The 57671-nt window shown below is 67.0% G+C and carries 54 protein-coding genes and 1 pseudogene (1 of these 55 running past the window's edge); 30 read left to right on the top strand and 25 right to left on the bottom strand.

Features of this window, described 5'->3' with window-relative positions; genetic code table 11:
- The 6 genes from MSZK_RS30730 to MSZK_RS30705 form a co-directional block, all read left to right on the top strand.
- Window positions 1-387, top strand: the 3' portion of a protein-coding gene (locus tag MSZK_RS30730) for a single-stranded DNA-binding protein (RefSeq protein ID WP_099252290.1). 126 nt of this gene lie to the left of the window's left edge; only the last 387 of its 513 coding nucleotides appear in the window; its start codon lies off the left edge, out of view; it ends in the stop codon at window positions 385-387.
- A gap of 59 nt (window positions 388-446) precedes the next feature.
- On the top strand, window positions 447-701 hold the full coding sequence (rpsR, locus tag MSZK_RS30725) for a 30S ribosomal protein S18 (RefSeq protein WP_005142196.1): 255 nt from the start codon (window positions 447-449) through the stop codon (window positions 699-701).
- A gap of 17 nt (window positions 702-718) precedes the next feature.
- Complete coding sequence (gene rplI / locus MSZK_RS30720) at window positions 719-1174, top strand: 50S ribosomal protein L9 (protein WP_099252289.1); 456 nt, start codon at window positions 719-721, stop codon at window positions 1172-1174.
- Between the two features lie 484 nt (window positions 1175-1658).
- Complete coding sequence (gene dnaB / locus MSZK_RS30715; RefSeq protein WP_099252288.1) at window positions 1659-3461, top strand: replicative DNA helicase; 1803 nt, start codon at window positions 1659-1661, stop codon at window positions 3459-3461.
- Window positions 3462-3702: 241 nt separating this feature from the next.
- Window positions 3703-4608, top strand: coding sequence for an aminoglycoside phosphotransferase family protein (locus MSZK_RS30710; RefSeq protein WP_099252300.1), 906 nt, complete (start codon window positions 3703-3705; stop codon window positions 4606-4608).
- 28 nt (window positions 4609-4636) lie between these two features.
- Window positions 4637-5842, top strand: coding sequence for an alpha/beta fold hydrolase (locus MSZK_RS30705; protein ID WP_142390038.1), 1206 nt, complete (start codon window positions 4637-4639; stop codon window positions 5840-5842).
- Window positions 5843-5984: 142 nt separating this feature from the next.
- Here the strand turns inward: MSZK_RS30705 and MSZK_RS30700 are convergent, their stop codons facing one another.
- Together MSZK_RS30700 and MSZK_RS30695 are read right to left on the bottom strand one after the other, a co-directional pair.
- The gene (locus MSZK_RS30700) at window positions 5985-6296 is read right to left on the bottom strand and encodes a hypothetical protein (RefSeq protein ID WP_304528968.1); all 312 of its coding nucleotides are present in this window, start codon (window positions 6294-6296) and stop codon (window positions 5985-5987) included.
- Window positions 6297-6319: 23 nt separating this feature from the next.
- On the bottom strand, window positions 6320-6973 hold the full coding sequence (locus tag MSZK_RS30695; RefSeq protein ID WP_099252286.1) for a DJ-1/PfpI family protein: 654 nt from the start codon (window positions 6971-6973) through the stop codon (window positions 6320-6322).
- A 117-nt stretch (window positions 6974-7090) separates the two neighbouring features.
- Between MSZK_RS30695 and MSZK_RS30690 the strand changes: the two genes are divergently transcribed.
- Window positions 7091-8068, top strand: coding sequence for a GlxA family transcriptional regulator (locus tag MSZK_RS30690; RefSeq protein WP_099252298.1), 978 nt, complete (start codon window positions 7091-7093; stop codon window positions 8066-8068).
- A gap of 48 nt (window positions 8069-8116) precedes the next feature.
- On the opposite strand, the gene MSZK_RS30685 is transcribed toward MSZK_RS30690, so the two are convergent.
- Both MSZK_RS30685 and MSZK_RS30680 read right to left on the bottom strand, forming a co-directional pair.
- Window positions 8117-8467: a hypothetical protein gene (locus MSZK_RS30685; RefSeq protein ID WP_099252285.1), complete on the bottom strand. Its 351-nt coding sequence runs from the start codon at window positions 8465-8467 to the stop codon at window positions 8117-8119.
- Between the two features lie 92 nt (window positions 8468-8559).
- Complete coding sequence (locus MSZK_RS30680) at window positions 8560-9048, bottom strand: nuclear transport factor 2 family protein (protein ID WP_199203553.1); 489 nt, start codon at window positions 9046-9048, stop codon at window positions 8560-8562.
- 165 nt (window positions 9049-9213) lie between these two features.
- Here MSZK_RS30680 and MSZK_RS30675 point away from each other — a divergent pair, with 165 nt between their 5' ends.
- Window positions 9214-9807: a TetR/AcrR family transcriptional regulator gene (locus MSZK_RS30675; protein ID WP_099252284.1), complete on the top strand. Its 594-nt coding sequence runs from the start codon at window positions 9214-9216 to the stop codon at window positions 9805-9807.
- A 105-nt stretch (window positions 9808-9912) separates the two neighbouring features.
- Here MSZK_RS30675 and MSZK_RS30670 read toward each other — a convergent pair whose 3' ends face one another.
- The 3 genes from MSZK_RS30670 to MSZK_RS30660 form a co-directional block, all read right to left on the bottom strand.
- Window positions 9913-10464, bottom strand: coding sequence for a YaeQ family protein (locus tag MSZK_RS30670; RefSeq protein WP_099252283.1), 552 nt, complete (start codon window positions 10462-10464; stop codon window positions 9913-9915).
- 82 nt (window positions 10465-10546) lie between these two features.
- Entirely contained in the window at window positions 10547-11386 is an 840-nt protein-coding gene (locus tag MSZK_RS30665; RefSeq protein ID WP_099252282.1) for an SDR family NAD(P)-dependent oxidoreductase, read from the bottom strand.
- The gene (locus MSZK_RS30660; RefSeq protein WP_099252281.1) at window positions 11383-11721 is read right to left on the bottom strand and encodes a hypothetical protein; all 339 of its coding nucleotides are present in this window, start codon (window positions 11719-11721) and stop codon (window positions 11383-11385) included. Before MSZK_RS30660 ends, MSZK_RS30665 begins: the two co-directional genes overlap by 4 nt.
- A gap of 127 nt (window positions 11722-11848) precedes the next feature.
- Between MSZK_RS30660 and MSZK_RS30655 the strand changes: the two genes are divergently transcribed.
- The 4 genes from MSZK_RS30655 to MSZK_RS30640 all read left to right on the top strand — a co-directional run bounded on the left by MSZK_RS30655 (window position 11849) and on the right by MSZK_RS30640 (window position 15615).
- Complete coding sequence (locus MSZK_RS30655; protein ID WP_099252280.1) at window positions 11849-12676, top strand: MerR family transcriptional regulator; 828 nt, start codon at window positions 11849-11851, stop codon at window positions 12674-12676.
- Window positions 12677-12757: 81 nt separating this feature from the next.
- Window positions 12758-13273, top strand: coding sequence for a DUF4262 domain-containing protein (locus MSZK_RS30650; RefSeq protein WP_099252296.1), 516 nt, complete (start codon window positions 12758-12760; stop codon window positions 13271-13273).
- Between the two features lie 79 nt (window positions 13274-13352).
- Window positions 13353-14966: an arylsulfatase gene (locus tag MSZK_RS30645; protein ID WP_233211608.1), complete on the top strand. Its 1614-nt coding sequence runs from the start codon at window positions 13353-13355 to the stop codon at window positions 14964-14966.
- A gap of 121 nt (window positions 14967-15087) precedes the next feature.
- The gene (locus MSZK_RS30640) at window positions 15088-15615 is read left to right on the top strand and encodes a CIA30 family protein (protein ID WP_099252295.1); all 528 of its coding nucleotides are present in this window, start codon (window positions 15088-15090) and stop codon (window positions 15613-15615) included.
- A 40-nt stretch (window positions 15616-15655) separates the two neighbouring features.
- Here MSZK_RS30640 and MSZK_RS30635 read toward each other — a convergent pair whose 3' ends face one another.
- From MSZK_RS30635 to MSZK_RS30615, 5 genes are all read right to left on the bottom strand, one after another.
- Window positions 15656-16981 carry a cytochrome P450 gene (locus MSZK_RS30635; RefSeq protein ID WP_233211607.1) on the bottom strand — a complete coding sequence of 442 codons (1326 nt, stop codon included), beginning with the start codon at window positions 16979-16981 and terminating at the stop codon, window positions 15656-15658.
- Between the two features lie 62 nt (window positions 16982-17043).
- The gene (locus MSZK_RS30630) at window positions 17044-17880 is read right to left on the bottom strand and encodes an alpha/beta hydrolase (protein WP_199203554.1); all 837 of its coding nucleotides are present in this window, start codon (window positions 17878-17880) and stop codon (window positions 17044-17046) included.
- A gap of 132 nt (window positions 17881-18012) precedes the next feature.
- A complete protein-coding gene (locus MSZK_RS30625; protein ID WP_099252277.1) occupies window positions 18013-18771 on the bottom strand; it encodes an SDR family NAD(P)-dependent oxidoreductase in 759 nt (252 codons plus the stop codon).
- Between the two features lie 17 nt (window positions 18772-18788).
- Window positions 18789-19787: an alpha/beta fold hydrolase gene (locus MSZK_RS30620; protein ID WP_099252276.1), complete on the bottom strand. Its 999-nt coding sequence runs from the start codon at window positions 19785-19787 to the stop codon at window positions 18789-18791.
- The gene (locus MSZK_RS30615) at window positions 19784-21343 is read right to left on the bottom strand and encodes a GMC family oxidoreductase (RefSeq protein WP_099252275.1); all 1560 of its coding nucleotides are present in this window, start codon (window positions 21341-21343) and stop codon (window positions 19784-19786) included. Before MSZK_RS30615 ends, MSZK_RS30620 begins: the two co-directional genes overlap by 4 nt.
- Before the next feature lie 83 nt (window positions 21344-21426).
- Here MSZK_RS30615 and MSZK_RS30610 point away from each other — a divergent pair, with 83 nt between their 5' ends.
- From MSZK_RS30610 to MSZK_RS30595, 4 genes are read left to right on the top strand one after another with little or no spacing between them, the layout of a single operon-like run.
- Entirely contained in the window at window positions 21427-22326 is a 900-nt protein-coding gene (locus MSZK_RS30610; protein WP_099252274.1) for a LysR substrate-binding domain-containing protein, read from the top strand.
- Between the two features lie 27 nt (window positions 22327-22353).
- Complete coding sequence (locus tag MSZK_RS30605; protein ID WP_233211606.1) at window positions 22354-23544, top strand: lycopene cyclase family protein; 1191 nt, start codon at window positions 22354-22356, stop codon at window positions 23542-23544.
- Between the two features lie 45 nt (window positions 23545-23589).
- Entirely contained in the window at window positions 23590-24978 is a 1389-nt protein-coding gene (locus MSZK_RS30600) for an oxygenase MpaB family protein (protein ID WP_099252272.1), read from the top strand.
- Window positions 24979-24998: 20 nt separating this feature from the next.
- The gene (locus MSZK_RS30595; protein WP_099252271.1) at window positions 24999-25931 is read left to right on the top strand and encodes an alpha/beta fold hydrolase; all 933 of its coding nucleotides are present in this window, start codon (window positions 24999-25001) and stop codon (window positions 25929-25931) included.
- Here MSZK_RS30595 and MSZK_RS30590 read toward each other — a convergent pair.
- The 4 genes from MSZK_RS30590 to MSZK_RS30575 form a co-directional block, all read right to left on the bottom strand.
- Window positions 25928-28066 (bottom strand): DNA gyrase subunit A, encoded by a 2139-nt coding sequence (locus tag MSZK_RS30590; RefSeq protein WP_099252270.1) that lies wholly within the window; start codon window positions 28064-28066, stop codon window positions 25928-25930. The two genes, MSZK_RS30595 and MSZK_RS30590, sit on opposite strands and share 4 nt — an antisense overlap.
- 16 nt (window positions 28067-28082) lie before the next feature.
- On the bottom strand, window positions 28083-30116 hold the full coding sequence (locus tag MSZK_RS30585) for a toprim domain-containing protein (protein WP_099252269.1): 2034 nt from the start codon (window positions 30114-30116) through the stop codon (window positions 28083-28085).
- Between the two features lie 89 nt (window positions 30117-30205).
- The gene (locus MSZK_RS30580) at window positions 30206-31120 is read right to left on the bottom strand and encodes a helix-turn-helix domain-containing protein (RefSeq protein ID WP_099252293.1); all 915 of its coding nucleotides are present in this window, start codon (window positions 31118-31120) and stop codon (window positions 30206-30208) included.
- A gap of 65 nt (window positions 31121-31185) precedes the next feature.
- On the bottom strand, window positions 31186-32676 hold the full coding sequence (locus MSZK_RS30575) for a carotenoid oxygenase family protein (RefSeq protein ID WP_099252268.1): 1491 nt from the start codon (window positions 32674-32676) through the stop codon (window positions 31186-31188).
- A gap of 219 nt (window positions 32677-32895) precedes the next feature.
- Here MSZK_RS30575 and fumC point away from each other — a divergent pair, with 219 nt between their 5' ends.
- Both fumC and MSZK_RS30565 read left to right on the top strand, forming a co-directional pair.
- On the top strand, window positions 32896-34359 hold the full coding sequence (gene fumC / locus MSZK_RS30570) for a class II fumarate hydratase (protein ID WP_233211605.1): 1464 nt from the start codon (window positions 32896-32898) through the stop codon (window positions 34357-34359).
- Window positions 34352-35593 (top strand): threonine/serine exporter family protein, encoded by a 1242-nt coding sequence (locus MSZK_RS30565; RefSeq protein ID WP_158230662.1) that lies wholly within the window; start codon window positions 34352-34354, stop codon window positions 35591-35593. Before fumC ends, MSZK_RS30565 begins: the two co-directional genes overlap by 8 nt.
- On the opposite strand, the gene MSZK_RS30560 is transcribed toward MSZK_RS30565, so the two are convergent.
- Complete coding sequence (locus MSZK_RS30560; RefSeq protein ID WP_099252265.1) at window positions 35583-36167, bottom strand: TetR/AcrR family transcriptional regulator; 585 nt, start codon at window positions 36165-36167, stop codon at window positions 35583-35585. The genes MSZK_RS30565 and MSZK_RS30560 overlap by 11 nt on opposite strands.
- Window positions 36168-36254: 87 nt before the next feature.
- Between MSZK_RS30560 and MSZK_RS30555 the strand changes: the two genes are divergently transcribed.
- On the top strand, window positions 36255-37397 hold the full coding sequence (locus tag MSZK_RS30555) for an acyl-CoA dehydrogenase family protein (protein ID WP_099252264.1): 1143 nt from the start codon (window positions 36255-36257) through the stop codon (window positions 37395-37397).
- Window positions 37398-37406: 9 nt separating this feature from the next.
- Here the strand turns inward: MSZK_RS30555 and MSZK_RS30550 are convergent, their stop codons facing one another.
- Window positions 37407-38003, bottom strand: a complete 597-nt coding sequence (locus MSZK_RS30550; RefSeq protein ID WP_099252263.1) for a copper resistance CopC family protein — start codon at window positions 38001-38003, stop codon at window positions 37407-37409.
- Window positions 38004-38182: 179 nt separating this feature from the next.
- Here MSZK_RS30550 and MSZK_RS30545 point away from each other — a divergent pair, with 179 nt between their 5' ends.
- From MSZK_RS30545 to MSZK_RS30530, 4 genes are all read left to right on the top strand, one after another.
- Complete coding sequence (locus tag MSZK_RS30545) at window positions 38183-38515, top strand: hypothetical protein (RefSeq protein ID WP_099252262.1); 333 nt, start codon at window positions 38183-38185, stop codon at window positions 38513-38515.
- Window positions 38516-38566: 51 nt separating this feature from the next.
- Window positions 38567-39442, top strand: coding sequence for a universal stress protein (locus MSZK_RS30540; protein ID WP_099252261.1), 876 nt, complete (start codon window positions 38567-38569; stop codon window positions 39440-39442).
- Window positions 39443-39556: 114 nt separating this feature from the next.
- Window positions 39557-40498 carry a hypothetical protein gene (locus tag MSZK_RS30535; protein WP_142390037.1) on the top strand — a complete coding sequence of 314 codons (942 nt, stop codon included), beginning with the start codon at window positions 39557-39559 and terminating at the stop codon, window positions 40496-40498.
- A gap of 103 nt (window positions 40499-40601) precedes the next feature.
- On the top strand, window positions 40602-41483 hold the full coding sequence (locus MSZK_RS30530; RefSeq protein WP_099252259.1) for a lysophospholipid acyltransferase family protein: 882 nt from the start codon (window positions 40602-40604) through the stop codon (window positions 41481-41483).
- Here the strand turns inward: MSZK_RS30530 and MSZK_RS30525 are convergent.
- Window positions 41480-42853, bottom strand: coding sequence for an APC family permease (locus MSZK_RS30525; protein WP_099252258.1), 1374 nt, complete (start codon window positions 42851-42853; stop codon window positions 41480-41482). The two genes, MSZK_RS30530 and MSZK_RS30525, sit on opposite strands and share 4 nt — an antisense overlap.
- 166 nt (window positions 42854-43019) lie before the next feature.
- On the opposite strand from MSZK_RS30525, the gene MSZK_RS30520 reads away from it, so the two are divergent.
- From MSZK_RS30520 to MSZK_RS30505, 4 genes are all read left to right on the top strand, one after another.
- A complete protein-coding gene (locus tag MSZK_RS30520) occupies window positions 43020-43883 on the top strand; it encodes a universal stress protein (RefSeq protein ID WP_099252257.1) in 864 nt (287 codons plus the stop codon).
- Window positions 43884-43943: 60 nt separating this feature from the next.
- The gene (locus MSZK_RS30515) at window positions 43944-45314 is read left to right on the top strand and encodes an NAD(P)/FAD-dependent oxidoreductase (RefSeq protein WP_099252256.1); all 1371 of its coding nucleotides are present in this window, start codon (window positions 43944-43946) and stop codon (window positions 45312-45314) included.
- A gap of 117 nt (window positions 45315-45431) precedes the next feature.
- A complete protein-coding gene (locus MSZK_RS30510) occupies window positions 45432-45878 on the top strand; it encodes an MmpS family transport accessory protein (protein ID WP_099252255.1) in 447 nt (148 codons plus the stop codon).
- Entirely contained in the window at window positions 45875-48748 is a 2874-nt protein-coding gene (locus MSZK_RS30505) for an RND family transporter (RefSeq protein ID WP_099252254.1), read from the top strand. The genes MSZK_RS30510 and MSZK_RS30505 overlap by 4 nt, the downstream gene beginning before the upstream one ends.
- Window positions 48749-48782: 34 nt before the next feature.
- Here the strand turns inward: MSZK_RS30505 and MSZK_RS30500 are convergent, their stop codons facing one another.
- The 3 genes from MSZK_RS30500 to MSZK_RS30490 form a co-directional block, all read right to left on the bottom strand.
- Entirely contained in the window at window positions 48783-49262 is a 480-nt protein-coding gene (locus tag MSZK_RS30500; protein WP_099252253.1) for a hypothetical protein, read from the bottom strand.
- Window positions 49263-49357: 95 nt separating this feature from the next.
- Window positions 49358-51472, bottom strand: a complete 2115-nt coding sequence (locus MSZK_RS30495) for an EAL domain-containing protein (protein WP_099252252.1) — start codon at window positions 51470-51472, stop codon at window positions 49358-49360.
- Between the two features lie 58 nt (window positions 51473-51530).
- Window positions 51531-52562: a fused (3R)-hydroxyacyl-ACP dehydratase subunits HadA/HadB gene (locus MSZK_RS30490; protein ID WP_099252251.1), complete on the bottom strand. Its 1032-nt coding sequence runs from the start codon at window positions 52560-52562 to the stop codon at window positions 51531-51533.
- A 281-nt stretch (window positions 52563-52843) separates the two neighbouring features.
- Between MSZK_RS30490 and MSZK_RS30485 the strand changes: the two genes are divergently transcribed.
- Window positions 52844-53587, top strand: a complete 744-nt coding sequence (locus MSZK_RS30485; protein WP_233211604.1) for a DUF732 domain-containing protein — start codon at window positions 52844-52846, stop codon at window positions 53585-53587.
- On the opposite strand, the gene MSZK_RS30480 is transcribed toward MSZK_RS30485, so the two are convergent.
- Window positions 53581-53949 carry a nuclear transport factor 2 family protein gene (locus MSZK_RS30480; protein WP_099252249.1) on the bottom strand — a complete coding sequence of 123 codons (369 nt, stop codon included), beginning with the start codon at window positions 53947-53949 and terminating at the stop codon, window positions 53581-53583. The genes MSZK_RS30485 and MSZK_RS30480 overlap by 7 nt on opposite strands.
- The gene (locus MSZK_RS30475) at window positions 53936-54640 is read right to left on the bottom strand and encodes an SDR family NAD(P)-dependent oxidoreductase (RefSeq protein ID WP_099252248.1); all 705 of its coding nucleotides are present in this window, start codon (window positions 54638-54640) and stop codon (window positions 53936-53938) included. The genes MSZK_RS30480 and MSZK_RS30475 overlap by 14 nt, the downstream gene beginning before the upstream one ends.
- A 117-nt stretch (window positions 54641-54757) precedes the next feature.
- Here MSZK_RS30475 and MSZK_RS30470 point away from each other — a divergent pair, with 117 nt between their 5' ends.
- Window positions 54758-55690: a LysR family transcriptional regulator gene (locus MSZK_RS30470; RefSeq protein ID WP_233211603.1), complete on the top strand. Its 933-nt coding sequence runs from the start codon at window positions 54758-54760 to the stop codon at window positions 55688-55690.
- A 42-nt stretch (window positions 55691-55732) separates the two neighbouring features.
- Here MSZK_RS30470 and MSZK_RS30465 read toward each other — a convergent pair.
- Window positions 55733-56659, bottom strand: a pseudogene (locus MSZK_RS30465) (YbfB/YjiJ family MFS transporter); the annotation flags it as partial.
- Between the two features lie 256 nt (window positions 56660-56915).
- Between MSZK_RS30465 and MSZK_RS30460 the strand changes: the two are divergent.
- Window positions 56916-57593: an SDR family oxidoreductase gene (locus tag MSZK_RS30460; protein WP_099252246.1), complete on the top strand. Its 678-nt coding sequence runs from the start codon at window positions 56916-56918 to the stop codon at window positions 57591-57593.
- Window positions 57594-57671 lie beyond the last annotated feature (78 nt).

The following is a 57671-nucleotide window of genomic DNA, read 5'->3' as shown; positions in this document are numbered from 1 at the left end:
CAGAGCGGGGAGTGGAAAGACGGCGAAGCGCTGTTTTTGCGCTGCAACATCTGGCGTGAGGCGGCCGAGAACGTGGCCGAGAGCCTCACCCGGGGCTCGCGGGTCATCGTGACCGGCCGGCTCAAGCAGCGGTCCTTCGAAACCCGTGAGGGCGAGAAGCGCACGGTGATGGAGGTCGAGGTCGACGAGATCGGCCCCTCGCTGCGCTACGCCACCGCCAAGGTCAACAAGGCCTCGCGCAGTGGCGGCGGAGGCGGCGGCTTTGGCGGCGGCGGTGGCGGCGGGAACTCCCGCCCGGCTGCGGCCAGCGAGCCCGCGGAGGACCCGTGGGGCAGCGCCCCGGCGTCGGGTTCGTTCGCCGGCGGCGACGACGAACCGCCTTTCTGACACACACAACCTTTGCGCGCCACGGGCGCGCCACCCATAAGAACGAAAGTGATTGACCCATGGCCAAGACCAACAAGCGGCGTCCGGCACCGGAAAAGCCGGTCAAGACCCGCAAGTGCGTGTTCTGCTCGAAGAAGGGGCAGGACATCGACTACAAGGACACCCAGCTGCTGCGTACCTACATCAGCGAGCGCGGCAAGATCCGTGCCCGCCGGGTGACCGGTAACTGCGTGCAGCACCAGCGCGACATCGCGATCGCCGTCAAGAACGCGCGTGAGGTCGCCCTGCTGCCGTTCACGTCGGCGGCACGGTAGAGAACGGACATAACGACATGAAGCTGATCCTGACCGCTGAGGTCGACCATCTCGGCACCGCCGGAGACACCGTCGAGGTGAAGGACGGGTACGGCCGCAACTTCCTGCTGCCGCGCGGCCTGGCCATCGTGGCCTCGCGTGGTGCGCAGAAGCAGGCCGACGAGATCCGCCGGGCCCGCGAGACCAAGACCGTGCGCGACCGTGAGCACGCCGACGAGATCAAGGCCGCCATCGCGGCGCTCGGCCCGATTCAGTTGCCGGTGAAGTCCTCTGCGGAGGGCAAGCTGTTCGGTTCGGTGACCGCCACCGACATCGTCGCGGCGATCAAGAAGGCCGGCGGGCCCAACCTGGACAAGCGCACCGTGCAGCTGCCCAAGGCCCACATCAAGGCGACCGGTGCCCACACCGTCGCGGTGCATCTGCACCCCGAGGTGAACGTCGACATCGCGCTGGACGTCGTCGCACAAAATTAGCCATACGCGACAATTCCCCGGGTGGCGGCCCTTACCGGCTGCCCCCGGGGAATTGCTGTATTTCTGGCGAACTCTTTCCGGCGGGCTCCGCTCAGCTAATCTAACCAGCCGTTAACCTGGCGCATAATCTCCGGCAACACAACACGCCCGAGATCGCAACCGGGGCCGACACGCCGAGCAACTTGCCATCCACAACACACACCTGGGGCTACCCTGCGCTCAGCTGGGCAGATGACACGAAAATAGTCCGTAATCCACAGGTTCTCCCCAACGACTCAACACTAGTTTCCCCAGCTATCCACAAACCACTAACAGGTTGATGAACAGGCCCGGTTTGCGAGGGCCCCAGCAACGTCTAGCGTGAGCCGTCGGCGGTGCATCGTCACCGCCAGGGCGAGGACTTGTCGGGGGATTGCGGTACAACCTCCGGCAGAGGTATCGAACGTGCGTTCGGTGGATTCGATGAGGAGGTGGGGTCAGCCCGATGGCGGTCGTTGACGATCTCGGACAGCCCGGGATGGACAGTTCTCCACCTTCCGAGGATTTCGGTCGTCAGCCTCCCCAAGACCTGGCCGCTGAGCAGTCGGTGTTGGGCGGCATGCTGCTGTCCAAGGACGCCATCGCCGACGTGCTGGAGCGGCTGCGCCCGGGCGACTTCTACCGGCCCGCCCACCAGAACGTCTACGACGCGATCCTGGACCTCTACGGCCGCGGTGAGCCCGCCGACGCCGTCACCGTCGCCGCCGAGCTGGACCGCCGTGGGTTGCTGCGCCGGATCGGCGGGGCGCCGTATCTGCACACCCTGATCTCCACGGTGCCGACCGCGGCGAACGCGGGCTACTACGCGGGCATCGTGGCCGAGAAGTCGTTGTTGCGGCGGCTTGTGGAAGCCGGCACCCGGGTGGTGCAGTACGGCTACGCCGGCGCCGAGGGGGCTGACGTCAACGAGGTGGTGGACCGCGCGCAGTCGGAGATCTACGACGTCACCGAGCGGCGCACCGCGGAGGATTTCCTGCCGCTGGAAGATCTGCTGCAGCCGACGATGGACGAGATCGACGCGATCGCCTCGAACGGCGGCCTGTCCAAGGGCGTGCCGACCGGCTTCACCGAACTCGACGAGCTGACCAACGGCCTGCATCCGGGCCAGATGATCGTGGTCGCGGCCAGGCCCGGTATGGGGAAGGCGCTGGCGTTGGACACCCCGTTGCCGACGCCGACGGGCTGGACCACGATGGGTGAGGTTCAGGTCGGTGACTACCTGATCGACGCTGACGGTCGCCCCACCCGAGTAGTCGCGGCGACCGACGTGATGGTGGGCCGGCCGTGCTACGAGGTCGAATTCTCCGACGGCACAGTGATTGTCGCGGACGCCGAGCACCAGTGGCCGACGTCCCGCGGCATCTGCACCACCGTGACATTGAGGGCGGGCGCGGACGTGGTCACGGCGGCCGCGGCGCGGCAACTGGTCGGAGCCGGCGCTCCGGTTTCTGCCGCGTTCGGGGTGACCGATGTCAGGCCGATCGACAGCGTTCCGGTGCGCTGCGTGGAGGTCGACAACGACGACCATCTGTATCTCGCCAGCCGGGCGATGATCCCCACCCACAACTCGACTCTGGGACTGGACTTTTTGCGGTCCTGCTCGATCAAGCACCGGCTGCCGAGCATCGTGTTCTCTCTGGAAATGAGCAAGTCCGAGATCGTGATGCGGCTGTTGTCGGCCGAGGCGAAGATCAAGCTGGCCGACATGCGTTCGGGCCGGATGACCGACGACGACTGGACGCGGCTGGCGCGCCGGATGAGTGAGATCAGCGAAGCGCCGCTCTACATCGACGATTCACCGAACCTGACGATGATGGAGATCCGCGCGAAAGCCCGTCGGCTGCACCAGAAAGCGGGACTGCGGCTGATCGTGCTCGACTACCTGCAGCTGATGACCTCCGGCAAGAAGGTCGAGTCCCGCCAGCAGGAAGTCTCCGAGTTCTCCAGGCAGATCAAGCTTCTGGCGAAAGAGCTGGAAGTTCCCGTTGTGGCGATGAGCCAGCTGAACCGCGGGCCTGAGCAGCGCACCGACAAGAAGCCGATGCTGGCCGACCTGCGTGAGTCGGGCTCGATTGAGCAGGACGCCGACATGGTGATCCTGCTGCACCGGCCCGACGCCTTCGAGACCGACGATCCGCGCGGTGGTGAAGCCGACCTGATCATCGCCAAGCACCGCGCGGGACCGACCAGGACCGTGACGGTGGCCCACCAGCTGCACTTGTCGCGGTTCACGAACATGGCGCGGTAGCGTTCATCGTCGTCCGTGCTTCTCGCGGTTGAGGTCCACTTCTCAACCCACATGTCCACCCGATGTCCCATTGGACAGTTGGGTGAGAATCTGGGGGCAGACAGGAGGAGGAAGCATCGTCGCCGGGGTCGGATCCGAGCCGTCCACGTGCTTTAGAACGAGACAATGCCACCACTAGGCAGGCACGAAGAATATTCGGTTGTCTCCGGGTGGTCGTACCTGTGAGGCTTCCCGTGTGGAGATGCACGCCGGCCAATTGGCCGTCTCCGTTTCGACTGTGCGGGCGTTGATTGACGAGCAATTCCCCCAGTGGCGGGATGTTCCGTTGCAGAGGGTGTCGGCCAGCGGCACGGTGCACGAAATCTTTCGGCTCGGCGACGAGCTGGTGGCTCGATTCCGCCTCCAACTCGACGATGCCGAAGTCGTGTGGTCAGAAGTGCGCGCTGAGGCTGACGCTGCCTACGAACTGAGCGGCCGAACCCGGTTCGCCACTCCGCGACCGGTGGCGATCGGCGCGCCCGGAAGGGACTACCCGATGCCGTGGCTAGTCCAGACATGGCTTGAGGGCGCGGTAGCGATCGACAGTGATTGCAGTGAATCAGAGTGTCTGGCAGTAGATTTGGCAGAGTTCATCACCGGCGTACGTCAAATGGGTACTCGCGGACGCCGCTTTGGCGGGCGCGGCCGAGGCGGCGCTCTGGCCGACCATGACGAGTGGATTCAAGAGTGTCTGACCCGGAGCGTAGAGCTGCTGGATGTCGAATCCCTAGGCCGCATCTGGGAAGAGATGCGCGAGCTGTCCCGTGGAGATAGTCCTGACGTGATGACTCACGGCGATCTGCTGCCCGGGAATGTCCTTGTGCACCATGGCCGCCTCACCGGGGTACTTGACGTAGGCGGTCTCAGCCCTGCAGATCCCGCCTTGGATCTGGTCAGCGCTTGGCATCTTCTCGAACCTCGACCTCGGCAAGTCATGCGGGCAGCTCTGGGCGCCGACGATCAGGAATGGGCGCGGGGAAGGGCGTGGGCGTTTCAACAGGCAATGGGCGCCGTTTGGTATTACGTCGACACAAATCCGACCTTCAGCCATGTTGGCCGACGAACCCTGGCACGCATCACCGCCGATTCAGCCGGAGATACCTCGTGACCGGTGCACCCGGGGATGCGCGAACGGGATGGCGCGGATGTCGTTTCTCTGGAAGAGAGACACACCTCTTCTGGGACTGATGGCGAGGATCCAACGCGGCAGGATGGGTCTAATGGAATCGGTGACGGTGCCTGGCGGCGACGGAATGTCGCTTCACGTCGGGGTGGTAGGCGACGGACCAGACGTCGTGGTGCTCTCCGGCGGTCCCGGCTGTGTGAACTATCTGGAACACGACGCGTTGGCCCCAGAAGGCACACGAGCGTGGTTTCCCGAGCCACGGGGTGTCGGCCGGTCCGGTGGCGGCGCCCATGACCTCACACAAGCCGTTGACGATCTCGAAACAATCAGAGCGACTATGGGTGTCGACTCCTGGACGGTGCTCGGCCATTCGTTCGGATCGGACCTAGGGGTCCGCTACGCCTTGGATTACCCCGAGCGCGTGCACTCGGTCGTCGGCATCGCGGGACACGGGTTGCACAAGGATCGAACCTGGTCGCAGATCTACTCCGAGCACCGCCATGTCGAGGACAGCCTGGTCATCACCTGGGATGCCGCGGTGCACGAGTCACTCAATGCGTCGTTCATTGAGTGGATTCACCAACCAACGTTGTTCCGGCAGCTGGCCGACACTCCCGTTCGGATGAGCTTCGTGGCTGCAGGTGAGGACATTCGACCGGATTGGCCCCTCCGCCAGCTCGCCGCGCTGATTCCACGAGGACAGTTCCGCAGCGTCAGAGGTGTCCCGCATAACTTCTGGCACACCCACCCTGAGACATGGACGGCACTCGTCTCCGAGCTTTGCCGCGGCGAGGTGATCGTGCAAGCAGCCGACATCGATGAGCCAGGTGTAGCCGATGTGCTGGCGTTGGCCATCGGTGACGACCCGCAGAAGATCCGCGCGACCGTCGACCGATACCGAAATGACCCAGCTGTCACGCTGCTCCTCGCGACTGACCGCGGCATGCCCGTCGGAGCAGTTGGCTACACGCCGGGGGCGGCCGCAATCACCATTCTGCACATAGCGACAGTAAAGTCCGCGCGTCGAATGGGATTGGGACGTCGCCTTCTCGCGGAGGTACGCCGAGCCGCTCCCGCCGGCCTGCCGCTCGTTGCAGAGACCGACGCTGACGCAGTGGGCTTCTATGCCGCGACCGGCTTCACTGTCACACCGCTAGGCGAGAAGTATCCCGGCAGGCAGCGATTCCACGCCCATCTGGATCACCATTCCAGCTGAGTCCGGTGGTCCTGGTTCTCCGGAACCGGGTGGACTTGAACGCGAGAATTCCGGGTGTGGACATCGACGGAGAACGGCACTTCGACGCAGATCAATGACCCGCTACGAGACATGAAGTTCGAGAACCTACATCGGCAGGAACCTACCTGCGTTCACCCGTGACCGTGGATTTGGGCAGTCGGCCCGCGCGGGAGTGTCCGTGCATGGTGTCACCGACGGCAATGACGTCGAAGTCGAGGTTCAAGCGCAGTGGCTTGGTGATCGATTGTTTCCAGGTGACGCGCTCGCCCTCGTCGGTCTGCGTCACCCGAAGATCCTGCAGGGGAACAGTTTCAGCGGCGCCCGCGGCGACACCGGTGAGTACGCCGTCGATTTCGGTGAAGGTCATCTCGGCATGAATGCGGCCGATCGGGGTGCGCATGGTGAGCGCCCAAGTGCCGGTGATCGTGGTCACGGGAGTTTCCTTTTCTACGGTGGTCAGAACGGGTGTGGAGCGGGACCGTGATGGCGCCACACGGTGCCGCGACGCTCGTACTGGAAGAGCTGCTCGACGGCGTGGGCGATGCGCGGTCCGTACATCCGCTCCAGCAGGTATAGGGCAAGGTCGAGACCGGAGGTGACACCGCCGGCGGTGATGAGATCTCCGTCGTCGACCACTCGGGCGTCGATCACCGTGGTGCCGGTCGCCTCGAGCATCTCGTTGCCCAGGCGGTGCGTCACCGCGGTACGCCCTTCCAGCAGGCCCGCCATGGCCAACACCAGCGACCCACCGCATACGGTGGCCACCAGGGTGCGGTCAGCGTCGAGGGCTCTACGCATCAGGTCCGGTAGTTCGGTGGCGACGGTTCGGGCGATGAGCACCGGAATGGTGTCGACCTCGTCAGGGTCGCCCTCGATCGGCCCCGAGGCGCCGGGGACGATCACGACACCGGGCGCTTCGGGGTCGAGCACGTCAGTGGCCTCAAGTCGCAGGCCGCGGGTGCCGGTGGTGATGAACCCGGTCTGGGTGGCACCGACCAGGCGGACGTCGAGTGCGCCGTCGAGCGCATCCGAGCCCGCGCTGAGCACTTCAAACGGAGCGATGACGTCGAGCGGGTCGACACCGTCGAACAAGACGATCTGGGCTAACAACGCACTCCTCGGGTCAGGGCCAGGCTCACACGCTAGGCAGTGCCACCACCGCCCACCAGTGGCTGATCAGACCCTGAACGCAAGAAATCGGTCAGAACCTCTGCGACCATGGCTCTCGTGCACACCGTGGTGGTCCTGGCCCTCGACGGAGTTATCGCCTTCGATCTGGCGACCCCGCTGGAGGTGTTCGGACATGCCCGGGGGAGCAGCGGCGAGCAGCTCTACGACATTGCGGTCGCCGGCCCTAAGCGGCACGTCGGCGCGGGTGCGCTGGGGCTGTCGGTGCCCCATGGCCTCGTCCGGCTCGCACGGGCGGACACCATCGTCATCCCGGGCCGTGCGGCCGGAAGCCCACCCTTGCCGGAGCCTGTTGCGCGCGCCGTGCGCACGGCCGCTGAACGGGGGACGCGGATCGCATCGATCTGCGTGGGAGCCCTCGACCTGGCTGCCACGGGACTCCTCGACGGGCTACGGGCGACCACGCACTGGCGCGCGGCGGGCCTGCTTCGAGCCACCTATCCCCGCGTCGAGGTCTGCGCCGACGTGTTGTTCGTCGACAACGGGAAGGTGCTGACCTCGGCTGGAGCGTCAGCCGGAATCGACCTGTGCCTGCACATGATTGCCCGCGATCACGGCGGCGCCGTCGCCGCGGACGCCGCACGCATCGCGGTCATGCCGCTCACCCGCGAAGCCAACCAAGCTCAGTTCATCCGCGACGACGCCGTCGGCGACACCACCCTGTCCACCACCCTGGAGTGGATCGAGCACAACGCGCACCTGCCGATCAGTGTCGCCGATATCGCCGCCCATGCCATGGTCAGCCCACGCACCCTGCATCGGCGCTTCGTCGACGAGCTCGGCGTGTCACCCAGCACCTGGCTGGCCAAGGCGCGGGTCCGCGCGGCGCAACGACTCCTTGAGACCACCGACAACTCCGTCGACCGCATCGCCACGCAGTCAGGCCTGGGATCGGCAACCAACCTGCGTTCACGATTCAAGACCATCGTGGGCACCACTCCCACCCAGTACCGCCGAGCGCTCGGCTCGCGACCCCTACAACCAGCACCACAGATGGCCGATGCACCGCGGCGCTGAAAACCGGTCCGGAGGGAACCTGATGTGCCAGTGCGCAATTCGGCCCGACTACGCCTCTCCCAAACTAGGCCGGTAGTCAGCGGCCTCGGCCTCGGCAGCGAGCAATGCACTCAGCTCACCCTCCTGCTGGGCAACAAACACACCGATCACCTGTCGGCATACCTCGGGCACGCTCACCCCACGAACGTCCGCAATACGTTTCAGCCCGAGCAGCGTTGACGTAGACACGTGAAACTGCACAGCGAACTGACCGCACGAGCCATCCTCAGGCGTCGACCCCGGCCCCACCACCACAGGCTCGTCCACCCCGTACTCGTCGACCTGAGCACGGCGAGCCCGCTCGACAACCCCACCACTGTCGGCCGGGTCCGGGAATTCCTCGTGGCTGAACAAACCCATTGCACCACGCTAGACCCACGTCTACTGACGCGCTGATATGGCGTAGAGAAGTCACAGGCAGCACGGCGCGCCGCGGGGACGAGACGTGAATGTCACAGGCCGAGTTCAGACAAGCTCGGATGATCCGCTGGCCGTGGCGCATTCGTGTCCCAGAAGAACTTGCGTTGTCCTTCCTCGATCCGCACATCGTTGATGCTGGCGTGCCGGTGTGTCATCAGGCCGTGCTCGTTGTATAGCCAATTCTCGTTGCCGTAGGCGCGGAACCACTGACCTGAGTTGTCGTGGTACTCGTAGGCGAAGCGAACCGCAATGCGGTCTTCGCTGTGTGCCCACAGTTCCTTGATGAGGCGGTACTCGTGTTCACGGTCCCACTTGTCGCTCAAGAATTCGATGATCTGTGCACGGCCTGTCACGAACACCGAGCGGTTGCGCCAGACGCTGTCGGCCGAATAGCCCTGCGCTACGCGCTGGGGGTCGCGGCTATTCCAGGCGTCTTCAGCCAGCCGGGCCTTCAGTGCAGCTGTCTCGTCAGTGAACGGCGGAACTGGAGGTTTCACGTCGATTGCAGAAGTCGTGGTCATCGTCGTTGTCTTTCTGTCGGAGAGCGGATCGGTCGCTGAGGCCGGCGTCGAAGCCCCGGACCTATGTAGACAGAGCTGTCTACATAGACGACACGGTAGTGCATGTAGACAGAGCTGTCCACATGGGGCAGTCCACGAGTGGACAGAGTTGTCTACGATGATGGTGTGAGCATCGCCCAGACTCTGGATCCGCAGATCGACGTGCCGAACCTCCCGGCCCGGGAACGGATACTGGCCACCGCGTACCGGCTCTTCTATCGCGAGGGAATTCGCGCCACGGGCGTCGACAAGGTGATAGCCGAAGCCGGTGTCACCAAGGTGACGTTCTATCGTCACTTTCCCAGTAAAGACGCGCTCATTCTGGCGTTCTTGGACTTGCGGCACCGGCGCTGGATGGACTGGTTCGTCGACGCGCTCGATCGCCATGCTGCGGGCAATCGCCGCCGGCCGGCGGTGGTATCGGCGATCGAAGAATGGCTGACCTCGGACTCGTTTCGCGGATGCGCGTTCATCAACAGCGTCAACGAGATTGGCGCTGATCTGCCTGTCGTCCACGACATCACGGCGAGGCATAAGGCGGATATGGTCGCGGCCATCAAGGCGACACTTCCGCCCGGTGCGGGCCGCACACGTACGGCACAAGCGCTCGGCCTGGCGATCGACGGCGCCATCGTGCAAGCGCAGTATCAGCGCGATGCCGTATCCGCGGTGAAAGCACTCGCCACGATCGCGTCAACGCTGCTGCCGGCGAATGATTAACGAATCGGTTTGATCAGTCCACGTAACGATGCCGGCGGCGAGTACCGACCGGTCGTCAGCTGGGCATCGTTCCGAAATGAAGTGTGAGGAGCCACACCCAGGCCTTCACTTCAATGGCTCAGGCGTGAAGGTGACGTCGACACCGCCCACGGTCATCGTCACCTGACCCTCCATCACCATCACCTGCGCCGAGACCCGTCGATCGACACTCTGGGCCAGTTGCTGCACCGGTGCGTGCGGTATCTGGACCACCGACAGGTTGGCCAGCCCCGCCACCTTGGGTCCCACAGTGCGCCACCAGGTGGCCGTGCCGGAGGCGAACGGGAACAGCAGCACCTGGTCGGCCTGGCTGGCTGCCTTACCCAAGGCGCGTTCATCGGGCTGGCCGACGTTTATCCACTCCAGGATCCGGCCCGTGTAGTCGGCGAGCCGCAAGTCCGGTACGCCAGGGGTGGACAAGCCCGCCCCAAACGCCAACTCGCCGTCGACGTCACCGAGACGGTGCGCGCGCAGCCCAAACGCCAACAACCGCACCACCATCCGCTCGTCGGTCTCACTGGGATGGCGGGCCATGGTCAACGGGTGGTCGGCGTAGTAACCGTGATCGACATCGGAGACGCCAAGCTCGACTTTGAACACTGTTGCAGAAAGGGCCACGCCATAGTGTCCACCCTGGTGGAGCTGCCCAGTTAGTCAGGCCCTGTCGAGTGGTCGAAACTCATGCCGCGAAGTTCGCTCGCTACGCGGGGAAATCCACACCACGAGAGAGCGGTTCGTTCGCCCGGATGTCTGCCAACGCCCCTTCTAGTGTGTCGGTCACGGCATCAAAACCACTATTGCCCAGGACCAGCCGGCGGGGCGGCGGATCTTGAGCCATCGCCGCGATCACCGCACGGGCACCGCGGCTCGGATCGCCGGGCTGCACCCCGTCCATCGCGACGAAGGCGGCGCGGACCCGCTCCAGCATCTCGTGATAGTCCGGAATCGCCTCCGCTACCGGCTCGTTCGCGAAGCCGGCGTAGGCATTCGTGCGGAATGCTCCCGGCTCGACAGACAACACGGAGATGCCCTGACCGGCGACCTCGTCGCGCAGTGCATCGGTGACGGCTTCGATGGCGAACTTCGTCGCACTGTAGTAGCCGAATCCGGGCGCCGACACGAGCCCGGCCACCGAGGACACGTTGACGATCCACCCGTTTCCGCGGGCCCGCATGCCCGGCAACACCGCGCGCGTCACCGACAGCACCGCGAAGAAGTTCAGTTCGAACATCGCCCGCAGCGAGGACTCGTCCATCCCCTCGATCGATCCGTACCAGCCACGGCCGGCATTGTTGACCAGCACGTCGATGCCGCCGAAGCGCTCCTCGGCCGTATGCACCGCACGATGCACCTGGGCGGAGTCGGTGAGTTCGAGCGGCACGACGAGAACGCGGTCCCCGTACTGCTCGGCCCACGCCGCCAGCTCGTGCGGGCGCCGGGAGGTGAGCGTCACGCGGTCACCCGTCTCCAGCGCCGCCTCGGCGAACGCCACCCCGAAGCCGCCGGGCGTGCCGCCGGTGATAAACCAGCTCCTGCTCATGGCTCGATCACCAACCGGCTGATCAGCGCGCCGTCGAGCGTGAAGCGGTAGTGCAGGTCGGCGACCCCGCCCGGGAAGTCGCCTTCCAGGTGCTGCCCGACGTCGACGCCGGCGGCGGTCGTCGTCGCGCCGGTGAACTCGGTGGTGTAGGTGTATTCGCTGCCCGCGGTCGCGATCCAGGATCCGATGTCGTCATGGCCGGTGTAGTCGTGGCCTTCGTCGGTCACGGTGGCACCCGCGGTGAGTGTGGCCAGCGCTTGATCCACCGCACGGCCGTCGAGGGCGGTCATGAACGTCTTGATGGTGTCCGGGAGTGCATCCCATTCTGTGGTCATGACGCCAGGGTGGGGCTTCCCCCAAGGGGAAAGTCAACCTCACGCCGCACTGTTGACCTTGCCCTAGGGGGAGACTGCAGGATGGCGTCACCCCTGACGCAGGCGGCGGAAAGCAGAGGAGGACGCCATGGGCGCACGAGTCTCGATCGGCGACTTCGCCGTGATGACCAGCCTGAGCCGCAAGGCGCTCCGGCACTACCACGACATCGGCATCCTCGAACCGGCTCACGTCGACTCCCACACCGGTTACCGCTTCTACGACACCAGCCAGGTCGATCATGCGCACATCATTCGCCGGTTCCGATCCCTCGGCATGTCCATTCCCGACATCAAGGCGCTACTGAGCACAGACGACGCCGCGGCCCGCACCGAGATCATCACGACTCATCTCGAACAGATGGAGGTGCAGCTGCAACAAACGCGTGACACCGTTGGCGCCCTGCGCGAGCTACTTTCCCCTGTGCGCACCCCCGCCCACGTGGAAGTGCGCCAAGAGCCGGCGCTCGCCGTCTGGTCCATCGGCGCCACCATCGAGGTTGCCGAGATTGACGACTGGTTCGGGGCGACCCTGGGTCAACTGCTGGACGCCGCTGCCACCGCAGGAGCCGCTCCGCCGGCGGTCGTCGGGGGTCTTTACGAAAGATCGGTATTCCTCGAATCACAGGGCAAAGCAACCCTATTCGTGCCTGCGCCGGCACTCGCGGACCCGCCGGAGGGCGTCCGCGCCGAGGTCCTACCCAAGGCCGGATACGCCGTGCTCACGCACCTCGGCGGTCACGATGAGGGCATCGACCGCAGTTACGGCGCCCTGGGCATATACGCGAACGAGCATCTGATCAGCGACCAAGGGCCGATCCGCGAACATTACCTCGGCGGCACGCCGTCGGATCCAACAGCGTTCACCGCCACAGAAATCTGTTGGCCGATCTTCAGCACCACTGCACCGCCAGAATGACAGCAGCCCTCGGATGGGCTGTGGTCGACGTCTTCCGCGGGATGTGGACGAGCCGTCGCAAACATGTCGGAGGGTGCGCGCATGCTGGCTGCATCCACAACGAAAGGGGCCGCGATGTGCTGGAAATGCGACAACCCGGACGGCACCGCAGAGGAGTACCTGGACCACCTGCGCGCGACAATTCAGGACCACGGCTGGGCTGTTCAATACGTCGAGAGTGACAAGCGACCGTTGGCGTACACGGTTGGGCTGCACAGCCGCGGTCTTCCAGAACTGTTGATGACCGGGCTGTCCGCCGACGTCTCCTGCCGAGTGCTCAACTCGATCGCACACATGATCGTCGACGACGGCGTCGAGCTCGCACCGGCCATGCACATCGACTTCGAAGACCGGTTTCTCATCGAGGTGGCCCAGGTGGAGCACCCGGACGTCCATATGAGATTCGCCGTCGAGCTCTTCGGTCGCAATTTCCCTGCATTGCAATTGGTGTGGGCTGACGAACGGGGACGATTCCCGTGGGCCCCGGGGTGGGGCCATGGACGTCGTCGGCAACCCGTCCTGGGACGACGTGCCGAGTGGCCGAACTCAGCCGCCTGAACCACTGGCTCACAACCACGAATGCGGACCGGGACTGAAGAGGGTCGGGCTTTGGCCGGCCGTGACAGGATGCTTCAGCGTGACACGTCCCAACTTCCTGGTCATCGTGGCCGACGACCTCGGGTTCTCCGACATCGGCGCCTTCGGCGGCGAAATCAACACCCCCAACCTGGATCGCCTGGCCCACGCGGGCATCAGGCTGACCGATTTCCATTCCGCCCCGGCCTGCTCGCCGACGCGGGCGATGCTGCTGACCGGAACCGATCACCACGTCGCCGGGATCGGCACCATGCTCGAGATGGCCGCCCCGGAATTCCACGGCGCACCCGGCTACGAGGGATATCTGAACGACCGAGTCGTGGCGCTGCCGGAACTGCTGCGCGACGCCGGCTACCAGACGCTCATGGCGGGCAAGTGGCATCTGGGCAACACGATCGAGAGGTCCCCGTGGGCACGGGGATTCGACCGCTCCTTTGCCCTGCTGCCGGCCGGCGCCAGCCACTACGGCACCCGCGGGGGCGGCGGGCTCTCTCCCGTGCCGACGATGTTCACCGAAGACGATCAGTTCGTCACGGTAGGGGAGGATTTCTACTCCTCGGACACCTACACCGACACGCTGCTGCGGTATCTGCGCGAACGTCCCCAGGGCGCCGAGGACCAGCCCTTCTTCGCCTACCTGCCCTTCCAGGCGCCGCACTGGCCGCTGCACGCGCCGCAGGACACCATCGCCACCTACCACGGCCGCTACGACGACGGACCCGACGCACTGCGCGAGCAACGGCTGGCGGCACTCATCCGACTCGGCCTGTGCCCACCCGACGTCGAGCCGCACCCGGTGGTCGCCGACGGTGCCCCCGAATGGGCGGACATGACCGACGAGCAGCGCGCCGTCTCCGCCCGCAAAATGGAGGTCTACGCCGCCATGGTCGACAATATGGACGCGAACATCGGCCGGGTGATCGACTACCTCGAGAGCACCGGCGAGCTCGACAACACCGTCGTGATCTTTCTGTCGGACAACGGCGCCGAGGGGACGATCGTCGAGGCCATGCCCCTGCGCGGCCCCGAAATCGAAGCATTCGTCGCCAAACACTGCGACAACAGCGTGGACAACCTCGGTGCCCCCACCTCCTGGGCCTGGTACGGCCCGCGCTGGGCGCAGGCCGCCACCGCGCCGTCGCGGCTGCACAAAGCCTTCACGACCGAGGGCGGGATCCGGGTGGTCGGCTTCGTCACCTGGCCGGGCTTTGACCGGCAGGGGGAGATCGGCACGGCGTTGACCACTGTCATGGACATCGCCCCGACCGTGCTGGAGCTGGCCGGCGCCACGCATCCCGGCACCGAGTACCGGGGTAGGGAAATCGAGCCGATGCGCGGCCGATCGATGGTGCCCTACCTGTCCGGACAGGCCGACGCGGTGCACGATGCCGACACCGGCACCGGTTGGGAGTTGTTCGGTCGCAGGGCTATTCGCCAGGGTGAGTGGAAGGCGCTGCACCTGCCCGAGCCCTACGGCCCGGGCAGCTGGCAGCTCTATGACCTCTCCCGCGATCCCGGCGAGGTTCACGACCTGGCCGCCGCCCGTCCCGACAAGCTGGCCGACTTGCTCGAGCTGTGGGACCGCTACGTCGAGGAGAATGGCGTGATCCTCGGGCCCGTGTCGCTCTTCGACGTCGACTTCGAGACGCACTGACCGAGCCCCGTGGTGCGCTCCAGCCCGAACCTACAGTGGAGGAATGCGGACTATCCAACGTCGGTGGCGGGCGCGGACAACTCTGGCGACCACGTGCGTGGCGGCCCTGATCCTCACGGGCATGAGCTCCGGGTGGATCGCTCGAGCCGACGAAGCAGTCCTCGTCAACCTCGGTGATCCCGCCGCGGTAGCCACCTGGACAACGGTCAACGATCCCGTCATGGGCGGCCGCTCGACCTCGGCGGTCACCTTCGGTGACGGTGGCCTGGTCTTCTCGGGCACCATCTCGCTGGACAACAACGGCGGATTCGCCTCGGCCCGCGGTCCGGTCGATCCCGCGATCGGGCGCCTGGCAGCGGGCGCGACAGCGCTGGGAATCAGAGCGCTGGGAGACGGCAAGACCTACGTGTTGAAGGTGGACACGGGGCAGCCCTGGTCCTACATCCAGCGCTTCCCCACCGAAGCCGGTGTCCTACGGACCTACACCCTGCCTGTCGGCGGCTTCGAGTCGGTGGGCAGGTTCCTCGACCCGGTACCCGGCGCGCCGCCGCTGGACCCCTCGGCCATCAACCGGGTCTCGATCTTCATCCTCGACAAACAAGCAGGCCCGTTCCGACTCGGTGTCCGTGCCATCGACACATCAAGCTGAGGGTGCGCGTCCGCCGACGCCGATGCGCGGCTACCCCGGCTCACACCGGAGCGTCGACCAAAGAGGTTGTGCGGCGGGTCAATCGGACGTCCAGTCTTTCCAGTCCCCGCAGGGTGGGGTTTGTGCGCCACTGCGGCTGGCCGAGAATCTCGATCGCATCGACATGGTCGACGACTTCCCGGAGCACGGTGTGGCCCTCCAGCCGGGCCAGGTGTGCGCCGAGGCACAGGTGAACTCCAGACCCGAACGCGAGGTGCCCGGTCGGGTTTCGGTCGACGCGGAACTCGTCGGGATCGTCGAACTGGCGCGGGTCACGATTGGCCGCCCCCCACAGCAGCAAGACCCGCGACCCGGCGGGGATTGTGGCATTGCCCACGACGTAGTCAGAACGCGCCGTGCGGTAGAGACCCTGGATCGGGGAGTAGTAACGCAGCTGCTCTTCGATGGCGCTGGGAACGAGTTCGGGGCGAGCCTGAAGCAGGCGCAGCTGGTCGGGGTTGGCCGACAGCGTGAGAAACAGCGTGCCCAACATGTTGGTGGTCGTCTCGTTGCCGGCAAGCAATAACAGCATGGCGAAGAAGAACAGCTCGTCGTTGCTGAGTCGCCCGTCGTGGGCATTGGCCACGAGTCTGCCCAAAACGGTGTCCCCGTTGAGCAATTCACCTCGCTCGAGCTTTCCGGTGAAATAGTTGTGAAATTGGCCGACGGCCCGCATGCCGGCGGCCGCCTGCTTCAGCCCGGACAGCGACACATTCATCGACGCCAGTCGCACCGTCTCGTTGGACCATTCTTTGAACGCGGCCAGGTCGTCTCCGGCGATACCCAGGATGTGGGCGATGATCGCCGTGGGCAACGGCTCGGCGAGGGTCGTGACGACGTCTACCGAGTGATCGGCGAAAAGAGCGGCGGTGTGTTCGATGCAGAGGTTCTCGATCACCGCCTGCCAGGACTGCAGCGCTCCGCGGGTGAACGCGGGCTGGGCCTGCTTGCGCATCTCGGTATGCCGGGGCGGGTCCACCGTCAACAGCGAATCCGCGCGCAATCGGCTGTAGGCGATACCGTCAGCGCTGGACAAGATGTCGCAAGCCCGGGCGCCGGCCCGCACGTCCTCGTAGTGGCTGAGGATGAAGATGTCGCGACTGCGGTTGAAGTGAACCGGCGGTCCGGCCAACAGTTCCGGGTAATGGCGGTAGGGGTCCGCAGCCATCTCCGGATCGAGCGGATCGAACTCGGTGATCGCCACACCGGCGGGAATCTGCCGACGGTGAACCCGGCGGGTGATTATGTGCGCGGCATCAGCGGAGATTCCGGCCACCATCGTGGGAGCGAATGTCCTGATGAAGTTCAGCTTCGATCGAATCGGCACCTGCGGAGTTTAGGCACGCGATAGCTGACCGTGGACCGCAAAGAGTGAATCCGAGCGCGGCGTCACCTCGAGCCTGCTTCGCCGTTCGTGGTGGCCCGAACGACGTGGGATGAGATCTTCTCGTAGGTCGCGCGGGTGATCTCGGTAGCCGAGCTCATGATGTTGTAGCCATGGTCGACGCCGGGCGCCTCATAGTACTCAGCCAACGAGCCGGCGGTGTGGAGCTTTTCGGCGTAGAGCCGGGCCTCGTCGCGCAACCTGTCCTGTTCGGCGGTGATCACCAGCGCCGGTGCAATCCCGGCAAGGTTCCCCGCGTCGTCCCGCGCCGGCGAGGCCAGCCGATCGTGGCGGCGAGCGATATCGGGGATGTAGGCGGTGTCGAATACGGTCCCCATCCACGGCTTCAGCACCGCCCGTGCGCCGAGCGTCGAGGGCTTGTCTCGGGCGGGTGTGACCAGATCCAACGGTGCGTAGAACAACACCTGCAGTGCGACGTCGGGGCCACCGCGCTCCAGCGCCTGACGGGCCGCCGCGGCGGCGAGGTTGCCGCCCGCGCTCTGCCCACCGACGCACAGCTTCGTGCCGTCCCACTGCCGGTCGGCTTCGGCCGCCCAACAGACGATGTCGTAGATCTGCTGTGGCGCAGCGGGAAATCGGTGGTCGGGTGCCAACACATAGTCGGGGTTGACGACTGCGACGCCGGCATGGGCGGCGAGGTATCGACACCACGGATCGTCCTGCTCGGGGTGACCGACGACGAATCCGCCGCCGTGAATGTTGACGTACACCGGCGGTCGCTGCCGGCCGTGCGGCGGGTGGTAGATCGTTGCGGCGACGCCGCCGTACCGCGTCGGAATGGACACCGCCGAAGTCCGGCCGGGAATCTCGCTGAACCGCACCGCGGGCTTCGGCGCCGGGTTGACCGCCGCGGCGAACAGACGGGACAGCATGTCGGCGACGACGGGTTGGGACAGCAGCGATCTGGTCCGCAGGAATTTCGTGGGCATGGAGGGCTCCTCGAGGGTGCGGCGTCAGACCGCGATCGTTCCGCCGTCGACAGACCAGATGGCGCCGTGCACGTTGCCGGCGGTCGGCCCGGCGAGAAACACCACAGCACTGGCGACCTCGTCGACCGTGCTCATCCGGCCCGAGGGAATCCGAGCCAGGATCGGGGCGATCCCGTGGGCGAACTCCTCGCTGCGTTCGGTCGCGATCGGGCCCGGCGCGACGGCGTTGACGCGCACCCCTGACGGCCCGTACTCGGCGGCCCACGATTTGGTCAGCATGTGCACGCTGGCCTTGGTGGCACCGTAGAGCGCCGACCCCGCGGCGCCGTTGATGCCGGCGATGGAGCCGATGTTGATGATCGCGCCCTCGCCGCGGAGCGCCATCACCGGGGCGATCAGCCCGGTCAGCAGAAACGGCGTGAGGACGCCGACGCCGAACGCGGCGGTGATCTCCTCGGCGGTGACATCCGCGGTCGGGGCCGGTGCAGTGATGGTGGCGACGTTGTTCACCAGGATGTCCAGTCGACCGCCCGCGGCGTCGGTTGCCGTCGCCGCCAGCTCGCGAACGGCTTCGGGGCCGTCTGAAAAGTCCACCGGGACGAAAACCGCTCGCCCACCGTCGGATTCGATCCGGGCGACGACCTGCTCGCCGCGTGACCGAGTGCGTCCGGTGACCACGACCAGTGCGCCGGCCTCGGCGAGCGCAACGGCGATGCCGGCACCGAGACCGGACGTGGAGCCGGTGACCAGGGCGCTGCGCCCGGCCAGGGGTGATGAGTTCATCGGTGTGATCCATTCTCTCAGTTGGAGTACTTGGCGACGTCGGTGATTGCCGACGCGAACTGCTGGGGTGCCTCTTGAGGCACGTTGTGCCCGATACCGTCGAGAACGCGGTGCTCGTAGCGGCCGGTGTAGAGCGATCGGTATGCGCCGCCGTCCTTCGCTGCGCCATCGAAGTCGCTGCCGATCGTGATGGTGGGCACCGTGATCGGGGGACGGGCGGCCAGCAGCCTCTCGTCGGCGTCGTAGCGGGCCTCGCCGGGAGCGAGGCTCAGGCGCCAGCGATAGTTGTGGATGACGACATCGACGTGGCCGGGGTTGTCGAAGGCCGACGCGCTCAGATCGTAGGTGGCGTCGTCGAAGTGCCACAGCGGCGAGGCCTTGGTCCAGATGAGCCGGTTGAAATCCCTTGTGTTCTGCCGGTATCCGGCTTCCCCGCGCGGTGTGGCGAAGTAGTACTGGTACCACCAGCCGTACTCGGCCTGCGGTGGCAGCGGTGTGAGGTTGGCGGCCAGATCGACGGTGAGGTAGCCGCTGACCGCTACCAGGCCCGAAACCCGATGCGGCCACAGGGCTGCGACGTTGTTGGCGGTGCGGCCGCCCCAGTCGTATCCACCGATGATCGCGCGGGGAATGTCGAGCGCATCCATCAGTGCGACGGTGTCGTGTGCGAGGGCGGCTTGCTGACCGTTACACAGGGTGTCGGCGGACCGAAACCGCGTTGTACCGAAGCCGCGCAGGTACGGCACGATCACCCGAAAGCCCTGCGCGGCAAGGATCGCCGAGGCATCGGCGTAGCTGTGGATGTCGTAGGGCCAGCCGTGCAGCAGGATGACGGGACGCCCGTCGCGCGGCCCGGCCTCGACGTAGCCGACGTTGAGATCGCCGGCATCGATCTGGGTGACCGGCCCCAACGAATGCTTCGGCGCGGCCGGTGGCTGGGCCGGTGTCGACGCACACCCCGCCACCGTGAGGGCGCCTGCCGCCGCAGCCAGCAATCCGAAGCTTCGTCGGTTCACAGTCCGTGCTCCTTGCCGAGGATGTCTGCGGCGCGTTCGCCGATGACCACGCACGGAGCCATGGTGTTTCCCGTCGTGACCCGTGGCATGATCGAGCCGTCGGCGACCCGCAGCCCGTCGACTCCGTAGACCTTCAGCCGGGCGTCGACGACAGACATGGCGTCGCGACCCATTTTGGCCGTGCAGGTTTGGTGCCAGTAACTCGATGCGGCGTCGCGGACGAACCGTTCCAGCTCAGCACCTTTGAGATTTCCCGGCATGACCTCCCGCTTGGTGAATGGCCGCAATGGAGCGGAGTTCCCGATGTCCCGGCACAGCTCGACGGCGGCGACGGCAGCTTTGACGTCGTCCGGGTGAGAGAGCATGTTGGCGTGAATGTCGATCGGGTCGAGCGGGTCGGCCGACCGCAATGACAGGTGGCCGCGGCTCTTGGGGCGAACGACGCCGGCGAACAGAGTCCAGCCATGCTCAGGAAGGCCGAAGCGGGCAATGTTCTCGGCACTGGACTTGGGCACCTCGGCCTGGCAGGTCTGCAGGTCCGGCGTAGCCATACCGGGCGCGCTTGGCGCGAAGTACGTTGCCTCGGAGGCATTGTTGCGCGGTGCGGCGGGTTCGCGGTACTCCCACACACAGTCGAATCCGGGATGGTCCTGATAGTTGCGCCCCACGCCGGGCAGGTGCGCACGAACCGGGATGCCGACTCGGCGCAGCTCGGTCTCGTCACCGACACCCGAGTGCAGCAACACTTTCGGCGTGTGTATCGCGCCCAGCGACAGCACGACCTCGGTGGTCGCGGTGATGCGGTCCAGTCGGCCGCCGGACAGCACTTCGATGCCGGTGGCCCGTCCTCCGGCCAGGATGACCCGGGTCACCACAGCGCCGGTGAGGACACTGAGGTTGGGCTGCTGCAGAACCGGTGTCACATAGCTGCCGAAGACGGATTGGCGCCGACCGTCGCGTACGCGGATATCGGTGATCGCGGCACCGGCGGTATGCTCCATCATCCGGCCGTTCTGATTGTCGAATGTGGGAATTCCGGCCGCGCGTGCGGCGGCGATCGTGGCCGGAGCCAACGGGTTCGGATTGGGTGCGGGCTCGACGTAGACCAGTCCACCGGTACCGCGGTAGTCCGGATCCGGATCACCGTGGAAATCCTCGATTCGCCGGTAGATATCCAGGACGGATTCATACCCCCAGTCGGCGTCGCCGGACTCGAAGGCGAAGAAGTCCCAGTCGGATTTGTGCCCGCGCGCCCACACCATGAGGTTGATACCCGACCCACCGCCGAGGACTCGGCCCATGGACAGCGGCACCGACCGCCCGTTGACATGACCGGACGGCGCCGCGGTGAATCCCCAGTCCCGTTCGCTCCCGAGATTGCGTGGCCACTGGCCGGCCGCGGTGACGCTGGGCACCTGATCGGTGCCGCCGGCTTCGACCAACAGCACCGAGACGGCGGGATTCTCAGCGAGGCGGCGGGCGACCACCGATCCAGAGGAACCTGCGCCGCACACGATGACGTCGTAAGTCGAGCGTGCAGCGGTGATGAAAGGCATGCCTCCATGACAGCCCAGTCGTCTTATCGAGTCCAACGATTGTTCTAGATAGAGATCATCTACAGAACAGATAGGATCGTGGTGTGGAGCTCCGCCAGATCGAGCACTTCGTCGCCGTGGCCGACGAACTGAGCTTCACCCGAGCCGCCGGACGGGTGCACGTGGTGCAGTCGGCGTTGTCCACATCAGTCGCGAAGCTGGAACGGGAACTCGGTATCGCACTCTTCGATCGGACCCGCCAGCAGATCCGCCTCACCGCGGCCGGCGAACGTTTCCGCACTCACGCCTACGAGGTGCTTCGGGCCAGTCGGACAGCTGTCGAGTCGATCAGCGAATTCCGTGGAACACTCTCGGGCACAGTCGAATTCGGATCACTGATCTCATTCGGGCCAATGGATGTCGCCAGTGCGCTCGGTAAATTTCATCGCGAACACCCATTCGTCCAGTTGCGGTTGCGCCTGAGTCAGTCGGGGGCGTCGTCGTACCTGTCTGCCCTCGTGGAGGGCTCACTCGACGTCGCGCTGGTCTCGGTGCCGGAACGTTTCCCGCCCCAGTTGGAGATGCGCCTGTTGTTCGAGGAGCCGATGGTGCTCGTCTGCCGCCCGGACCACCCGCTGGCCACCGGTGGGCCGGTACGGCTGCCTGACGTCGCCGCCGACGACCTGGTCGGATTCCCGCCGGGATTCGGCTTGCGTCGGCTGATGGACGACGCCTTTCACGCTGCCGGCGTTGAGGCACGTACGCAATACGAGGTCCCCGCCGGGTTCGCCGCCATCGCCGAACTGGTCGCCAACGGACTCGGAATCGCCTTCGTGCCGGCGTCGGAAGCTCGGCGATTGGGCGACCTGCGCGCGATCGAACTCGCCGACCGGGTGCTCTGGCAGGTCTACCTCGCCGCCCTTCCGGTTGATCGGCTGACTCCCGCGGCTGCCCGCCTGGCCGACGCTCTGCTGGATGCGGCTGCTGCCGTGCGCCCGCAGTAGCTCCCGGCACCGGGCACGATGGAGCCCATGGACGTCGTGGTGGTCGGCGCCGGACCTGCCGGCATGGCGTTGGCGGCCGCGTGCGGACAGCGCGGGCTGACGGTCGGCCTGGTCGATCCGAACCCGGACCGGCCCTGGGTGGCCACCTACGGGATGTGGGCCCCGGAGCTGCCCGCCGACCTGCCGGACTCGGTGGTCGCGGCCCGTGCCGCCGGGCGGGCGATCGCGCTGACCGAACACCGCCTGGGCTGGGAGTACGCGATCCTGGACGTGGATGCGCTGCGCGCCCATCTGGCCGGCCAGTTCAGCGGAGTGACCGTGTACACCGGCCGGGCGGTCCGCTCGCCCGAGCCGGGAGTCGTGCAACTGGCCGACGGCTCATCGCTGCGGGGCTCGGTGGTCGTGGATGCCGCGGGGCGGTGGCGCCCGCTGGATCCCATCCGCTCGCCGCGGGTACCGGCCGAACAGACCGCCTACGGCGTCATCCTCGACGACGAGACGGTCTCCGAGCTGGTCGCTCCTGGCGACGCGCTGTTCATGGACTGGCGGCCCGACCACGGCGAATCCGGCTGGCCGACGTTCGTCTACGTCGTCCCGCTGGGCGGCGGCAAGGTGCTGGTGGAGGAGACCTCCCTGGCGCGCCGCCCCGGGCTGCCGCTGGCGACCCTGCGTCGCCGGCTCCATGCCCGGCTCAAGCACCATGGCATCGCGCCTCCCGACCACGCCCCGACGGAGAAGGTGTCCTTCCGAGTCGACCACCCGCGCCACGCGGGCTCGGGTGCCCTCGGGTTCGGCGCGGCGGCGCCGCTGATCCACCCGGCCAGCGGATTCAGCGTGGCCGCGTCTCTGCAGCTGGCGCCCCGGGTGGCCGCAGCACTGGCCGAACACCTGCCCGGCCGGCCGGACCGGGCGCTCGCGGCGGCGCAGGAGACGGTGTGGTCACCCGCCGCCAAGCTGATCCACCGCGTGCGGGGGATCGGGCTGGAAGCCCTGCTGCGCATGCCGGCCGCTGAGGTTCCCGGTTTCTTCGAGCAGTTCTTCGCGCTACCGGACGCCCAGCGCTGGGCCTACCTCACCGCCCGCGACGACGTCGGCGGCACCCTGGCAGCGATGGCCGGGCTGTTCCGCGAGTCGGACTGGCGCCTGCGCCGCCGGCTTGTCCTGCCGGCGCTCATGCGCCCGCTGCGCACGAACGACGACGGGCCACCGCCAAACTGACAACAGTCGTTGCCAGTTAGTCACGCCCGCGATAGCGTTCGCTTCATGACGGTGACTGGTGAGCGTCCGGACATCCTCCTCGAGGATGTCGACTTCAATCGCCGCGACCATCCGGACCGGCCGCTGCGGCCGATTCCGCCGGGGCGGGACTACTTCGCCGACCAGTGGCGCCAGATGCGCGAATTCATGTTCGGCGGCTGGATCGACATCGACAAAGAGGTCGAACCCAGCGACCTCACCCGGTTGCGCGACGACTATTTCTGGCAGCGTGACGAATACATGATCGGCGCGGTCGAAGCCTTCGAGCGCCTCGGCCACGAGCGGGGCCGCGCCCTGTTCGAGCAGGCGCTGACCCAGGGCATCGACACGCTCGAGGATCCGCCGCAGGAGTTCGTCGATCTCTTCGACCATCTCGATTCGCTACCGGCACAGTTCGATCTGGCCTCCGCCGAGCGGGGCCGGATGCTGGCGATGTCGGCCACCTGGGCCGCCACCACGATCATTCGCTCGTGGGCGTTCTACGAGACCGCGATGACCGGCGACATCTCCGCGGCCACCGGCGCCACCGGCCGATTCGCCGACGACGGCCCGCGCCGGTTCATCGAAACCGCACGGGTGTTCGCCGAATTCACCCTTCCTGACATCTTCGACCGGCAGTCGGCGGCGTTCCAGGATGTGGTGCGGGTTCGGTTGATGCACGCACTGGCCAGCCGGGGACTCCGGCGCAAGTGGGGCGACGAGCTCTACCTCAAGTTCGGCGAACCGATTCCCGTGACGTCGCTGCTGGGGTTCGGCAGCGGCATGCTGCTCGGCCGGCTCGTCGACCACGCCTTCGGCCGCAAGCTGACACCGGACCAGCTCGAGGACCTCGCCGAATACTCGTCGTTCTCCGGGCGACTGTGGGGCGCACCGGTGCTGCTGCACTCTGCCAACGGCATTGAGCTGATCAAATCGCTGAATTATGTTCTGGCCAGGGGTGGTAACCCGTCGCCGTGGCGTGCCGAGCTGGTCGATGCCATCGCCGGACCGGCGCACCTGACCACCCTGACCGAAGCCCTGCCCGGTTGGGTCCGCGCCCTGGTGGCCCGGCACGTGAACCAGCTCACGGCGAGTATCGCGCTGGCCCCGGCCGGCGTGGTCTACGGATACCAGCAGATCGAAGCCATGGTGGCAGGCACACTCTTCGAACCCCTCGGGTACAACTTCGAGCGCCGGGCGCGGTACTTCGCACATCTGACCCGGCTCAACGTGGGCATCGCCATGGTGTCCGACCGACTGCCCTGGTCGAACCCGATCCGGGAGCGCCGGAAGAAGAGCGGCGCAGCCGCGCGCGAGCGAGTTGCCATGCTGGACAAGATCGCTCGTGGTCGGCAGATCCCGGCAACCTACACCCACCACGACCGGTCGACGACGGGGGAGGGCTTCACCGGCTAGCCGTACTACCATCGAAGTTCATGACGGACGGTGCACCTCAACCGGCGCAGGACGGTGAGATCCCCCCGCTCGACGTCGTTGGCTCGGGAATTCTCCCCCCGGTCGAGGACAGGGTGCGTCGGCGATTCTGGTGGCTCGAGCGGTTCGCGCCTTGGTTGGGATCGCGGTGGGCGGTCGAATTATGGTGTACCCCACCGGTTCTCGAGTCAGCTCTGCGCATGCCGCCGGGTGTGCCGCCAGGCAGGCCGATCGAAGCGTGGTGGGACGGACATCGGGTCGCCGGTGAGGAATGGGGGCAGGGACCGCCGATCTACCTGGTGCACGGTTGGGGCGGGCAGCGCCCGCATTTGGCGATGTTCGTCAAACCGCTGGTTGAGGCGGGTTATCGGGTCGTCGCATTCGACTTGCCCAGCCACAACGAATCCGATCCGGGTGAGCTCGCTCCGGGGCGCACCACAGCCACCGAGTGCGCCGACGCGATTGCAGCCGTGATCGAGACCCATGGGCCCGCCCACGCGGTGGTCGCTCACTCGCTGGGCGCGAACGCGACCGCATTGGCGGCAGCGCAGGGCGCACCGGTAGGACGCCTGGTCTTCTTCGCGCCGATGGCCGATTTTCCGCTCTATCTCGATCTGTTCGCCGCACGTCATGGCTTCGGCCGCCGTATTCGCGCCGGGCTACACCGCCGTCTGGAAAAACGCATTGCCATGCCGCTGCACGAGACCAACATGACCCGAGTCGGCCGACGAGCCGACTACCCTCCGCTGCTTCTCATCCACGACCCCGACGACCCCGACAGCCCGTATGCCGCCACCGCCCGACTGGCCGCATCGTGGCAAGGCGCACGGCTCCTGACCACGCGAGGCCTCGGCCGACTGGCTCACTACCGGGTCCTGCGGCACCGCCCTGCCATCACCGCCGGGGTGGAGTTCATCGGTGACCCCACTGACTAGCCGGCCGGTGTGACGTCGCTTCCCGAGCCCTTGATCGACGCCTTCGCGCGATTCTCGGCCCGCACGGCCCTGGTGCCGCGCACGTAGCCGGTCGCCGAGATCGACGCCGCCAGCAGGGCGTCCTCACCCTTGACGAACGGATGGAAGCCGACACCGCCGCCGCCACGGCCCTTGACCGGGATGTCGGCGACTTCGGTGACCTTCCAACTCTTTTCCGACACTGACAAGATGGCCTCGCCGTTGCCGCAGGACACCGGCAGCGCCGCGATCACCTCGTCACCGTCGCCGGCCAGCTTCACCCCGGCGACCCCGTTGCCCGCGGCGCCCTGCGGGTTCACCACGGCCGGATCGATCCGCAGAACCTTGCCCCGCCGGGTCACCAGGGCCAGGTGATAGCCGGGTGGAAGCACCCCGGAGCGCACCAGCCCGGTGATGTCCGGCGCCACCGGAATGTCCCGGATCTTGAAGGGCAGACCGTTGCCGGTGGTGAATTTCACCCGGCCGTCGGTCCACACCGCCCAGCCGAGACCGGAGGTGAGCAACTCTCCGTGACTGTCGGAGAACACCCCGCGATCGTCCAGCCGCCAGGCGGTGTTGACCTTGCGTTCCCGCGCACCGTCCTCGTCGGCGGCCGACGTCACCGGGGTGGCCTCGGCATCCAGCAACGTCCGGCGGTCGAACTCCGGGCCCTTGAACAGCTTGGCGGTCTCCACGAGCTCAGCGTCGATCACCGTCCGGCGCGCGTCGGGATTGGACACCAGCTCGGTCAACTCCGCGAACTCGGCGTCCAGCTTCTCGGCTTCGGCGCGCAGCTCGATGACGTCGAGCTTGGTCAGCCGGCGAAGTTGCAGCGCCAGAACGTAATCGGCCTGCACGGCGTCGATCGAAAACCGCTCCTGCAGGCCCGTGCGCGCTTCGTCGACGGTGTCGGAACCCCGGATCACCGCGACCGCGGCATCGATGTCGAGGTGGATCGTCATCAGGCCGGCCACCAGATGCCTGCGCGCGGTGACCTTCTCGAGTCGGTATTCGCTGCGGTGCAGCACCACCGAGTCACGCAGCGACAGGAACGCCGCGATCAGCTCGCGCACCGACCACCAGCGTGGCACCCGATTCTCGTCGAGCGCGACCAGGCTGGCGGCGAAGGTCGACTCCAGCGGGGTCAGGGCGAGGAGCTGTTCGCGGATCTGCTCGGCGCTGTGGCCACGCTTGGCGGTCACCACGATGCGTAGCCCGTTGCGTCGGTCGGTGAGGTCCGACATGTCCGCGACACCGGACATCTCGCCGGACTCGACGAGCGCCCGGATCCGTTCCTGCACAGTGTTGCTCGCGACACCGGGCGGTAGCTCGGTGATCACGCAGTTCTTGCCGTCGACGCTGACCGTGCCGCGCACGGTGAACGCCCCCCGACCGGTGGTGATGTACTCGCGCAGACCCGCTGTGCCGACCACGGTGGCCCCGCAGCCCCAGTCGGGGCCGGGGATCAGTTTCACCAGCCGGTCGTCGGTCATGTTCGGCGTCTTCAGCAGCGCCCGGCAGGCGGCCATCACCTCGCGGGGGTTGTGCGCGGGCACCTTGGTGGCCCAACCCTCGGCGATGCCGACCGCGCCGTTGCACAGCAGCACCGGCCACTGGGCAGGCAGCATCGTCGGCTCGGTCCATTCCCCGTCGAAGGTCGGGACCATCGGCACGGCGTGGTCGTCGAGTTCGGCGGTCAGCGCCGCGCCGGGGGCCGACAACCGCATCTCGGTATACCGGTCGGCGGCGGGGATATCGCCCTGGATGCGCGGGAAGGCACCCTGTCCGTCAATGACTTTCACACGCTGGAACTCGGCGGCCATCAGCGCCGCGGCACCGTACATCGACGCACCGCCGTGGGGGTGCAGATTGCCGGTGACCGCCGAGCACACCTTCGAGGACTTCTGCGGCTTGTTGCCGGGCAGCAGCCGCGAGTCGTGCATCTGGTAGAGCAGACGCCGTTGGCCGGGCTTGAGGCCGTCGAACGCGGACGGGATGGCGCGGTCGCTCACGCTGTAGAGCGCGAACGTCAGCTGGTAGTGGTTCCAGTAGTCGTCGGCGCTCTGCTCGAGCACCAGATCGGGATTCTGCTCGGGAACATCCAAGGTGGCGGTCACGGTGTTTTCCTACGTCCTAGTCGAGGTCCAGCGCCGAGGTGTCGACACGGGAGGCGATGTCGGCCATCCACGTGCGCCGGCCCTCGGGCGGTCCGCCGAACAACGTGTGGTGCAGTTTCTTGTCACTGTCGTCGGGATGGACCCGAATCACCGTGCGCCGCTGCGGGTCCAGCACGGTGTTCCAGAAATCGTCGGCATCCATCTCGCCGAGACCCTTGTTGCGCTGCACTTCCACCCGCTTCTTGGAGGTCGCCTTCAGCTGGGCCACCGCGGCGTCGCGCTCGGATTCGTCCTGGCAGTAGATCCGCTCGTCACCGTTCTTCACCACGAACAGCGGCGGCAGCGTCACGTACACCATCCCGGCTTCGACCAGCGGGCGGTAGAAGTCCAGGAACATCGAGATCAGGCTGGAGTTGATGTTGCCGCCATCGGGATCGGCGTCGGAAGCGAACAGGATCCGGTCGTAGCGGCACTGCTCCGGGTCGCAGTTGTCCCGCACCCCGCAGCCCAGAATGCGTTCGATCGAGTCGAACTCGTCCTTGCCGCGGGCCTTGCTCAGCGCGAACCCGTAGACGTTGGGCGGCTTGCCTTTCAGTGGAAACGCGGCTTGGAAAGTGGCATCGCGTGCGGCCTTGATGGTGCCCAGCGCCGAATCGCCCTCGCAGAGGAACAGTTCGGCGCCCGACCCGCGGCCGGTCTCCCTGCTGGGCAGCAGCTTTGGCGGCAGCGACAGGTTCGTCCCGAGCCCCTTGGCCTTGGATGCTGCCCGCGATCGTGCCTTGGCGCCCTCGGCGCTGCGGCGGGCCCGCGCGAATTCGAGCGCCAGCTTCGTCCAGAGCGACACGGCGTCGCCGTTGGCCGGGTTGGCCGCCCAGACGGTGACGCTGCGGGCTACGTCCGGTGCCATCGCGACGTTCAGTGACCGGGACGACACCGCGGTCTTGGCTTGGGAGTCCCACGACACGTCGGGCGCGCGGGTATCCACCGCCAGCGCGGTGACCGCCGCGAAATCCTGTGCCTCCGGGCCTTCTTCACCCTTGGCCAGGCCGAGGTCGCGAATGCGGGAGGCGCGGTCGGCCAGCGCCTCGGAGAACCCCTTCACCGCGGCGGTCAGGTGCGACCCGCCGCCGGGGGTGCGCACGGTGTTGCAGAACGCGGCCACCGTCGCAGGCTCGGCCGGACCCGCGGTCAGCGACCAGCGGAAGGGCGTCGGGCCGCGGCCGGTGGTGTACTCGCCGCGACCCTCCACGACCGCGCGCACGGCCGGCGTCGGGGTGCCGGCCGCCGTGCACATCAGGTCCAGCAGCGTGTCGGTACCCCACGGACCGCTGAACGGCTCGAGCAAAGCCGCCGGAATCTGCTCGCCGGGCCAGCCTTCGTCGACGACGACGAGGTGCACGCCCGGCGACATCCGCGCCGCGGCGTGGGCGCGCAGCAGCACCTCGCCGATGTCGACGGTGGAATCCGGCACGACGGCGGGGTCGAACAGGATGCGTACTTCCGTGCCTTGGGCGTCGGGCTTGCGGTTGCCGACCCCGCGCAGCTTCTGCGTGTCGGACCGGGTGAACGGCGCGTTCGGGTCGAAGTCCTTGCCCTCGAACACGCCGGGGTAGCCCGCCCCGAAGCTCTGCAGGTAGGTCTTGCCGGCCCGGCGGACCGTCACGTCGGTGCGGGCGGAGATGAAGACCGCTGCGGCGGCACCGATTCCGTTCAAGCCGGCCCCGGTGCTGGTGGCGTCGGTGTGCGCGGAGAATTTGCCGCCGGCGCGGGCGGTGCCCAGCGTCTTGACGATGCCGTTCTTCCCGGTCGTCGGATCGGTGTCGACGGGCAGGCCGCGGCCGTCGTCGGCGACGCTGACCGATCCGTCGGCGTGCAGGGTGATCGTGACGGTCGATCCGCCGTGGCTGGGATCGGCCACCTCTTCGACCGCGTTGTCGATCAGCTCGCGTAAGGCGGTGTTCAGGACGTCCAGACCGAGGTTGACCGCCGGCCGCAGTCGGGTGTGCTGGACATCGTCGAGCTCAGTGATGTCCGCGGCGGTGTAACTCACGTCTCGTCCTTTCCATCCGGTGCGCAGGCGCCGGTGGAATGGTAAACGGCCGGTGTGACCTTCTGGTGTATCCGCAGCTCAAGGCGGGGTCAGCCGGGCGCGTCCCGGTGCTGCGGCGCCGTGTCACCGCGCGGTACGACCTCAATACCGTTGCCCGTCAATGTCTGGCCGCAGTGATCGCAGGCCAGCTGGGGAATGAAGGCCTGGTGGCACGCCCGGTGGGTCAACACCAGGGCGGGACCTTCGGCGCCGCGGTAATGGGTGTGCGCCCAATCGATCGCGGTGGCCACGACGGGGTAGAACGCCAGCCCCTTGGGGGTGAGGTGGTATTCCGACCAGTCGGCGCGCTGGGGGTGGGCGGCGGCCTGCAGAATTCCGATGTCGCAGAAGAGTTTCAGGCGGTCAGCGACGAGGGCGGCCGGTGCCTTGAGGCGGGCCTGGAAGTCGCTGAACCGCCGGGTGCCCAGGAAAGCCGCCCCGAGGATCGCCGCCGACCAGCGATTGCCGAAGATCGCCATGGTCTGCGGGAACATTCCGGGCGCTCCGGAGTCGGCGGTGCGCAGCCGCTTGCGGGTGGTCGCCTGGGGTACCGACCGCGCCCAGCCGCCGCTGGGACCCCAACGTGCCTCGATGTCGAGTGCGTCGGTCGGCGCGTGGCAGTGCTCACATCGCAGGATCGGAGCGAAGTCCTGTCCGCAGCTTCGGTGGCGCATCAGGGGCAACTCGTCGCTGCGGTCGTGCACCCAGGTGCGCTCCCACTGCCAGATCGAGATCAGCACCGGCCACAGCTGCCGGCATTCGGCGGTGGGCAGGTAGCCCGCGCGCAGCGGTTGCTGCTGGTAGATCTGCCGGTCCAGCAGTCCGTCCCGGACCATGGATCCAAGGCGCGAGGTGAGCACGGCATTGGAAATCGGCAGCCGGGCAAAGTCACTGAATTTCGTTGCCCCCAAGAGTGATTCGCGGACAATCAGTAGTGTCCACTCGTCGCCCAGCAGCGCGAGCATCCGCCCGATGGCATTGGTGTCACCGGGGTGCAGGTCGAACGCCGAGCCGGGCGCCGCGGGTACGGTCACTGCGGCTGGTGCCACTTGCGGAGTTCGGCACCGTCGACCCACGTGGAATGCGTTCCGCTGCAGATCCGTTCGGGCAGACGCAAGGTGCAGACCGGGCCGTCGCCGGGACGAGCGGCATCGAGCACGACGCAGTAGGAGGCGTCGTCGTTCATGTCCATCGTGAACGTGACCAGGTAACCGTCGTCTTCACCGGTGGAGCCGACCCGCGGCGCCATCGGTGTCTCACTGGCGAAGACCCCGTCGCCGAAGCTGATCCGCTCTTCCGAGCCGGTCTGTAGGTCGTGTTTGACCAGGCCGTTGAACAGGAACTTGCCCGGCTCTCCGCTGGCGGCGTAGACGTAGCGGTAGTCGCGGGTCTGTAGGTCGCGATTGATCATCCCGAACTCGGTGAAGCCCTCGCTGAGCTGCTCTTCGGTGGCTTTGCCGGTGACAAGGTTGAAACGCCAACGGTGCAGCCGGGATTCGAACCCGTCGAGGGCGAGCCAGCGGAAGGCGGCTTCTTCCAGGGACCGTGCCCCCTTGGTCGACGGTGACGGGTTGTGCTGGAAGAACCCGTCCAGCACGATCTCGTCGCCGTCTTCGTAGGCATTGGTGAAGTGCAGGACATAGGTGGGGTCGGTCTCGAACCACATGATCTTCGACTGGTCACCCCGCCTGGGCACCACCGCGAAGCGCGACGGCAGATCCCGGAAGAACCGCGGAAGATGCAGATCGTGTTGCAGCAGTTCGGGATCCCAGAACAGGGGAAAGTCGTTGAAGATGGCGTAGTTCTCGGTGAACGCCATGTCGTGGGGCATGCGGGGTCCCGGCAGCTCCACATCGGTGAGGTGCAGCAGGTTGCCGTCTTTGTCGACCGTGCCGTAGCGCAGGTAGGGCGCCTGCTTGCTGTAGCTGAAGAACAGCAATTCACCGGTGACCGGGTCGACCTTGGGATGTGCCGAGACGCCCCACTCGGGGAACGCGCCGTTCCAGGTCTCCTTGCCCAGGGTCTCGACGGTGTAGGGATCGAGTTGGTAGAGATCGCCGCACATGAAGAAGCTGGTCAGTGCCTTACCGCGATGGACGATCACGTCGGTGCTCGACGCGTCTTTCATCCGCGTCCGCGCACCCCACCCGTCGGTGCGCAGCGCGTCCGTGGGGTTCTCGATGAAACCCGCCCACAGCGAACGGCCCGCCGCGTTGTCGGCCAGGAACCCGTCGGTGCGGACGAATCGATTGCGGTAGTTGGCTTTTCCGTTGGAAAACTCGATGCTGTGGAGCATTCCGTCGCCGTCGAAGGGATGGTAGTGCGCGATGGCCGGGTGCAGCGGGTTCTCGGTGAGCCGCAGATACACCCCGTCCAGGTCCTCGGGCACCCGACCCGCCACCACGGTCAGGTCGTCGGCGCGCCACTCGTTGCGCTGCGGGCGCCACGGACCGGTGCGATAGGGGTGGTCGTCGTCGGCCGGCAGCGTGGACGCGAAGGTCTGCAACAGTTCGGAGTTCATGATGTCTCCCCAGCTCGGATCCGCGGGACGGTGCCACCCCAAGCTAATTTTGGCAGAGTCACTCTGTCAACTGAATCATGTCCATAGTTTCTCCCGATACCGGGATGGGGAATGGATAGTGGACTCGGCAGCCGACACAGCGAAAGGGTGATACCGGCGCAGGCGACCTCCGGCGTTCGCGCTGCGCCCACACCGTCGATCCACGGACAGGACACCGAAGTGACCCAGCACGACCAGAGCCCGCAGCCGGCCTACACCGACGTCCCGATCGGGATCGAGGCCACCGGTACCCGCGCCGAATTCGACAGCCTCGGCACCGTCGACGTACCTGCCGACCGGTACTGGGGAGCCCAGACCCAGCGCTCACTACAGCACTTCTCGATCGGCACCGACCACATGCCGATCGAGGTCTACCACGCCTACGGCCTGGTGAAAAAGGCCTGTGCGCTGGTCAACGAGAAGGCCGGCCGGCTGGAACCGTGGCGGGCCAGGGTGATCGTGCAGGCCGCCGAGGAAACCATCGCCGGCAAGCTCGACGACCACTTCCCCCTGTTCGTGTGGCAGACCGGATCGGGCACCCAGAGCAACATGAACGTCAACGAGGTGCTGTCCAACCGGGCGATCCAGTTGGTCGGCGGCACGCTCGGCAGCCAGCTTCCGGTCGGCCCCAACGATCACGTCAACATGGGGCAGAGCAGCAACGACACCTTCCCCACGGCGATGCACATCGCCACGTTGACCGCCATCGACGATCGGCTGCTGCCCGCGGTGACCGCGCTGCATGACGCGATCGCGGCCAAGAGCGCGCAGTGGATGGACGTGGTCAAGATCGGCCGCACCCACCTCGAGGACGCCGTGCCGCTCAGTGTCGGGCAGGAATGGTCGGGATGGGCGGCGCAGCTGCAGGCCTGCCTGGACGACATCGGCCGGGCCCGTGCAGGACTGCTGGAGCTGGCTGTCGGGGGAACCGCCGTCGGCACCGGACTCAACGCTCCGGCCGGCTTCGGCAGCGAGGTTGCCGCCACGCTGGCCGAACTCACCGGCAAGCCGTACGTGACGGCACCCAACAAGTTCGCCGCGCTGGGGTCGCTGGATCCGATGGTGCGCGCGCATGCCGCGGTGCGCGGGCTGGCGGTGGCGCTGATGAAGATCGCCAACGACATGCGCTGGCTGGCCTCGGGCCCGCGATGCGGGCTCGGCGAACTCGTCCTGCCGGCCAATGAGCCGGGCTCGTCGATCATGCCGGGCAAGGTCAATCCGACCCAGTGCGAGGCACTGGTGATGATCGCGATCCAGGTTATGGGCAACGACACCGCGGTGGCGCTGGCCGGCTCGCAGGGCAATTTCGAGCTCAACGCCATGCGCCCGGTCATCATCGATAATGTGCTGCACTCCATCCGCATCCTGGCCGACGGCTGCACCACGTTCCGTGAATTCTCGGTCGAGGGAACGACGTTGAACACCGACCGGATCTCCCGCTATGTCGACACCAGCGCAATGCTGGTCACCGCGCTCAGTCCGGTGATCGGTTACCAGAACGCCGCGCACATCGCCGAGGACGCAGTCGCCCGCGACATCACCTTGCGGCAGGCGGCGCTGGATTCCGGCAAGGTGACGGCCGAACAATTCGATTCCATCGTCGACCCGCACGACATGATCGGTCACGGGGTTGCCGGTGCCTGACGGCCGCGAGCCACTGGCAACGATCCTGCGCGCCGCGGTGCTGCTGCACAACAACGGGCAATCGACCAGCATGACGGCGACCGCAGTGCAGCGGCTCGCGACCGGGCTCGGTCAGCCGGCCGTGGTCATCCCCGGCTGGGCCTCGGTCACCGTGTACGACCCGCGTTCGGACGGGCGAGACGTGCTGGTCGCCGAGGCGCGTCCCGCCGCGGTGAACATGCGTCGGGTGAGCGCGCTGATGCGCGCGGTGGACAACGCCGAGAATCGGCCCCTGCAGCGCGACGAGATCGAGCGCGCGCTCGACGCCGCCGGGCAGCTGCCGCCGTCGTCGAATCTCGCCTTCGTCGCCGCGTGTGCGGCCGGCGCGGCGGCACTGGCCGTGGTGTTCGGGGCGGTGGACGGGTGGGCCATTGCGGTGATCGCGGCGGCCGCCGCGCTCGGCGGCCTGCTGCGCCGTGTGCTGGCCGGCTTCGGCGCGGATCCGCTGCTGCAGACGTTCGTGGCTGCCCTGCTCGCCGGGGTGGCCGGCGCCGTCGCCGGCGAGGTCGGGCTGTCCGCCTCGATCGGCCTGATCGCGGTCTGCCCGGCCATGGTCTTGGTACCGGGGCCCCAGATCCTCATCGGCGCAATGGATCTGCTGGCCGGGCGGATGTCGTTGGCGCTCGCGCGGCTGGGGTACGGATTGCTTGTGCTGGCGGTCATCGCCGTCGGCTTGGTGCTCGGTCTGCAGGTCACTGGCCAGGCGCTGCCGCTGAGCACACCGCCCGCCGACGTGCCGTTGGTGTTCGACGTTCTCGCCGCGGGTGTCGCCGCCGCCTGCTATCCGGTGTTCTTCGCCATGCCGTATCGCTTCGTGGGCTGGCCGATCGTGGTCGGGATGACCGCCCATGCGGTGCACTGGTGGGCGCTGACGGCCTGGCACGCGAGCCTGCCGGTGGCGGCGCTGCTGGCGTGCCTGCTCACCGGGGCGATTCTGACTCCGGTGGCCTATGTGAAGCAGATACCCTTCGCTGCAATCGGTTTCGCCGCTGTGGTCGCCCTGGTGCCGGGCATGTTCGTGTTCCGGGTGGTCGCGGGTGTCACCGAACTCGCCGCCCACCCCTCCGAGCAGGTGTTGCTCGATGCGGTCAGTAACGGTGCGGTCGCCGGCCTGACGGTCATCGCGATGGCGGTGGGTCTGGCAGTGCCGAGTCGGTTGCGGGACTGGCTGCTGGCCCGTCGAATCAGAGGCTGATTCCCGCGGTGAGGATGGCGGCGAGTTCGCGATAGGCGCTGGCGTCGTCCAGGCCGGTGGCGGCTCGCACCGTGCGCTGCTGGATGCGCACCATCATGGTGGTCACCAGGTCGGCGGCGAATGCCGCGTGCACGTCCCGGAATTCGCCGGCGGCCACCCCGGCGGCGATCATCTCCTGCACCCGGCGGGTGGCGACTCGGGTGTTGCGTTCGTAGACCTCGCGCGCGGGGGCGAATCCGTCCAGGTCGGCCATGAACTGATCGGAGGCGGCATCCAGGGCGGTGCCTACTGCGGAGAGGTAGGCGGTGATCTGGGCCCGTGCTCCCGCGACGTCGCGTACCTCGGCTTCGACGGCGTCGGTGGCCCCGCGAAAGAAGTGCACGGTTGCGGCGCGCACCAGCTGCTCCTTGCTGTCGGCCAGGGTGTACAGCGTCGATTTGGAGCACCGCAGGCGGGCGGCGATCTCGTCGAGGGTCAGATGGGCGAAGCCCTCGGCCAGGAACAAGGCGATCAGCGCGTCGAACAGTGCGGTGCGACGCCGTGTGCCGAACTCCGTCGGCTGGGAACGAGCCACCGCAAAAGAGTACTGCAGGACCAGCTACAGTACTGTCAAAGAGTACTGACGGCGATATTTCAGTACTGCCGGGTGAGAGGAACTGTCGTGCCTGTAGATCGTCTGCTGCCCAACGACGAAGCGCGCGCCCTGATCGAGCTCACCCGCGATGTGGCCGACAAAACCCTCACCCCGATCGTCGATCACCACGAATCCACCGAGACCTATCCCGACGGGGTGTTCGCCACGTTGGGCGCGGCGGGGCTGCTGAGCCTGCCGTATCCGGAGGAATGGGGCGGTGGGGCGCAGCCATACGAGGTCTACCTCCAAGTCCTGGAGGAGATCGCCGCGCGCTGGGCCGCGGTCGCCGTCGCCGTCAGCGTGCACAGCCTGGCCTGCCACCCGTTGATGGCGTTCGGCACCGACGCGCAGAAGCGCGCCTGGCTGCCGGACATGCTGGGCGGATCGACTGTCGGGGCCTACAGCCTGTCCGAGGCACAGGCCGGTTCCGACCCCGCGGCGCTGACCTGCCGGGCGGTCGCCGAGGACGACACCTACCGCATCAACGGAGCCAAGGCATGGATCACGCACGGCGGCATCGCGAACTTCTACACGCTGTTCGCGCGGACCGGTGAGGGTTCGGGCGGCGTCTCCTGCTTTGTGATCCCGTCCGGCATCGAGGGACTCAGCTTCGGCAAGCCCGAAGAGAAGATGGGCCTGCACGCCATCCCCACCACCACGGCCCACTACGACGATGTCGTCGTGCCCGCCGAGCGGCGCATCGGGGACGAGGGCCAGGGCCTGTCCATCGCGTTCAGTGCGCTCGACTCCGGGCGCCTGGGGATCGCCGCGTGTGCGGTCGGCCTGGCGCAGGCCGCGCTCGACGACGCGGTGGCATACGCACAGCAGCGAACGACGTTCGGCCGCAAGATCATCGATCACCAGGGGCTGGGATTCGTGCTGGCCGACATGGCCGCCGCGGTGGAGTCCGCCCGCGCCACCTATCTGAACGCGGCGCGTCGCCGCGATGCCGGCCTGCCGTATTCGGTGCAGGCCAGTGTCGCCAAACTCATCGCCACCGACGCGGCGATGAAGGTCACCACCGATGCCGTCCAGGTGTTCGGCGGCGCCGGTTACACCCGCGACTACCGTGTCGAGCGGTACATGCGTGAAGCCAAGATCATGCAGATCTTCGAAGGCACCAACCAGATTCAGCGCCTGGTCATCGCCCGTGCGTTGGCTCGTCCCTAGGCTCGCGGATCAGGAGCCGGCCGAATCCGGTCCGCCGCCGGCGTTGTTCCGCCGGCGCTTGCGCGACTGCCAGAAGGCGATCACGCCGCCGACGGCCAGGCCCGCCGCCGCTGCGGTCAGGATCGAGGTCCGGGTGTCCGGTCCACTCGACTCGGTCGACGCCGCAGGCGCCGCCGTCGTGCTCGGTGCCGCGGCACTCGACGTGACGGCGGGCGTGCTGGGCTGGTCCGGAGTTCCGGCGACCGTGAAGGTGTACGAACCGGACACCGGGTGACCGTCGGCGGAGACCACCCGATAGCCGACGGTGTACTTCCCGTTCGGCAGGGGCGCCGGGCCTACCTCGGCGGTCAGCCGGGGACCGTCGACCCGAGCCGGGGCGGTGACCCAGTCGTGGCCGTCCGCGCTGTGCACGACCACCGTGGCGAACGCCGGGTTGATGTCCTCGCTGAACGTCAACACGACGGCGCTCAGTGGGGTCGAGACCTGGGCGTCATTGGCGGGGTCGGAACTGACGAGCGTGGTGTGAGCGGCGGCGACGGCACTGCTCCATGACCAGAAGAACAGTGCGAACAAGGTGGTCACGACGACGCGCAAGGTGAGGGTCACCGTGCTCCTTTCGCGCTCCGGTGGTGAGCACGGCCGAGTCTACGGTCGGGCGTCCCGGGCCGGCCGCGGGCACGGCTCGACGCGCTGCTGACCGCGGGCAACCAGCAATTTCTCGTTCGGCATGGTGCCGGCCACTTGTTCGTTGTAACGCAGGCGCGGTTGCCTGCGACAATCGCGGCATGGCTAAGAAAATTGCAGCGGTCCTGTTGAGTGCGGCCGCCCTGTCGGCAATCCCCGCAGCGATCGCACCGGTGGCTCAGGCCGACATCTGTGGAGACGTCGGCGGGCGCCACGTGACCGTCGGTGGTTGCACCCCGGGCATCGCCGGCGACGCCGTCGACGCGGCGGTGGCCGGTGCCGCGGTGGCCGGGGCCACCGACTGGGCTCGCTACGGCTTCCCGGAGAGCTACGCGTATTCGCTGGTCCCGGCGTTCCCGGGCGAGGCGCCCTGCATCTCGCCGACCGGTCTGCCGTACTACACCCCCGGCGACGCCCCCTGCTACGTCCCGTAACGCGGCGGTTGATTGCGGCGCCCGGCCCAGGCCGGGCCCTAGGCTCGACGGATGAGCACCGCAGCCGATGAGCAGTCCGTTGTCGTGGGTATCGACGGATCCGAGGCCGCGCTGGGCGCTGCCCGGTGGGCCGCCGACTTCGCCGCCGCACGTGGTGTCGGCCTGACGCTGCTGCACGCGATCCCGCGGCTGGACTGGCATTTCGCCAGCGCGGAGTTCCCGGCCGAGCTCGATGGAGACGGCGACCAGGTGCTGGCCGCGGCGCAGGCGGCCGTGCGGTCGTCGCACCCCGATCTTGCGGTCCGCACCGACGTGGTCAGGGGCGCGGTCGCGACGGTCCTGGCCGAAGCTTCGGACGCCACCCGGTTGCTGGTGGTGGGCACTGGTGCGGCAGATCACCGGGTGCTGGGCGGACACGTGGTGAGAACGGTCCATCGCGCGCACTGCCCGGTGCTGGTCTGGCGACCCCCGGTCGCCGTCAGAACCGGCAAGCCGTTGCCCGTCGTCGTCGGCGTCGACGACTCCGACGCCTCGGCCCGCGCGCTGGCGGACGCATTCGACATCGCCCGGGTGCTGCATGCGCCGTTGACCGTGGCGCACATGTGGGAGATCGACGCGGCGGTCGGCATGGGTGACCTCGGGGGTGAGGGGAACATGGACTGGGAGTTGCTGGACCTGCTGCAGACACAGCAGCGCCAGCGGATGGACGAGTTGGTACAACCGCTGGCACGGAAATATCCCAACGCGCACGTCACGAAGGTCTTCCACGACGTCAGCCCGGCGAAGGGTCTCACCGAGCTGTCGCGCGAAGCCCAGCTCGTGGTGGTCGGCAGCCATGGCCGCGGCCGGTTAGCCGGCGCCGTCCTGGGTTCGGTCGGGCAGAACCTGATCCATCACGCCGAATGCTCGGTGCTCGTGGTTCGGTAGTGCGCTGCGGTTGGACAACGTCCGCGACCTTTCGTAACCTTGCCGAGACCTCAGCCACTGGGGTCGGCAGTTCGACGAAGACGACGTCGGCGGCAGTCATAAGGATGCGCAGTCGTGAAGTTTCCCCGGCATTTGGCGCCGAAATCGAGTCCGAGTAGGGCGTCGGCGGCGATCGCGAGCCTGGTGGCGCTCTGCGTGGTGTCGGCCGGGTCGGCGTACGCCGAGCCCGAATCCGATGAGCTCGCGAAACTGAACGAGCTGACGAAGCAGGCCCAGCAGCTCATCGAGACCGCCCAGGCCGTCGAGCAGGATCTCGCCGCGAAGGTGCAACTGCAGAGCGAGGCGGAGAGAAAGCATGCCGACGCGCTCGTGGCACTCGATGCGGCCAGGTCCGAGTTGGCTGCCTATCAAGGCACCGTCGACCAAGCCGCGGCCGCGTTTTATGCCGGCGGGCGCACCGACAGCGTGAGTGCGTTCTTCACCGCCGCATCACCCCAGCGGCTGATCGACGAACTGGCGTTCCAGCGGGCGATCACCGAGCAGATGTCCGGGCAGCTGCGAAGTTTCCGGACCGCCAAGCAACTCGCCGAGATGGCCGAAGCGGCCTCGGACCGATCGGCTGCCGACGCCCGAGCGGCTGCGGACGCGGCCGCCGCGGTGCGCGCCGAACTGCAGACCAGACAGACCGAGGTCGAGGGCCAGGTCAGACTGGTCCGGGCGACCTACTACGCGCTACCGGCCGCCCAGCAGGCCCTGCTGGGACCGGGCGGCGCGATCCCCACGGTCGGGATGAACGGGCTGGTGCCCAACGCGCGAACACTCGCGGCGTATGTCATCGCCACCTACCCCGGCGTGCAGTCCATCGGCGGCGTGCGCTCGGATCCGCTTCCTGACCACCCGAGCGGGCGTGCCATCGACCTGATGATCGGCAGCGACATGGCGCTCGGGGACGCGATCAATGCCGACATCCTCAGCCAGGCGGAGCGCTTCGGGGTGTCGTACACGATGTGGCGGGTGGCCAACCACTTCAACCACGTCCACGTCACGGTCAACTAAGGCGCCGGTGCGGATGCGACCGGTGGAATCCTCATCATGTCGATAACAAACGAACTAGTTCGTTCGGTACGATGACGTGCAAGGCCGAGCCACAGGAGCGCACATGACCGCGGTAGCCGACATTGACCAGATCACGAATCCCCCGCGACGGGTCCGAGCCTTGCGACCCGTCGTCGAATCCGTGCTCGACGGTCTCTCCCCGGTGATCGATCTCTACCGGCCCTACGTCGACGGGCTGGAGAACCTCCCGCGCGACGGCCGGTTTCTGTTGGTCGGCAACCACACCCACGGCGCAGGCGAAGTGGTTCTTATCCCGTACTTCGTGCGCCAGGAGATCGGAACCCGGGTCAGGCCGCTGGCGGTAACGGCGATCCGTTACGCACCCGGCATCGTCGGAGATGCGCTGGCGGCCTACGGAGCCGTCGTCGGACACCCCGACACTGCGCGCGAGTTGATGCGCAACGACGAGACCATCCTGGTGTTCCCCGGTGGGGGCCGCGAGATGAACAAGTTCAAGGGCGAGGAACACACGCTGCTCTGGAAAGGCCGCGCGGGATTTGCGAGGGTCGCCGTGGAGAGTTCCTATCCCATCGTGCCGGTCGCGCTGGTCGGCGGCGACGACGTGTACAAGAGCGTCTTTCCCAGGGACAGCGCGTTCGGCCGGTTCACCACCACGGTCATGGAGCGGGTGACGGGTAAGCCCGAGATGGGCCTGCCGCTCACCCGCGGCGTCGGACTGACAACCATCCCGCGTCCCCAGCGGATGTACCTGCGCTTCGGCTCTCCGATCGACACCACCAAACCGACACGCCGCCAGAATGATTCGTGGGTGGCCGACGTCAAGGCGCAGACTCAGGACGCGCTCGAACAGCAACTGGCCGGTCTCCTCGAGATCCGCAGCCAAGATCCCTATCGGCAGCTCAATCCGCTTGCCTGGAGCAGGGCGACGCGGCCGCCGGTTCGCGCGGCGCCGGCTGGTGCCTAGGTCTCGGCCTCACCCATGTTGACGGTGAGCGGCCTGCGGAAGAAGCGGGTCAACCAGAACAGCACGACAATCCCGATGCCGAACCAGATGATGCCGTATCGGGTCGACTCGGCCGAAAGGTACAGCCACAGAACAACGGTGAGCGTGACGCCGATGCCCGGCAGGACGATGTTGCGCACGATCTGACTCAGCCCGCGGACTTCGCGGCGGCGGTAGGCGAAGTACACGATCACGGTGAGGTTGACGAACGTGAACGCGACCAGGGCGCCGAAGTTGATCAGCGAGGCCACGAAGTCGAGGTTGAACGCGATCGCCAGCAGCGAGACCAGGCCGACGAAAACGATCGCGTACGCCGGGGTTTGGAAACTCGGGTGCAGGTATCCGAAGAATCGTCCGATCGGACCGCGGCCGTTGCGACCCATGACGTAGAGCAGCCGCGAAACGGACGCGTGGGACGCCAGGCTGGAGGCCACCGTGGCCGCGAACGCCGCCGCGGTGAGCGCGATCTTGAACAGATGCCCACCGACATTGAAGGCGATCTCGGGCAGCGCGCTGTTCTCCAGGGATTCCTGGCTGAAGTTCGACACGTCCGGAAACAGCGACTGGGTGAAGAAGGCCGCGACGAAGAAGATCAGGCCGCCGATCACCAGGGCCAGCATGATCGCTTTCGGCACGGTCGAGGAATCCTTGGCCTCCTCGGTGTACATCGTGATCGCGTCGAAGCCGATGAACGAGAACGCCACGATGGTGGCGCCGGTGATGACGAGATTGAGGTGCACGCCCTCGTGCCACAGCGGCTGGGTGGAGAACAGGGTGCCGTTGCCCATTCCGTCGATCAGCGACTTGGCCGCGAGGATGAGGAACACTCCGATCAGCACCACTTCGAAGACCACCAGGATCATGTTCGCCCGTGACGTGTTGGTCATGCTGAACAAACACATTCCGGTGATGATCGCGACGTAGACGACCACCCAGATCCAGGCCGGGGCGGACGGGAAGAACGAGAACAGATAGCTGCGAATGATCAACGCGTTGACCAACGGCAGCAGCAGATAGTCGAGCAGCGCCGCCCACCCGATCAGGAATCCGACGTTGGGGCTGATGGTTTCGGAGGTGTAGGTGTATGCCGATCCGGCCGACGGGAAGATCTGCGTCATCCGGCCGTAGCTGATCGCGGTGAACATCATCACCACCAACGCGAAGATGTACGCGGTCGGGACGACGTTGCCGGTCTCGGTCGAGACGATGCCGAAGGTGTCGAACACGACCGTCGGTGTCATGTAGCCCAGACCGAGGCCCACGATCGCCCACAGACCCAGTGTCCTGGCGAGTTGGGTGGTGCCGTTCGGCCCAGAGGCAACCTGACTCATCTTCGACCCACCATCATCAAATCGTCCGGATTCGTACGCTGTGGCTTACCACAACGGCGACTGCTCCGGCACTTTTTGGGCGACACCAACCCGTTCAGCTTTCCAGGGGCAGAACGTTTCTGCAGAGGACCACCGGCACCGACCACCCGTGTTAGCGTCACCAAGCATGCGGTACGTCGTCGGTTATGGCCCTCGCCAACGCGGCCTTGACGGGGTCAATCTCGCCGCCACCCTGGCCCGGTCTTCCGGCGCGTCCCTGGATCTGGTCGCGGTGTTGCCCAGCGACGCCCCGACCTTCCATCGGTACTCGCCCGACCAGGCGTTCAACGCCGAAGTGGAAGAGCAGGGTCGCGAATGGCTCGAGGACGGGCTGGCCAGGGTGCCGGCCGGCGTCGCGGCTGAGGGACACCTGCGACGGGCGGACTCCATCACCGAGGGCCTGCTCGACGCGGCGACCGATCCCGAGCAGGGCGAGGCGGCGTTGATCGTCGTCGGCACCTTCCACCGGGTGCGCAGCGGACGGTTCGGGCTGGGCAGCCTGGCCGATGCGCTGCTGCACGCCTCGGAGGTCCCGGTGGCGCTGGCCCCGGCCGAATACGAACCGCACGACCGCATCACCAGGATCACCTGCGCGATCGGGATGCGCCCTGGCAACGAGAACCTCTTCGACAATGCGATTCGGCTGGCGTCGGAATGGCAGGTGCCGCTGCGGTTGATGTCGCTCGTCGCGGTCGGCGAGGGCGGCAGCGAGGAGCGTCGGCAGGAGTGGACGCAGCTGGCCCAACAGCACGCCGCTGGTCTGGTGGACAAGGCGGCGGCCGCCCTGCCGGCCGGTGTCCCGGTGACGAGCGTTGTGGGACACGGACATTCGCTCGAAGATGCGGTGCTGGGCCTGGACTTCCAGGACAGCGAGGTGGTCCTCGTCGGCTCGAGTCGACTGGCCGCGCCCAAGCGCCTCTTCCTGGGCCATTCCGCGAGCAAGATCATGCGGGCGCTGCCGGTGCCGATGATCGTCTGGCCGCGCGGCTGACGGCGGCGCGTGGCACCCGGGCGTCTGGGTGAACCGGCCCGCAGCGGGTAGAAGTGAGACATGACTAGCCGACGGCCCAGAGTGGTCATCATTGGTGGCGGATTCGGCGGACTGTTCTGTGCCCGCCGTTTCCGGAAGGCCGACGTCGACGTCGTGCTGCTGGACCGCGCGGCGTGCCACGTGTTCCAACCGCTGCTGTATCAATGTGCGACAGGAACACTGAGCATCGGACAGATCAGCCGTTCGCTTCGTGAGGAACTCCAGGACCACCACAACGTCACCACGCTGCTCGGGGAGGCGATCCGACTCGACGCCCAAGCCCGGCGCGTCACCGCCCGCCGCCCCTGCGAATCGACCTTCGACGTCGAGTACGACTATCTGGTGATCGCTGCCGGCATGCGCCAGTCGTATTTCGGCAGAGAAGAGTTCGCGAACTGGGCTCCAGGCATGAAGACCCTGGACGACGCGCTGAGCATCCGCCGCCGGGTGTTCGCCGCCTTCGAGATCGCCGAGACGCTGCCGCCCGGTCCCGAGCGCGACGAGTGGCTCACCTTCGCGGTCGCCGGCGCAGGCCCGACCGGCGTCGAATTAGCTGGCCAGATAAGGGAATTGGCTACGCGATCGTTGGCCAACGAGTTCCACAGCATCCAGCCGGAGGAGGCGCGGGTGCTGTTGTTCGACGGCGGCGACCGGGTACTCAAGGCCTTCACACCGGCGCTGGCCCGGCGGGCGCAGGGCATCCTCGAGAACCTCGGGGTCGAGTTGCACTTTGGCGTGCACGTCACCGACGTCCGGGCGGACGGGGTGACGGTCAGTTCGAAGGCCACCGGGCACAACCAGGACTACGCCACCCGCACCGTGTTGTGGACGGCCGGCGTCGAGGCGGTGCCCTTCGCCCGGCACGCCGCCGAGATGCTGGGTGCCGACACCGACCGCTCCGGGCGCATCGCGGTCAATGCCGACCTCTCGGTGCCGGGCCATCCCGAGGTATTCGTCATCGGCGATCTGGCCGGCCGCGACGGGCTGCCCGGGGTCGCCGAGAACGCCATGCAGGGTGGGCTGCACGCCGCCTCCTGTATCGCCCGTGACCTCGCGGGACGGTCGCGAAGAGACTTTCGGTACCGCGACCTCGGGTCGGCGGCCTACATCAGCCGCGGCCACGCGCTGCTGCAGGCCGGGCCCGTGAAACTGGCCGGCCTGCTCGGCTGGCTCGGCTGGGGCGTCATCCATATCGCTTTCCTCACCGGCGTACGCAACCGCGTCAGCACCGTCGCGACGTGGCTGACGTCCATCGCGCGCGCCGACCGAAGCGACCGGACGTTCATCCTGGGCGGCTCGGGCCACCCGGACGAGCCCTACACCTGGGAATCCCCGGTGCATCAGAGCCGCCGGCCCGGGACCGACGACTCCGGCGACGACAAGTCGGCCTAGCCCCGTTCCACTGTTGTGGAGTACGGTCCCGTGTCGTACTGTCAACGAAGTTGATAAGCCGCCCTACGGAAGTTTCGTCACCGTCAGCGCCTGTCGCCGCTCACGAAAGGGTCACGGATGCAGCGGGTTTCGGTCGGACGCCGATTGACCAAGCGCTGGATGCTGCTGGTGGCGGTCGTGGTGGTCGCAGTGGCGGGCTTCGCGGTGTACCGGCTGCACGGCATCTTCGGCTCGCACGACGTCACCTCCACCCCCAGCGGCGCGGGCAACGACATCGTCCCGTTCAACCCGAAGCACGTGGTCATGGAGGTTTTCGGGCCGCCGGGCACGGTGGCGACCATCACCTACACCGACGTCAACGCCCAGCCGCAGCGTGCCGACTCGGTCACGTTGCCATGGGCCTACGACACGACCACCACCCAGCCGGCGGTGTTCGTGAACGTCTCGGCTCAGGGCGACAGTGACGCCATCGGCTGCCGGATCAAGATCGACGACGTCGTCAAAGACGAGCGCACGGTCAACACCCTCAACGCCTTCACCTATTGCCTGGACAAGTCCGGATGAGTCGGCGGGTCCCTGACCTGATCCGCCGGTTCTCCGTCCTGATCGCGCTGTTTTGGCTCGGTCTGGCCGTGGTGACCAACGTCTTCGTGCCGCAGCTGGAAACCGTCGCCGAGAAGCACAACGTGTCGCTGAGTCCGCACGATTCGCCGTCGCTGCTGGCTGCCAAACGCATCGGCACGGTGTTCGACGAATTCGACTCCGACAGTTCGGCGATGATCGTGCTGGAAGGCGATCAGCCGCTGGGCGCCGACGCCCACCACTACTACGACGGGTTGGTCAAGAAGCTCGAACAGGACACCCAACACGTCCAGCATGTTCAGGACTTCTGGGGAGATCCGCTGACGGCGGCCGGCTCGCAGAGCGCCGACGGCAAGGCGGCGCTGGTGCAGCTGTACCTGGCCGGCAACCAGGGCGAGTCATTGGCGAACGAGTCGGTGGACTCGGTGCGCTCCATCGTCGACAACAGCCCACCGCCGCCCGGGCTGCGGGTGTACGTCACCGGGGCGGCGCCCCTGGTCACCGATCAATTCGAGGTGGGCCGGCACGGCACCCTGAAGACCACCCTGATCACCATCGGCGTGATTGCGGTGATGCTGTTCGTCCTCTACCGTCGCCTCACCACCGTGTTCTTCGTGATCTTCACGGTGATGATCGAGCTCACCGCGTCCCGCGGATCGGTCGCCGTGCTCGCCAACGCGGGCATCATCTCGCTGTCGACGTACTCGACCAATCTGCTCACCCTGCTGGTGATCGCCGCCGGAACCGACTACGCGATCTTTCTGATCGGCCGCTTTCACGAAGCGCGATACGCCGGGCAGGACCGGGTCACCGCGTACAACACCATGTACCACGGCACCGCGCACATCATCTTGGGCTCGGGGCTGACGATTGCCGGCGCGGTGCTGTGTCTGATGTTCACCCGGCTGCCTTACTTCAACAGCCTCGGCGTGCCGGCCGGGATCGGCGTGCTCGTCGCGGTGGTCGCCGCGTTGACGTTGGCGCCGGCCCTGCTGGTCATCGGCCGCCATTTCGGCCTGTTCGAGCCCGCCCGGCCGATGCGCACCCAGGGCTGGCGTCGGATCGGCACGGCCATCGTGCGCTGGCCCGGACCCGTGTTGGCGGTGACGGTCGCGATCGCGCTGATCGGGCTGATCGCCCTGCCGGCCTACAAGACGAGCTACGACGCGCGGGGGTACATGCCGGCCAGCGCCCCGGCCAATGTCGGCTATACCGCGGCCGAGCGGCACTTCTCCCAGGCGCGGCTCAATCCGGAGCTGCTGATGATCGAAACCGACCACGATCTGCGTAATTCCACCGACATGATCCTGCTGGAGCGCGTCGCCAAAGCGGTCTTCCACACCGCGGGAATCGCTCAGGTGCAGTCCATCACCCGTCCGCTGGGTACACCGCTGGACCACACGTCGATACCGTTCCAAGTCAGCGCGGGCAGCCTCAGCCAGATCAACAACCTCCCGTTCCAGCAGGCGCGCGGCGCAGACTTGCTGAAACAGGTTGCGGTGATCAACAATTCGATCGACATCCTGCGCCAGCAGTATGTGCTTCAGCAGCAGTCCAGCGAAGTCACCGACGAACAGACCAAGGCGTTCGCCGACACCGTGGCCACCGCCCAGGACCTGCGCGACAAGATCGCCAACTTCGACGACTTCTTCCGGCCGCTGCGCAACTACTTCTACTGGGAGCCGCACTGCTACGACATCCCGGTCTGCGCGGCTCTGCGGTCGTTGTTCGACGCTCTCGACGGCATCGACGCGCTGACCGATCAACTGGGCAACGTGGCCGGCAGCATCGCGAAACTCGATGCGCTGCAGCCCAAGTTGCTCGCTCTGATCCCGCCGCAGATCGAAACCCAGCAGACCAACCGGGATCTGACCCTGACCAACTATGCCACCACGTCGGGCATCAACGACCAGGCGCAGGCGGCGCTGCAGAACTCGACGGCGTTGGGCCAGGCATTCGACGCGGCCAAGACCGACGATTCGTTCTATCTGCCGCCGGAGGCGTTCACCAACCCGGAGTTCCAGCGCGGGCTCAAGCTGTTCCTGTCGCCGGACGGCAAAGCCGCCAGGATGATCATCACCCACGACGGCGATCCCGCTACACCCGAGGGCATTTCGCACATCGACGGGATCCGGCACGCCGCTCAGGAAGCCGTCAAGGGCACACCCCTGGCGGGGTCCAAGATCTATCTCGCCGGAACGGCGGCCACGTACAAGGACATCCAGGACGGCGCCAAGTACGACCTGATGATCGCCGGGATCGCGGCGCTGTCCCTGATCCTGCTGGTGATGATGTTCATCACCCGCAGCATCGTCGCCGCGGTCGTCATCGTGGGCACCGTGGCGCTGTCGCTGGGCGCGTCCTTCGGGCTGTCCGTGCTGATCTGGCAGGACATCTTCGGGATCCACCTGTTCTGGATCGTGCTGGCGCTGGCCGTGATCTTGTTGCTCGCGGTGGGCTCGGACTACAACCTGCTGCTGATCTCGAGGTTCCAAGAGGAGATCGGCGCTGGGCTGAACACCGGCATCATCCGGGCGATGGCGGGCTCGGGGGCGGTGGTGACCGCGGCGGGCCTGGTGTTCGCGGCGACGATGGCGTCGTTCATCTTCGCCGACCTACGGATCCTCGGCCAGATCGGGACGACGATCGCCCTGGGTCTGCTGTTCGACACGCTGATCGTGCGGTCGTTCATGACTCCGGCCGTTGCCGCTCTGCTCGGACGGTGGTTCTGGTGGCCGCTGAAGGTCCGCCCTCGCCCGGCCAGCTCGATGCTTCGGCCCTACGGCACCCGCCAATCGGTGCGCCAGCTGCTGCTGTGGGAGGACGGCGACCCGGTCGGCAAGGCGCCGTAGTCTTGGCCGCTCACCGCTGCAACGCGGTGGAAAGTCAGCTCCTGCCAACGGAAGTGAGTGGCTCACCAGGCTGGGCTTCCAGCACCTCGATGCCGGCCAGCTTGTGTTTCATCCCGGCGACCCGGCGCAACTGGGCAGCGATGTTCATCGATGTCAGCATCGGAATGCCGCCGATGAACGTGCGGAACGACGGGTGGCCGCCGTCGAGATGCAGCATGAACAGGCAGCCCACCACGTAGAACAGCCCCATGGTGAACAAAGCCGCCGGCATCGCGTAGGCCAGCGGGGAGCGTGCGTCGGCGACCAGTTCGGTCGCATAGTCGAATTCGTCGCGGGTCAGCGGCGCGCGCTTGCGGACCTTGGCCAGCACCGCTTTGTGGGCACCCACCTGGTCACCGAGGGGGTGGGAGGTGCGCCGCTCGAGACGGCCGATGTAGACGAATACGCCTGTGGCGAAGACGATTTCCATGACGCCCGCGAAAATGGTGAGGTCTCCCCACGGTCCGAGATTCACGTGGTCGCTCCTTCGCTCAGCATGCGCGCACCCCCTAGAACGCTACCGCATCCGAGTGATCTTCCCGGGGCGGGATTCTCCGGGTACAGCCACTGTCAGCGCAGGCCGCCCCGGGGCCGTCGCTTCTCGTACATGGCGCGATCGGCGAGATCGAGGACCGTATCGATGGAGCGCCCGTCGCCGGGCCGGTGGGCCGCGCAGCCGATGGTCATCCCGACCGCAACCAGGTCATCGGCACCGAGCGAAACCGGTTCGTGCAGAACATCGGTGATCCGGTCGGCCAGCCGGGTCAACGCCGGGTCGTCGACGGCATCGGTGATCACCAGAAATTCGTCGCCACCCCAGCGGGCGACCATGTCGTCGGCACCGGCCGCCGCACGCAACCGGGCCGCCACCTCGGTCAGCAGCCGGTCGCCGGCTCGGTGCCCGTGCTGGTCGTTCACGGACTTGAAGCGTTCGATGTCGCAGAACAGCACCCCGTAGCCCGAGCCACTGGCCTCGAGCTCCTCCAGACGGCTCCACCCGGCCGATCGGTTGGCCAGCGCGGTCAGTGGATCGGTGGCGGCCTGGCGGGCCAGATCGGCCTCGCGGGCACGGTCGGCGGTCACATCGACGATCTGAGATACGAAGTAGCGCGGCCGGTCTCGCTGCGCGTTGACGATCACGACGGTCAGCGCGCCCCACACGATGTGTCCGTCGGCCGCGATGTAGCGCTTGTCTATCCGGTAGGACCGCCGGCGGCCCTCGAGGCACTCGGTCAGCAGCGCCACGTCGGCATCCAGGTCGTCGGGATGGGTGATCTCCTGAAACGTGAGTTCGGCCAGCTCCCGTTTGCTGTAGCCGAGCATGGTGCGCAGGGCCCGGTTGGTGCGCAAGAAGGTTCCGTCCAGCCCGACGACGGCCATCCCGATGGGTGAATGCGCGAGCGCCAGTTCGAAACGTCGCTCACCGAGCAGGTCGACCTCCGCGCGGAGCAGGTCCGCGGGCGCCGCGGTGACTTCGGCGGGCTCGAATCCGTGACCCAGCGGCCGTGGCCGGCTGAGGAAATAGCCTTGGGCTGCGGTGATCCCCACCGCGGCGACGGCGTCGAGCTCGCCTTGATTCTCCACACCTTCGGCGATCACGCTGGCGCCCATCTGGCCGGCGAGCTCGGCGATGGCATGTGCCAGCCGTCGGCGCGCGTCATCGATGTCGATGTTGCGGGTGATCGAGTGGTCGATCTTGACGAACTCGGGACTGAGCTCCAGGACATGGGAGAACGACGAAAAGCCCGCACCGACATCATCGACCGCCACCCGCACGCCGCGAGATCGGCACGGCTCCAAGGCTTCCTCGAGGGCGCCGTAATCCAGGACGGCGTCGTGCTCGGTGATTTCCAGGACGATTCGCGACGGATCGGTGCCGGCGAGCAGCGTAGGCCACGGTACTGCCAACGCCGCGCCGGGGGAGAGATTCACCGCGACGAACACCTCGTGGGGCAGTTGAGGCAGTTTGGCGATCACGCGAGTGAGGATCGCCGTCTCCAGTTCGACGCCCAGGCCCAGCAGTGCGGCCTGGGCGAGGAATGCGTCGGGGCGAAACGGTGCGCGCGGAAACCGGGCCAGCGCCTCCACCCCGATCACCTTGCCGGAGGTGACGTCGTGTATCGGTTGGAAGACCACCTCGAAATCGCGCTGGGACACCACTTTCCGGATGGCTGCGCGTTGAGCGGCAGTGGTGTCCGGACTGTGACCCGGGGCGGCGATCAGCGTCCCGATCAGATCGGCGACCTGTTTGACGATGCGCAGGTCGGCATCGGCGAGATACGGCTTGGCCTCTGGGCTTACCGCGCAGACCATCCCGACGGTCGCGCCGGCCGGGCTGGTCACCGGGACACCGACGTAGGCGCCCAGACTCAGCTCGCGGGTGACCGCCAAGGCGTCAGTGGTCTGATTGGCGGCGGTGTCCGGGATGATCGCCGGCAGGCGCCCGTCGATGACCCGCACGCAATACGAATCGGCCAGCGAAGTCTGGTCGCCGGGGGCGAGCTTGACCGTTGTGGTGTCGCCGTCGAGCACGTCGAAGGTCTGCATGCCCCCGCGAAAGGAGGACAGCCAGGCGGTGTCCAGGCCGAGTCGGGTTCGCAACAGCGCCAGCAGGCTGCGGACCAGATCGACGGGGATAGCCGGCCGGTCATCGGAGAGGGGCTCGCCGTCCCCCTCGAACCACATGGCGACTAGTAGAACCCACCACCAGCCAGGCCGCACACGATTGACCCGGGTGTCACATCTAGCGGAAACGCACGCCCATCGTCGCCAGGCCGAAGATCTTCTTGCCGTCGGACTTGGCGCCGATCAGCACTACACCCGAACGGGTTTCCGGGTCGAGTGACTTGACCTTCCCGGTGAACTCGATGTCGGCGCCCTGTTTGGCCGACACCACCGCGGGTTGGGACAGCCGCACGGCGAATCGGGTCACCGCACCCGGATCGCCCGACCATGCCGAGTGGAACCCGGCGCCCAGGCCCATGGTGAGCATTCCATGGGCGATCACGTCGGGCAGGCCGGCGAGTTTGGCGATCGCCTCGTCCCAGTGGATCGGGTTGGCATCGCCGGCCACGCCCGCGTAGTTCACCAGGTCACCGCGCGAGAGCCGGGTGTGGTGCGCTTCGAGTTCCTCGCCGACCGTCACGTCGTCGAAACTGCGGGTGCCCGGAGTGCGGGTCAGCCCGCCGGAGGAGATGCGGATCTCGCCCTCGGGGCGGACCTGCTTCTGGTACTCGCCATCCGAGCCAGGGATGTCGAGGATGTTCATGTCGTGCATCATGGCGTTCTGAACGGCCGCCTTGACCCCGGCATCGATGTCCTCGCCGGTCACCCCGACGACGGTGGTGTGCAGCGTGTGCACCCGCTCGCCGGCGGTGTCGGTGAACGTGTTCGTCACGGTGATGAAGTCCCGGCCGGCGGTCCGGCGGACCGAGGTCAGCTCGACGTCGATGACCAGTTCGTCCCCGGCCACGATCGGGCGATGCTGTTCGAAGACCTCTTCGGTCTGCAGGTAGGTGTCGTAGCCGACGACGATCTCTTCGAACATGCGCCGATTGCACTGCATGCCCGGCGCGGAGGTGAACGTCAGCGGCGCGATCACGTCCGGATACCCCAGCTCGGCGGCGGCGGCGAGATCCCAGTGGGCCGGGTGGTAGTCCTGCACCGCGCGGGCGTATTCGCGCAGCTTCTCACGGCCGACCAGATAGGTCCCGTCCATCTGGTAGTAGGCGCCGACCCGTGCTTCGAGCGGAGACGTATCTGCAGGTGCGGTCATGAATATGCTCAACTTTTCTGTTCGCGAGTTCGCTGACGCCGACCCCAGCACAGTAACGCGCGCGCCACGTGGCAAGACACGCCGATACGATTCGGCTGTCCAGAGAACCGAGCGCACGGCGGTTGGGGTGAGCGATGACCGGAGCGCCGACGGCCTGCCCTTATTGCGGGGCTGACCTCGACGGTACTGGTACATGCGCGCGCTGCGGGGGAGTCGCGACGGCGGGCGCATCAACCGGATGGCGACCGGATCCCACCGCGCGTCACGAGGGGCGCTATTACGTGGCGGGCCGGCCGACCAACCGGGTGCGCAACGGCAGGAACGAGTCCGACGACCCGACCGGCGGCCGGCTTCTGCCCGACTACGTGCAGGTGCCTGCGGCGCGGTTCAGCATCCGGTCGACCTGGCTGGCGACGGGTGTGACGACCGCGGTCCTCGTGATGGTCGGCGCGGTGATCGGCGGATTGTTGTGGGCGCGGCATCGGCCGGCACCGTCACCCGACGTCGAGTACGTCCAAGCGCTGGAGACCGCCGGGCTGATGAGCCAGTTCAATTCGGAGGCCAACGCCGTCGCCCACGGCCACGACGTCTGCACCCGGCTCGAACACGGTGGTCCGCAGCAGGGCGTGTTGGGTGACAAGATCGCCGTCGACACCTTCTGCCCGCAGTTCAACAAGGGCTTTCGCCTACTCGAATCAGCGGACATCTCAGGGGTTTTCGTCCTGACCGACAGTCTCGGCACGGGAGCGATCGAAGCCGACGGCCAGACCTGCCACGGGATCGACGGCTATGCCGACGTCGGGCGCAGCACGCCGGTGACGGTCAAGAACGGTACCGGCGAGATCCTCACCTCGACGGCGCTAGGCCCTGGGACCGGCAACAACGCCACCTGCACGTTCTCCTTCACCTTCCGTATCACCGAGGGGCAGGACCGCTACGTGGTCTCCGTGGGTCGGCGCGGGGAATTCAGCTACAGCTTCGACCAGCTGCGCGGACACGGCGTTCAGATCAAGCTCGGTCACTGATCCGGTGTGGGGCCGGCCTGGTAGTAGGCGATCCGCCAGCCGGCACCGGTATTGGTGACGACGACGCCGACGCGCAACTCGAGCGGATCCCGCTCCCTGAACGTGAACGTGGCGGCCAAGTAGCCCAGCACCGCGTGGTCGCCGAGCCGGCGGGCCGCCAGGATCCGGTAGTCGACGGCCATGCCGGCCGGCTGGGAGTCGTAATAGTCCAACACTCCCGCAGGCCCGACACTGAACGGACGAAGTCCCTGGAAGATCGCGTCGTCGGCGAACAACGCTGCCACCGAGTGCGGGTGGTGCGTGTCGATCCCGCGTTTCCACTGATCCAGCACCCCGCGCAGGATCTGCTCAATGTCCGGCACTTTGGCCGCCGTCCGCGTGCAGGATCTCCCCGGTGACGAAGCCCGCCCGCTCCAGGTACAGCACCGCCTCGACGACGTCGTCGACGGTGCCGAGCCTGCCCATCGGATTGAGTCCGGCGAGGGCTTCATGTGTCGACGGGTCGTGCATCGGCGTGCTGACGACACCGAGCGCTACCGCGTTGACGCGGATCCCGCGGCCGGCGTACTCGACGGCCAGCGCCTTGGTCGCCGCGTTGAGACCACCCTTCGTCAGCGAGGCCAGCGCCGAGGGCACCTGCGAGTTGGCCTGATCCACCAGGCTGGTGGAGATGGTGACGAGGTGGCCGTCGGACTCCATCACGCGCAGCGCGGCCCGGCTCACCTCGAAGAAGCCGCGCACGTTGACCCCGGTGATGGCGTCGTAGTCGGCATCGGTGTATTCGGTGAACGGTTTGGGGATGAAAATGCCGGCGTTGTTGACCACCGTGTCGACGCGACCGAACCGCTGCAGCGCGGCGTCGATGACCCGCTGCCCGACGCCGGGCTCGGAGATGTCGCCCGCGACGGTGCGGATAAGCGGGTCATTGCTCGCGCCGATGGTGCGGGAGTTCGCGACGACCGCGTAGCCCAGCCCGCGATAGCCCTGAACCAGGCCTGCGCCGATGCCTTGGGAGGCACCGGTGATGACGGCGACCCGAGTTGGAGTGTCCATCGTTGGAATCCTTCCTTCGTTGTGTGCCTCGCTCAACGCGCAGGGCCGGGGGTCGATGCCGGTCGGGGAGGACGGATCACCTCCCTGCTGGGAGGCTGCGCCTACTAGGCTGCAGCGATGGAGTTGCGGCAGCTGCGCTACTTCGTGACCGTGGCCGACGAATTGAACTTCGGCCGCGCGGCCCTGCGGCTGCGCATCGCGGGCCCGTCACTGTCCCAGCAGATCAAGGCCCTCGAGCGGGACCTCAAGGTGACCCTCTTCGATCGTGACCGCCGCTCGGTCGCTCTCACCCCGGCCGGATCGGCGCTGTTGCCGCAAGCCCGCGCGTTGATCGCCCAGGCCGATGAATTACGCAGGCGCGCTGCGAATCTCGGCCAATCTCAACCGGTCCGTCTCGGGTACGTCAACTGGTGCCCGACCGATTGGTCGGAGCGGGCGGCCGGCGTCGCGCAGCTGCGGGTGGACACCTGGGTGCTGCCATCGCATACCCAGGCCGCGCGGGTCGCCGACGGCAGCCTCGACCTGGCCATCTGTTGGGTGCAGAACAGCGACGTGGACGAGTTGTCGCTCCATGCGCGACTGCTGGGCGTGGACCGGCTGTACGCACTTGACCTCGGGTCCGACGATTCGCCGGTCGAGGCCGCCGACGTCGTGGTGTTGGTGGACGCGGATGCCGGCAGCTGGTCGTCGTGGAATCGCTATGCCGAGCAGTTCGCCGCCGCCACCGGCGCCCGCATCATGCGCACCGACGACGGTGGCGTCACCGGCCCGACCTTCTTCGAACATGTTCGCGGGCTGGGCCGTCCGGTGCTGAACAATCCCAAGGGGCAGAACGAATCGCTGCCCAAGGACCTGGTGCGCCGTCGGATCGTCAACCCGTCACCGCTGTGGACGTGGTCGCTGGTGTGGCGTCGCGGTGACGACAACCCGGCGGTTCTCGCCCTGGTCGACGAATTCACCCGGGACGTCGGCGACTTCGGCTTGCATGACGCCACTGTCTGGTTGCCCGCCGACGATCCGCATCAGCCCCGCGACCACGGCGGCGGCTAAGACCACCGCGGCGCCCACCACCAACGGAAGCCGGAAACCGTCGTGCAACAGCGGGCTCACCACCACCGGTCCCAGGATCTGGCCGACCGAGTACCCCGCGGTCAGCAGTGCCACTGCCCGCGGATAGCGCAGCAGGCGCGCCGCCGCCAGCGCGAGGGTGCTGATCCCGACGAAGGTGCCGCCGAAGAGCACGGCGCCGATCAGCGCGGCGGCGACCCCTCCGACTATGCCTGCCGTCGCGATTCCGGCCGCCTGCGCGCACAGCGCCGTCACCAGCAGCCAGGAATGCGACCAGCGCGCGCTCAACGCCGCCCACAGCGCCGCGGATGGCACCGTGGCCACGCCGACCACCAGCCATGTCGCTCCGCCCAGCCAGTGCGGTGCGTCCTTGGCCACCGCTGCCACCAGGAACGTGCCGGCGATGATGTAGCCGACGCCTTCGAGCGTGTAGCTCACCGCGAGCAGAACGAAGGCCCGATGCGGCTGCCGGTCTCGGATCTCGGTCACCGCGTCTGGGACGGGCGGCGCGGGGCGCATCGTCGCGGCGAATGCGGCCAAGACCGCCGCCGTCACCGCGGAGATCCACCAGGCCGCCTGCCACTGTCGGCTGGCCAGGACCACGACCGCCGAGAGTGCGATGCCCGCGCCGACTCCGCCGAATCCCCAGCCGGCCAGGTGCGCCGGTCGCCCGTGCAGGTGCTCCAGCAGGTTGTTGACGGCGATGACGAACACCAGCGCACTGGTCGCACCGGCCAGAGTTCGCAACGTAATCCACTCGAATGGGTTGTCGGCCAACGGCATTCCTGCAAGACTGGCCACGAGGACGGTCAACGACATCCGGCAGGCAACCACCGACCTGGCCAGGCGAGGCCAGACCGAACCGGCGAGCGCACCGGCCAGGTATCCGATGTAGTTGGCGGTGGCCAGCGTGGCGGCGGTATGCGGCGTGACGCCCGCCTGCGCGGTCATCATCGGCAAGATCGGGGTGTAGACGAATCGGCCGATCCCCATGGCCGCCGCGAGCGCTGCGGCGCCACGGACGACGTGCGTGTGATGGTGCATCGCCCCATCGTGGAAGCGGCCGATGGCTGTCGGCCACGACCGGTGTGCTCGCAGCTGGGAGGTATTGGCTCAAAGATCCAGACGCGGGTAGTCTGAGTCTGCCGGAATGAACCTAGCCATGTCCGTGTTCGGCTCAACAAGGACCGAGGAAAGGACAACTCCGATGACGCAGCAGATCACCGCGCTGGTAACCGGCGCCAACCGGGGATTGGGACGCCGATTCGCCGCCGAGCTCGTCGCGCGCGGTGCCAAGGTGTACGCCGGGGCACGGCGCCCCGAGACCATCGACCTGCCGGGGGTGGTGCCGATCCAATTGGACATCACCGATCCGGAGTCGGTACGCGCCGCGGCAGCGCTCGCCACCGACGTCACCGTGTTGGTGAACAACGCCGGCGTCTCCACCCGGGCAGATCTGCTCACCGGGCCGATCGACGACATCCGGTTGGAGATGGAGACGCACTATTTCGGCACGCTGAACGTCAGCCGCGAATTCGTTCCGATCATCGAGAACAACGGTGGGGGAGCGGTACTCAACGTTCTGTCGGTATTGGCGTGGGTGCACCCGCCGACTTCGGGAGCCTATTCAGCGGCGAAGGCCGCCGCCTGGGCGATGACGGATGCGCTGCGAACTGAGCTCGCGCCCAGGGAAATTCATGTCTCTGCGCTGCACGTCGGGTACATGGACACCGACATGGTCAGCTACATTCCGGCCGACCAGAAGATCGATCCGGGGGTGGTGGCCAAGCAGGCCATCGACGGGTTGTTGGGCGGCCAGGCCGAGATCATCGCCGACGATCTCTCTCGAACGGTGAAGGCGGGGCTCTCGAGCGCCAACAGTTAGGCGATTTCGGCGCGTTTTCGTTCGCTCAGCGGCGTGTGGTGTCTCGGGACATCGCTGACACTTATGTCTTGGGACATC

The sequence above is a fragment of the Mycobacterium sp. shizuoka-1 genome (assembly GCF_002723835.1).
Lineage (GTDB): Bacteria > Actinomycetota > Actinomycetes > Mycobacteriales > Mycobacteriaceae > Mycobacterium.
The sequence above is the reverse complement of the archived record's forward strand: the minus strand, read 5'-3'. Positions and strand labels throughout refer to the sequence as shown.

What these genes read in the sequence shown, in the direction of transcription:
- MSZK_RS30580 (WP_099252293.1), bottom strand. Translation starts at nt 31,120, where the DNA reads ATGCTCGCGCTGCTGGGCGACGAGTGGACACTACTGATTGTCCGCGAA.
- MSZK_RS30515 (WP_099252256.1), top strand. Translation starts at nt 43,944, where the DNA reads ATGACTAGCCGACGGCCCAGAGTGGTCATCATTGGTGGCGGATTCGGC.
- MSZK_RS30625 (WP_099252277.1), bottom strand. Translation starts at nt 18,771, where the DNA reads ATGAACTCATCACCCCTGGCCGGGCGCAGCGCCCTGGTCACCGGCTCC.
- MSZK_RS30540 (WP_099252261.1), top strand. Translation starts at nt 38,567, where the DNA reads ATGAGCACCGCAGCCGATGAGCAGTCCGTTGTCGTGGGTATCGACGGA.
- MSZK_RS30475 (WP_099252248.1), bottom strand. Translation starts at nt 54,640, where the DNA reads ATGGACACTCCAACTCGGGTCGCCGTCATCACCGGTGCCTCCCAAGGC.
- MSZK_RS30650 (WP_099252296.1), top strand. Translation starts at nt 12,758, where the DNA reads ATGCTGGCTGCATCCACAACGAAAGGGGCCGCGATGTGCTGGAAATGC.
- MSZK_RS30460 (WP_099252246.1), top strand. Translation starts at nt 56,916, where the DNA reads ATGACGCAGCAGATCACCGCGCTGGTAACCGGCGCCAACCGGGGATTG.
- MSZK_RS30595 (WP_099252271.1), top strand. Translation starts at nt 24,999, where the DNA reads ATGACGGACGGTGCACCTCAACCGGCGCAGGACGGTGAGATCCCCCCG.
- MSZK_RS30495 (WP_099252252.1), bottom strand. Translation starts at nt 51,472, where the DNA reads ATGTGGTTCGAGGGGGACGGCGAGCCCCTCTCCGATGACCGGCCGGCT.
- MSZK_RS30665 (WP_099252282.1), bottom strand. Translation starts at nt 11,386, where the DNA reads ATGAGCAGGAGCTGGTTTATCACCGGCGGCACGCCCGGCGGCTTCGGG.
- MSZK_RS30490 (WP_099252251.1), bottom strand. Translation starts at nt 52,562, where the DNA reads ATGACCGCACCTGCAGATACGTCTCCGCTCGAAGCACGGGTCGGCGCC.
- MSZK_RS30685 (WP_099252285.1), bottom strand. Translation starts at nt 8,467, where the DNA reads ATGGGTTTGTTCAGCCACGAGGAATTCCCGGACCCGGCCGACAGTGGT.
- MSZK_RS30510 (WP_099252255.1), top strand. Translation starts at nt 45,432, where the DNA reads ATGCAGCGGGTTTCGGTCGGACGCCGATTGACCAAGCGCTGGATGCTG.
- rpsR (WP_005142196.1), top strand. Translation starts at nt 447, where the DNA reads ATGGCCAAGACCAACAAGCGGCGTCCGGCACCGGAAAAGCCGGTCAAG.
- MSZK_RS30605 (WP_233211606.1), top strand. Translation starts at nt 22,354, where the DNA reads ATGGACGTCGTGGTGGTCGGCGCCGGACCTGCCGGCATGGCGTTGGCG.
- MSZK_RS30680 (WP_199203553.1), bottom strand. Translation starts at nt 9,048, where the DNA reads ATGACCACGACTTCTGCAATCGACGTGAAACCTCCAGTTCCGCCGTTC.
- MSZK_RS30505 (WP_099252254.1), top strand. Translation starts at nt 45,875, where the DNA reads ATGAGTCGGCGGGTCCCTGACCTGATCCGCCGGTTCTCCGTCCTGATC.
- MSZK_RS30575 (WP_099252268.1), bottom strand. Translation starts at nt 32,676, where the DNA reads ATGAACTCCGAACTGTTGCAGACCTTCGCGTCCACGCTGCCGGCCGAC.
- MSZK_RS30655 (WP_099252280.1), top strand. Translation starts at nt 11,849, where the DNA reads ATGGGCGCACGAGTCTCGATCGGCGACTTCGCCGTGATGACCAGCCTG.
- MSZK_RS30520 (WP_099252257.1), top strand. Translation starts at nt 43,020, where the DNA reads ATGCGGTACGTCGTCGGTTATGGCCCTCGCCAACGCGGCCTTGACGGG.
- MSZK_RS30530 (WP_099252259.1), top strand. Translation starts at nt 40,602, where the DNA reads ATGACCGCGGTAGCCGACATTGACCAGATCACGAATCCCCCGCGACGG.
- rplI (WP_099252289.1), top strand. Translation starts at nt 719, where the DNA reads ATGAAGCTGATCCTGACCGCTGAGGTCGACCATCTCGGCACCGCCGGA.
- MSZK_RS30615 (WP_099252275.1), bottom strand. Translation starts at nt 21,343, where the DNA reads ATGCCTTTCATCACCGCTGCACGCTCGACTTACGACGTCATCGTGTGC.
- MSZK_RS30470 (WP_233211603.1), top strand. Translation starts at nt 54,758, where the DNA reads ATGGAGTTGCGGCAGCTGCGCTACTTCGTGACCGTGGCCGACGAATTG.
- MSZK_RS30525 (WP_099252258.1), bottom strand. Translation starts at nt 42,853, where the DNA reads ATGAGTCAGGTTGCCTCTGGGCCGAACGGCACCACCCAACTCGCCAGG.
- MSZK_RS30705 (WP_142390038.1), top strand. Translation starts at nt 4,637, where the DNA reads ATGGCGCGGATGTCGTTTCTCTGGAAGAGAGACACACCTCTTCTGGGA.
- dnaB (WP_099252288.1), top strand. Translation starts at nt 1,659, where the DNA reads ATGGCGGTCGTTGACGATCTCGGACAGCCCGGGATGGACAGTTCTCCA.
- MSZK_RS30660 (WP_099252281.1), bottom strand. Translation starts at nt 11,721, where the DNA reads ATGACCACAGAATGGGATGCACTCCCGGACACCATCAAGACGTTCATG.
- MSZK_RS30710 (WP_099252300.1), top strand. Translation starts at nt 3,703, where the DNA reads ATGCACGCCGGCCAATTGGCCGTCTCCGTTTCGACTGTGCGGGCGTTG.
- MSZK_RS30545 (WP_099252262.1), top strand. Translation starts at nt 38,183, where the DNA reads ATGGCTAAGAAAATTGCAGCGGTCCTGTTGAGTGCGGCCGCCCTGTCG.
- MSZK_RS30600 (WP_099252272.1), top strand. Translation starts at nt 23,590, where the DNA reads ATGACGGTGACTGGTGAGCGTCCGGACATCCTCCTCGAGGATGTCGAC.
- MSZK_RS30640 (WP_099252295.1), top strand. Translation starts at nt 15,088, where the DNA reads ATGAGCTCCGGGTGGATCGCTCGAGCCGACGAAGCAGTCCTCGTCAAC.